Below are 46,256 nucleotides of genomic sequence, written 5' to 3'. Positions count from 1 at the left end.
ACTTCTTAGTTACAAGCCTTTAATTCTGCAAATATTCTGAGTGGTGGGTAAAAGAATGGGAGAAACTACTCCGTATGTAGACTATCAGCAGGAGAGAGCCTCAACTTCTTAGTTACAAGCCTTTAATTCTGCAAATATTCTGAGTGGTGGGTAAAAGAGCAAGACAAACTACTTCGTGTGTAGGCCAGCAGTAGGTACCTTTCCAACTTCTTAGTTACAAGCATTTGATTTTGTAAATATTTCTATGTGGGAAGTAAATTATGAGAGAGAGAGTTGAAAAAGAGAAATGAGGATGGAAAAAACCAAGGCGTAAAAGGAAAGAGAAAGAGTTTGAATAAGTGGATGAAAAGTAGTAAACATATGTCCGTGAGTTGCGTACGGAAATGGGAAGAAATCGAATATTTAGTATTGATGAGAGTGAAGAAAAATTTGGTGTTTTTCGACGCTCTCATGTTTTTTTACAAGGAATTGGAGAAAAAAGGGAGAGAAGGTGACAAAATATACAAGGTTTTTTAGAATGTCCGATATCGCTTGACAATATCACAGAAAATATGATAAAGTGTACGAAATATAATATTATTGTTTTAATGTTCGACTTTTATTTTGAAAAGAAAAACAATTAGCATAACTTTTGGGAGGCAGTAAAATGGCAAAGATTATAAAAGATGGTATCACATTTGATGATATTTTATTAGTTCCAGGATATTCTAATGTATTACCTAAGGAAGTAGACTTATCAACTAATCTTACTAAAAAAATCAGACTTAATGTGCCTTTTATGAGTGCAGGAATGGACACTGTAACAGAGGCAAGAATGGCAGTAGCTATTGCTAGACAAGGTGGTATTGGTATCATCCATAAAAATATGTCAATTGAAGAACAGGCAGACGAAGTAGATAAAGTTAAACGTTCAGAAAATGGTGTTATCACAGATCCATTTTCATTAAGCCCAGAACACTTCGTATATGAAGCAAATGAACTTATGGCGAAATTCAGAATCTCAGGTGTCCCAATTACTGAGGACGGAAAACTCGTGGGTATCTTAACAAACCGTGACTTACGTTTCGAAACAAATCACAACCGTCAAATCAAAGAAGTTATGACAAGCCAAAATCTTATTACAGCACCAGAAGGAACAAATTTAGCAGAAGCTAAAGCAATTCTTTCTGAACACCGTATTGAAAAATTACCAATCGTAGATGCAGAAGGTAATTTAAAAGGTCTTATTACAATCAAAGATATTGAAAAAGCAATTATGTATCCTAAAGCTGCAAAAGATGCACAAGGTAGACTTTTAGTAGGTGCGGCAGTAGGCGTAACAGCAAATATTTTAGACCGTGTAGATGCGCTTGTAAAAGCTAAAGTTGACGTTATCACAATTGATACAGCGCACGGACATTCACAAGGTGTACTTGATACAGTTAAAAAAGTAAAAGAAAAATATCCAGAACTTCAAATCATTGCAGGTAATGTAGCAACAGCAGAAGCTACAAGAGCACTTATTGAAGCTGGTGCAGATTGCGTTAAAGTAGGTATTGGACCTGGTTCTATTTGTACAACACGCGTTGTAGCTGGTGTAGGGGTACCTCAAATCACAGCTATCGAAGATTGTGCAAAAGCTGCAGCAGAATATGGGGTACCAGTTATCGCTGATGGTGGTATTAAATATTCTGGGGACGTAGTTAAAGCTATCGGTATGGGTGCTAGCGTATGTATGATGGGGTCAATGCTTGCTGGTTGTGAAGAGAGCCCAGGAGCAGTTGAATTATACCAAGGAAGAAAATACAAAGTATACCGTGGTATGGGATCAATTGCAGCTATGGAAAAAGGTAGCAAAGATAGATACTTCCAAGAAGATGCTAAAAAATTAGTTCCAGAAGGTGTAGAAGGACGTGTAGCTTATAAAGGTTATGTAGCGGATACAGTATACCAAATGGTAGGTGGACTTCGCGCAGGTATGGGATACGCTGGAGCTAGAACAATTGATGAACTTAGAGAAAAAGCACAGTTCGTGAAAATTACAAGTGCTGGTCTTAAAGAAAGTCATCCACATGATATCCAAATTACAAAAGAAGCACCTAACTATAGTGTAGATTACTAGGAGAGACCGGAATTTGGAGGGCTTATATCCTCCAAATTTCTAATTCCTAGATAATGCACTACCCCATAGTTGAAAAAGGGTGCACGAGAAGAGGTTGGGTGCATGGAGGGGTAATGAGTTGTAGCAATGAATAGTTAAGGATATTACTAATATTGCTAAGAGGTTATAAAACTCACTCCGCAACCAATGCTACAGATACCACAAACTCTGTTTCCTACTTCATAGTAAGAGCTTCGATATAGTTGAAAAAGGTGCCGAGGGTGGAGAGTGCCTGGGTAAGAGCTTAAGTATAGCTGAAAGATATTAAAGATATTTGCTAGGAAGAGGAAAGTGTACTTTTTAGTTGATGGTAAGTAGTTGTTGTCATAAAAAGTAATAAATGATTAAATATATCTAGAAAAATTTGTGAAAATAGTGTAATATAGTAGAAATATAAAAGACCAAGAGAATCAATGATGGTTGGATTTGTGGTAAATTTAAGGAGGAAGAAAGAAATGAAGCATGAACTGGTAATAGTTCTAGATTTTGGTGGTCAGTACAACCAATTAATCGCAAGACGTGTAAGAGAAAATAATGTATATTGTGAGGTACATCCTTATAATATTAGTCTTGAAAAAATTAAAGAAATGAATCCTAAAGGGATTATCTTTACAGGTGGTCCTAATAGTGTATATGCAGCAGATTCACCAGTTTGTGGTAAAGAAATTTTCGAATTAGGTATTCCTGTACTTGGAATTTGCTATGGTTCTCAGCTTACAGCACACCTTTTAGGTGGTAAGGTAGAAACAGCGCCTGTAAGTGAATATGGAAAAACAGAAGTAAATGTAGATACAACATCTAAATTATTTGAAGGTGTATCACCTTCTACAATTTGTTGGATGAGCCATACAGATTATATTGCTGAGGCACCAGCAGACTTCAAAGTGACAGCACATACACCAGTATGTCCAGTAGCAGCTATGGAAAATGCTGAAAAAGGCATTTATGCAGTACAATTCCATCCAGAAGTTATGCACACACAAGAAGGTATGACAATGCTTTCAAACTTCGTTAAAAACATCTGTGAATGTGAAGGCGACTGGAGAATGGATTCATTCGTAGAAGCTACTATTACATCACTTCGTGAAAAAATTGGCGATGGAAAAGTATTATGCGCATTATCAGGTGGAGTAGATTCATCAGTAGCAGCAGTACTTCTTTCTAAAGCAATCGGAAAACAACTTACATGCGTATTTGTAGACCACGGTTTACTTAGAAAAAATGAAGGGGACGAAGTAGAAGCAGTATTCGGACCAGAAGGACACTATGACCTTAACTTCATTCGTGTAAATGCACAAGAAAGATTCTACGAAAAATTAAAAGGCGTAGAAGAACCAGAAGCTAAGAGAAAAATCATCGGTGAAGAATTCATCCGTGTATTTGAAGAAGAAGCACAAAAAATCGGTGCAGTAGATTACTTAGTACAAGGAACAATCTACCCAGACGTTATCGAAAGTGGACTTGGTAAATCAGCAGTCATCAAATCACACCACAATGTAGGTGGACTTCCTGACTGTGTAGATTTCAAAGAAATCGTTGAACCACTTAGACTTCTCTTCAAAGATGAAGTACGTAAAGCAGGTCTTGAACTCGGTATCCCAGAATACTTAGTATTTAGACAACCATTCCCAGGCCCAGGTCTCGGAATCCGTATTATCGGAGAAGTAACAGCAGAAAAAGTACGCATCGTACAAGACGCTGACTGGATTTACAGAGAAGAAATTGCCAAAGCAGGCGTAGACAAAAACTTAGGCCAATATTTCGCAGCTCTTACTAACATGCGTTCAGTAGGTGTAATGGGTGACGAAAGAACATACGACTACGCAGTAGCACTACGTGCCGTAACAACAAGCGACTTCATGACAGCAGAATCAGCAGACTTACCATGGGAAGTACTTGGAAAAGTTACTACTAGAATCGTAAACGAAGTTAAAGGGGTTAACCGTGTCTTATACGACTGCACAGGAAAACCACCTGCAACGATTGAGTTTGAATAATCACGTAAGCTTGTAGCAATGCAAAAAAATACAGGCATCAACTACCGTTGAGAGCTCGCTCTCATAAGGTAGTTGATGCCTGTATTTTTTTATAGGGCGGAGCCCGTGTAGAAAGTAATTTGACATGGTTTTGGTCAAATTACTTTCTACGCACTGCTACCAACACCGAAGCAAGGCAGAAACCAAGCAAAAGAGCTCGCTCTCATAAGGTAGTTGATGCCTGTATTTTTTTATAATGCGAAGCCCGTGTAAAGAATAATTTGACATGGTTTTAGTCAAATTACTTTCTACGCACTGCTACCAACACCGAAGCCAACTTGAAACTCAACTTGGCACCCAATCTAATAGTCCACTTACCTTGAGGATTTTTCATTTTTATAAGCATAGTAGCATGTGATTTATTGAAAATATAGGGTGTTTGCGATAGTATGTTATCAGTTAGACAAATAAGAATTTGTGAAAGGAAATAAATTTTTATGGTTGATTTGATTGAAGTAACTGAAAAAGAGAAAGCAGTGTTATTTAATCTTTTGGAAAAATATCTATATGAATTCTCACAATGGGAGAAAACAGATGTTAATGATGATGGTCTATATAATTATGAATGGCTTGATTATTATTTAACTGAGAAAAACAGGTATCCATACTTAATAAAAGTTGATGATAGATTAGCCGGTTTTGTAATGATCAGTGATTATCCGGAAGTGCCAGAGAAAACAACAGATTTTTGCCTTTCAGAGTTTTTTATAATGTATAAATACAGAAGAAGTGGATATGGCCGAAATGCTGCATTTCAAGTTTTAGATAAACACCATGGTAGATGGCAGCTCAAGTGTCATCCACATAACCTTGCGTCTGTACATTTTTGGAATACTGTGGTAGATGAATATACAAAAGGAAAATACGAAGTGGTAGAAGGTTATCCGAATTGTGAAGTTGATTATGATGACGGAACACCTGCTAATGTATTCTTTTTTGAAAATTAGCTGCATTAATATATTCTTACATGGCTACTAGCCCGACAGTCAACTATAAATATGTCGATAAAAGTTATTAAGAACTATACGAGAAATAGTTATTTTGTACACGGGAGAAATGATACAAAAAATTACATTATGACGCTACTTTTATAATTTGTATATAGTGCATGGAAATGATGGGAATTATTCGTCTCGATTTTCTTTACCATTAAATTATATAAAAATTAATATGTTATAATTGTTCAAACCAATGAACTAAACAATGTATAATGGAGGATTGAATGATGGAATTACTAGATATTATGAAAGCAAGACATAGTGTAAGACAATATCAGGATAGAAAAATCGAAGAAAGTATTCGTAAGGAATTAAAGGCATGTTTAGATGATTGTAATAAAGAGAGTGGATTGCATATACAGATTATTTACGATGAAGATAAATGCTTTGATACAATGATGGCACGTTACGGAAAGTTTACTGGTGTAACAAATTATATTGCACTTGTGGGAAAGAATTCTGAGACATTAGAGGAAATAGCAGGATACTATGGAGAAAAGCTTGTCTTGAAGGCACAGGAGCTTGGGCTGAATACATGTTGGGTGGCTATGACTTATGGAAAAGGAAAATGTGCAGCCAAAATAGACAAAGGTGAAAAGCTTGTGTGCGTTATCGCACTTGGGTATGGACAGACACAGGGAATGCCACATAAGAATAAGGATTTGGCACAAGTATGTAACCTGGGAGAAGGTCAGCCTAGTTGGTTTTTAAAAGGTATGGAAGCAGCATTGCTTGCACCAACAGCCATGAACCAGCAGAAGTTTTATTTTTGCTTCTAAAATAATCAGGTGTCAGTAAAGGCTGGTTTAGGGTTTTATACAAAGCTTGACTTGGGAATTGTGAAATATCATTTTGAAGCAGTATCAGGCCATAAGATAAAGTAAGGAGTAGATAAATGGATATAGAAGAGAACATCAGAGAGTTAGCGGAAGGATTTGCAAGCTGCAAGAAAATACTAAATGCAATTGGAGATGAAAATAGACAACATTTGATATTGGAGATGTTACAGATTAAAGAATGTAGTGGTGTTAGAGTTGGTACCATTACAGAAAAGACAAATCTTTCAAGGCCTGCGGTATCCCATCATTTACAAATATTAAAAAATGCAGGGATTATTAAAATGCGTCGAGAGGGAACAAAAAATTATTATTATTTTGATATGGATATGGAAGCTTTTGATAATCTAATCCATATGTTGCAATTAGCAAAAGATATTACTGCAATGCTTCCAAACAGGAGTGGGGAAGATGATTAAAAAAACTATAGGGAATGTACCTTTTCTATGACATATACTTAAGTGTACAAGCAAAGCAGCTCCAACAAAGTATCCGCCACACAGCTTACTCTTTAATCCTAAAGTAGCGATATCTAACGTTTTCATACGCGCACTATTAATACTGACGGCTGCGACGATGCCAAGTGGACTACTAAGATAGGAAAAGCTACGTAAGTACAACCTTTTTATAAATTTAAAAATAAAATTCTCAGAAGGCCTTTGAACTTTGCGGGGACCCGAACTGCTTGAGGCAGTTTATATGTAGCAAGGGGAAAAGGACAGCCTCCCACTTCTTCTGATCTTTGGAAAATCTATACTTTAAGCAAGCTCTCCTGTTAGGGTGTATGACTCGTTTTTAAAGGGCGTTAAATACTGGGAGGCTATTTATGGGGACTATGTGTCTAGGTGTTGTAACGATTAGAAAGTGTGTTATGACAGTTCTCTTTAAAAGCAGGCGTGCTTATTTAAAGTAGAGAGTGGAAAAAGAAATGAGGAAGTATGGAGATAAAAATAGCATTCACTAATTAAAATTGGTGGATGCTATTTTTCATTGAAAAAAATTTTAAATAGATATAACCTATATAAAGGATATCCAATAAACAAATAGTTCGAACTAACATTTTCATAATCACTATATATAAGGAGATGAAAAGCGTTATGGATAAAAAGGAATTGCATCATATAGTTTTAAAAGAACAATGTAATATATGCCAAATTGTAGCTTTAAAAAAGGGTGTGATGGTATATAGTGATACATGGCATGATATAACAAAGGAAAATGCCTTTCATATTGCATCAGCAACAAAAAGTATTATGTCTCTTCTTATAGGTATTGCAATTGATAAAGGATTTATTGAAAGTACGCAGCAGAAAGTGTTAGACTTTTTTCCAGATTATCAAATAAAACGTGGGGAAAAAACGATACAGCATGTAACGCTTGAGCATCTACTTACAATGACTGCGCCGTATAAATACAAATCTGAACCTTGGACAAAGGTGTGTAAGAGTGAAGATTGGACAAAGGCAGTTCTTAATCTGCTAGGGGGAAGGGCAGGAATTACTGGGGAATTTAAATATTCAACGCTGGGTATTCAGATACTAAGTGCGATTATAACCAAAGTTAGTGGGCTAGCTACAATAGAATTTGCAAATAGATTTCTTTTTGAACCACTAGGGATTGCACCACGTGCTAGCTTTAGTGTAAAGAGTAAAGCGGAACATATAGATTTTGTCACATCAAAGAGTCCAAAGAAAGAGATATGGTTTTGCGATTCAAATCAAATAGCAACGGCTGGGTTTGGGTTATGTCTATCTGCTAAGGAACTAGTGAAAATCGGTCAAATGTGTCTTGATAAGGGTGTTTATCAGGGAAAACAAATAGTATCTTCCTGGTGGATTCAAAGGAGTACCACAGCGTTTGTACAATGCGGAAAGCGTTTTAACAATATGGCATACGGGTATTTATGGTGGATAGTAGATGCGGAAAAAAACATTTATGCGGCTATTGGAGATGGCGGAAATGTACTTTATATAAATACTTCTGCACAAATAGTTATTTCTGTAACATCTACATTTAAACCAGCAGTTTTTGATCGTATTGAGTTTATACAGGAATATATTGAACCCTTTGTTGAAAACTATAAGTGTAATAAAATTTAGGGTTCAAGTCCATTTTTAAAATATTGATTAATATTTAGGATTAAAGTGATTCGTGCATAATTGCAATTACTTTAGCCGTAGAATATAATGTTACTTAAAGACTAAAGTGAGACAATAGGAGACAATGCAATGAATGAATATGAAGTAATTACTATGCCAGTATCAGATGGAACGGAGAGAGAGTTTGCAATTATTGATACTTTTGAAGTAAGACGTAAAAAGTATATGGCTGTATCTTTAATTGAAGAAGATGAAATCAAAGACGGCGTATATATTTATCGTTATCATAATGCTGAAGATGGCGATGTTATTGTAGAAGAGATTGCAGATGCTGATGAATATAATAAAGCAGTAGCGGCATATGAAAAGAAATAGCTACGAGGAACTGGTACACTAAAATAAGTGTCCAGTTCTTTTTTAAAATATGAAAATGTAAGGCTTGGAATTGCTAAGTGATAATGGTAGAATGTTTAGAAAAGTAGGCTGTGTTTAAAGGAAGATAGTTATAAAGAAACAGGGCTATTATAGCTCTATTTAAAAAGGGGTAAGATATGCAATATAGGATAAATCATGGCTGCGTGGCGTTTGCTGCAGATGTCATTTTAAAGGATATTAATTTTGAAATCAGAGATACAGAAAAAATTGCAGTAGTTGGAAGAAATGGGTGTGGGAAGACCACATTGCTTAAATTAATTTCAGGAGAAGTAGATTTAACGAAAAGAGATAGTGATGAAGATATTTTCATTGCAAAGTCAGGTAATCCAACTATTGGTTACTTAAAGCAAATGACCTTTGAAGATGTAAACTTATCAATGGAAAAAGAAATTCGGAAGGTATTTAAGCCTTATATAGAAATGCAAAAGGAGTTAGAACAAAGGCGTCAGAGGATGGAAAAGCATCCAAGTGAAGAAAATATTTTAGCGTATACCAAAATGGAAGAACATTTTACGGATATAGGCGGTTATTATTATGAAAAAGAATATGAGACGATGATTCGCCAATTTGGTTTTTCACAGGAAGATAAATTAAAGCCCCTTAGTGCCTTTTCAGGTGGACAGCAAACTAAGATTGCTTTTATTAAAATGTTACTTGAAAAGCCAGATATTTTACTTTTAGATGAGCCGACTAACCACTTGGATATTGAAACGATTAAGTGGTTAGAAACGTATCTAAAAGGGTATAAGAAGGCAGTTGTTATCGTATCTCATGACCGTATGTTTTTAGATAACATAGTGGATGTAGTTTATGAAATTGAATATGGGAAGACTACAAGATATAAGGGAAATTATACGGCCTTTATGGCACAGAAAAGACAAAATTGGGACAAGCAAGCGAAAGATTATGAGTTGCAACAGAAGGAAATTAAAAGGTTACAAGCTATCATTGATAAATTTAAGCATCATCCTACAAAGGTGTCTATGGCAAGGTCTAAAATGAAACAAATCGAACATATGGAACGCGTTGCAGCACCAGAACGCTATGATACGAGGACTTTCCATGCCCATTTTAATCCAGAAGTGGAGACGGGAAAAGAAGTATTAACGGTTAAAGACTTGGCGATAGGATATGAGGCAGGAAAAGTACTTTCCACGGTGAATATGTCTTTAGAAAAAGGACAGAAGATGGGCATTATAGGTGGTAATGGACTTGGGAAGTCTACCTTTTTAAAAACGGTGACAGAAAAGCTACCTGCTTTAGGCGGAGAATATCACTATGGTATTCGTGTAAAAATCGGTTACTTTGATCAGCAAATGGCACAATATACCAGTGAGGAGCAGGTGATAGATGATTATTGGAATGAATTTCCTAATATGACGCAAACAGAAGTAAGAAGTGCATTAGGGGCGTTTGCTTTTACAGGGGATGATGTATTTAAGAAAATTAGCATGTTATCAGGTGGAGAAAGAGTGCGTTTAGCACTTTGTAAGATATTAACCACGAAACCTAATTTCTTGATATTAGATGAACCTACGAATCATATGGATATTATAGGGAAAGAAACTTTAGAGCAGATGCTAAAAGATTATACGGGAACTGTTTTATTTGTTTCACATGACCGCTATTTCATTAAACAAATCTCAGATAAATTATTAGTATTTGAGCCAAATAGAAAGACGGATTTTTATGAATATGGCTATGAGGAATATTTAGAAGGAAAAGCAAGAGAGGTAGAAAATAAGGACAATGATGTAACGGCTAAAAAATCAATTACAGGTACACCGATACCCGTAATGCGTGAGACAAACGAAAATAGCGGGAAAAAGGATAATAATCCAGGGAAAGAACGTGCAAAACTCGAAAGAAAAGTAAAGAAAGCAGAAGAAAGTGTGGCAATCTGTGAGGAGGAAATTGAAGCATTAAAATTAGAAATTATGGCGCCTCACAATGCTTCAAATTATTCAAGACTAGGAGAAATTCAAGAAAAGATAGATGCAAAGGAAGAAACTTTAATCATGCTTATGGAACAATGGGAAGCGTGCCAACATGCATTAGAAATATACAATAAAGAAGTCTAGGCGGAAAAAATAGCATTCACTAATTAAGGTTAGTGAATGCTATTTTTTTGTATGTTAATAAATACAAAGTTTCTTTACAAAACCTACCGTTTTAGGGTATACGTTGCAGAATCATTTTTATTAACAAAGGATTAAATCGCTTTATCCTCATAAATTGCTTCATTAGTAAACTCAATGCCAAGTTTCTTGAAAGTTTTCATATCAACAGGAGATAAGACTACGGTAGTGTGTAACTGGCAGCCAGCTAACTTTGGAAGTTGCTCTAAGGCTAATCTGGCATTTGGGTCAGTGACAGCACACATAGAAAGTGCAATTAGAATCTCGTCTGTATGTAAGCGAGGATTTTTACTACCGAGATAATCTGTTTTTAGCGTTTGAATTGGTTCTATAAAGTAAGGAGAGATGAGATGAATTGAATCATCAATGCCGCCGAGTACTTTCACTGCATTTAATAAAACAGCAGAGGAAGCACCGAGAAGGTCACCAGTCTTACCAGTAACAATCGTACCATCTGGAAGTTCTAATGCAGCAGCAGGTAATCCGGTTTCAGTGGTTAATTTGTTAGCAACAGGTACAACTGGGCGATCAGCAGTAGTGATTTTAGCTTGTTTCATCAACAGCTCGATTTTGTATATTTCATCTTTAGTAGCTTCATCTTTGATTAAGCGGTTCATAGATTGGTAGTAGCGACGGATGATTTCTTGCTTAGAAGCTTCTTCACAAACTTCATTATCAATGATGCAGTTACCAGCCATATTTACCCCCATATCTGTTGGAGATTGATATGGACAGCTACCATAAATTCCTTCAAACATGGCTTCAAGTACAGGATAAATTTCAACATCGCGGTTGTAGTTTACTGTAGTGATACCATAGGCGTCTAGGTGGAAAGGATCAATCATATTGACATCATTAAGATCTGCAGTAGCTGCTTCATAAGCTAAGTTCACAGGATGTTTTAGAGGGATATTCCAAATTGGGAAAGTCTCAAATTTAGCATATCCAGCTTTTATACCACGTTTGTTTTCATGATACAATTGAGAAAGGCAAGTAGCCATCTTACCGCTTCCTGGCCCTGGTGCAGTAACAACTACTAATGGGCGAGTTGTTTCTACATAATCATTTTTGCCATAGCCTTCATCGCTGATGATGTGAGAGATATTGTTAGGATAACCTTCTATAGAATAGTGACGGTATACTCTGATATCCATGTGCTCTAATTTACTTTGAAATAGATTTACAGAGGCCTGACCTGTGTAACGAGTAATTACTACACTACTAACGTAGAGGCCCTTTTCTCTGTATACTTCAATGAGGCGTAAAACGTCTTGATCATAGGGAATGCCTAAATCATGTCTCACCTTATTCTTTTCAATATCCGCAGCATTGATAGAAATAATGATTTCTGCTTGATCAGATAGTTGTAGTAACATCTGTAGTTTGCTGTCAGGTGCAAAGCCTGGAAGGACACGTGATGCATGATAGTCATCAAATAACTTTCCACCAAATTCCAGATACAACTTGTCACCAAATTGACTAATACGCTCTCGAATGTGTTCCGATTGCATTTTTAGGTACTTGTAATTATCAAATCCAATTTTCATTTTTCGACTTCCTTTTTATGTGAAATTTAAGTTTTTTCTAGAAGACCTTTAGTATGTGCTTCATATAAATAAGTTTACCATATAAAGAATTACTAAAGAACTCTATATAAGATTTTTTTCAAAAATAGAGTAGATTATGAGTCTTTCTATATATTTTACGGTGCAATTTTTGAGCTTTTACCGAGTCGCAATATAATAAATGCTATGGGACATGGTGCATTTCTTCATGAAAGAAGCTGTTTTCACGAAGTGTGGATTTTCGATATGCCATAGGGGTCAAATGGATATAGTATTTAAAAATCTTATTGAAATAGCTCACATTATGAAATCCTACATCAAATGCAATTTCGCTAATTGTTTTATCTGTGGAATCAAGTAAGGTGATACTTTTGCTAATGCGATAATAATGGATATATTCGATAACGGACATTTTAGTCATGGCTTTAAAGAATCTACATAGTTGCCCTTTGCTTATATGAAACTGGGCAGACATTTTTTCTAAGGAAATCTGCTCAGTATAGTTGGCCTGAATCCAGGTAATCATTGATTTAATAAGAACAATTTTGTAATCAACTTGTTTTTCACGCTGTAATATATTTTGTGTTGCATGCATGTATAACAAATACCATATCTCATAGAGACATGCTTTTATGAGAAGTTCATAGCCTATTTGTTTGGTATCAAATAATCTTCTCGCATTGTTTAATTTCTCCAGGAGCTGTTTTTCCCATTCCTCTTTAGGCAGGATATAATCTGGGAATGATAATGTATCATTATTAACTGGATCAATATATTTTTGCTGTGTAGCATCGTTAATATGACTGTTAAGTAAATCTAGGTGAAATACAATGGCATAAAAGTCTAGAGGCATCCCAGGTGCAGCGACCATTGAATGAAGATGGTCGGACTTTATGAACAGTATGCCGTTTTCCTGAATAGAAATCATCTTATCTTCAATTTGAAATTGCGCTTTGCCTTTTGTTATAACCAATATTTCATATTCCCTATGCCAGTGGCAACCTATTCGTTCTGTTATTTCTGGATTTGTACTGATTTCATGAACCATTAACGGAAATAATGCATTGCCATGTGGCGTTTTTTCTTGTAGTAATTCACTATTTTTTTTCATGACGATACCCCTTATAAATATATCATTATTGTGTTAGTTTTCAGCATATATGATGTAGTGACGTATAATTACAATCATTATAATGTTATTAGATGTGTGTTTAAATAGATAAAATTGTAGCTATAGTTGTAGCTAAAATGATGAGGGGGATAATAATATGCAATTTATGAATGACAATGGTGCGTTAGTGTTTAAACGTCAAGGGGAAACTGTCCGTATCGAAGCTTGGGGCAAGGATTCTTTTCGTGTGCGTGCAACAATGTTTCCTGACTTTACTAAGCATGTATGGGCTTTGACTGAAGAGGTGCCTGTTAGTCAGACAGTAGTGGATATTTATGAGAAAGATCACTGGGTAGGGGATGGCACAATTGATAAGAGAGAATATGCTTCAATTACCAATGGTCACATTAGGGCAGAAGTTAATTTTGTAGGGATTATTTCATTCTTTAAGGATGAAAAACTTATTCTTCGAGAATACTACCGCTCTTATGATGGGACTATTTCAAAGGGAAGTCGTTGCTTAAAGCTAATTAATCGTGAGTGGAAAGGCATAATTGGAGGGAGTGATTATACCTTGAATCTTAAATTTGATAGTAATGATGGTGAAAAGATATTTGGTATGGGGCAGTACCAGCAACCTTATTTGAATCTAAAAGGCAATGTATTAGAACTTGCACAGCGCAATTCCCAGAATTCTGTTCCATTCTATATATCCTCACTAGGATATGGTATGCTTTGGAACAATCCGGCAGTTGGTAGGGTTACCTTCGCAAATAATTATACGGAGTGGACTTCAAATTCTACTAAGGAAATGGATTACTGGATTACTGTAGGTGATACGCCTAAGACAATCATGGCTTCATATACAAATGCAACAGGACATGTACCTATGTTTCCAGAGGATTTAATGGGACTTTGGCAGTGTAAACTTCGTTATCGCAGTCAAGATGAAGTACTTACAGTTGCGCGTCAGTATCAGAAGGAGGGCATCAAAATTGACCAGATTGTAATTGATTTCTTCCACTGGACAGTGCAGGGAGACTGGAAGTTCGATGAAAAGTATTGGCCGGACCCTAAGGCAATGGTTGATGAACTCCATGCTATGGGTATTAAGGTAATCGTTTCAGTATGGCCATCTGTAGATCGCAAGAGTGAAAACTTTGGCCCTATGATGGAAAGAGGGCTTTTGATTAAGACTGAGCGAGGGGCTATGCAAACCTATGATTATCAAGGTGACTGTGTTGAGATAGACCCATTTAATCCTGAGACAAGAGCTTATGTATGGAATGTATGTAAGAAGAATTATTATGATTATGGTATTGATGCCTTTTGGCTTGATAACTCAGAACCAGATTATGGTGTTTATGATTTTGAAAACTATCGTTATTATATAGGACCAGCACTTCAAGTAAGTAATATGTATCCTCAAATGTATAGTCGTATTTTCTATGATGAAATGAGCAAAATAGGGGATGGCACAGTTGTCAATCTGCTTCGCTGTGCATGGGCTGGAAGTCAAAAATATGGCAATGTCATTTGGTCTGGGGATGTGCCAAGTACATTTGAAGCTTTGCAAGACCAATTGCAGTGTGGCCTTAATATGGGGCTTGCAGGGATTCCTTGGTGGACAACTGACATCGGTGGTTTTATGACTGATGATGTAAATGATCCTGATTTTAAGCAGCTACTGATTCGTTGGTATCAATTTGCAGTATATTCTGCCGTAATGCGTATGCATGGGGACCGTGGACCTTACAATATACCACCACTTGATGATAGAGATTTTGGAGGCGGCTACTTACATACAGGTCAGCCCAATGAACTCTGGAGTTATGGAGAAGATAATTATCACATTATGAAAAAGTATTATGACATCCGCATTGCAATGCATGATTATATTAAGGCGTTATATCAGGAAGCACATGAAAATGGCTCTCCGCTTATTCGTACAATGTTTTATGAATTCCCTGAGGATAAAAAATGCTGGGAAGTAAGTGATCAGTATATGTTTGGGAGTGAGTATTTGGTAGCACCTATACTTCATCTTAATGAATTTGAACGTGATGTATATCTTCCAGCTGGTAAGTGGATGCTGACCTCAGATAACACAGTATTTGAAGGAGAACAGGTAATACATGTTGAGGCACCTATTGATTATATGCCTGTATTAAAAAAATGCTAATTTGAATATAGACCTTTTAACAAGAAAAAGAGAGGATTAGGGCAGATTAATTCATACTAGACATTCAGAAATTGCTCATAGTATGACCGATGGCATAAAAGCCTTGACTTAAAGTGAACTCCAAGATGTAGTATATAAAATGTCAATGAAGTAGATATATTAAAAATGATATTAAATAAGGAGGGCATTAATATGGGAACAGGTTATATTGCCAAGTTAAGCGAAAAGGTAAGTAGAGAGCAGGTGTCTTATAAAAATCGTTATGGCTTAACAATTGCTGGAGATTTATATACTTCAAAAGAGATTGATAAGGCGCATAAACATCCTGCGATTATTGTGGGTGCACCATATGGCGGTGTTAAGGAGCAAGGGCCATGTGTTTATGCCAATGAATTAGCACAAAGAGGATTTGTTGTACTAACTTTTGATCAAAGCTTCATGGGAGAATCTAATGGGGAGCCAAGACATGTATCGTCTCCTGATATTTTCTCTGAAAACTTTAGTGCAGCTGTTGATTATCTCGGGTTACAAAAATTTGTGGATAGAGGAAAAATAGGTGTGATTGGCATCTGTGGTTCGGGCGGATTTTCATTAAGTGCAGCACAGGTTGATACTAGAATCAAAGCTGTTGCAACTTGCAGTATGTATGACATGAGTGCTGCCGTAAGGGATTCTATGGATAAAGAAGCACGTCAGGCTGCCAAAGAAAAAATGTCTTTACAAAGATGGGTTGATGCTGAAAATGGCTATCCAGAATATATCCCATACTTCCCAGAAACACCATTAGAAAGCGTGCCAGAAGAATTAGATCCAATTACTGCTGAATGGTTCCGCTTTTATGCAGTTAAAAGAGGCCATCATCCAAATGCCAGAGGCGGATTTACAACAACAAGTGATATGGCGTTATTAAATTATAGTTTATTAAGTCATATTGATGAAATTTCGCCACGTCCAATCTTATTTGTAGTGGGGGATAGAGCACATTCTAAGTTCTTCAGTGAAGATGCCTATGCTGTAGCAAATGAGCCAAAGGAACTCTATGTGGTGGATGATGCAGAGCATATTGACTTATATGATAAGACGGATAGAATTCCTTTTGATAAATTAGAATCTTTCTTTAAAGGCGCATTTAACCAAGTATAAGCAGTCAAGTGTTGAGGAAAGAAGAGGATATTAAAATATCACGGAGGTATATATTATGGAATTTGTAACATTAAATAATGGTGTAAAGATGCCAAAAGAAGGATTCGGTGTATTTCAGGTGCCAGATCCATTACAGTGTGAGCAGGCAGTATTAGATGCGATTTCTGTAGGATATCGATTGATTGATACGGCAGCAGCCTATATGAATGAAGCAGCAGTTGGTACAGCTTTGAAAAAAGCAATGATGTCTGGTGTGACACGAGAGGAACTTTTCATTACGACAAAGCTCTGGGTACAGGATGCAAGTTATGAAGGGGCAAAGGTAGCAATTGAAACGTCGCTTTCTAAGCTTCAGTTAGAATATATTGATTTATATCTGATACATCAACCTATGGGAGATTACTATGGGGCTTATCGTGCTATGGAAGAAGCATACAAAGCTGGTAAGATTAAAGCTATAGGAGTATGTAATTTCTATCCACATGTTCTAGCAGATTTTTGTGAAACAGTGGAAGTAACCCCAGCAGTAAATCAAGTAGAACTGCATCCTTTCTTCCAGCAGGCAGAGGCAATTTCATTAATGAATGCGTATAAAGTTGTACCTGAAGCATGGGGACCATTTGCAGAAGGGAAATATGGTATTTTTACAAATCCAGAGCTTGTTGCTATTGGTGAAAAATATGGCAAGAGTGCAGCACAGGTAGCACTTCGCTGGAATGTACAACGCGGCGTTGTTGTGATTCCAAAATCTGTTCACAAAGAACGTATGGCAGAAAATATTGCTATTTGGGATTTTGAATTGACTCAAGATGAAATGGAGAAAATTGCAAAACTTGATATGGGCCATAGTGAAATTGTAGACCATAGTAATCCCGAGTTTATAAAAGCATTACACGGCATGCGAATTCATGATTAAAAGTGAACTGTGATATAGGAGATATAAGGTATATATAGATTTCACATTTATAAATTTTAGTTATTCATAGTTTTTAGCAATGTGAAATCATTGAGAGAAAACAATTTACGTACATGTATATTTCAAGGTTTTATTTGGTTTCTCTATACAAAAGAAAAGTAGAGATTTAATTAAAATAAGGCGTATAACATATAAGAAGGAATGAATATATTTGTAAGTAAAAAAGCATTCACTAAGTATTTAGTGGATGCTTTTTGAATGATGTTAAAAATTTAGGTTACATATGATGAAAAAAAATAAATACAACATTAAGCTATATGAGATAAAGATAAGGTGGGGGTTAAGTAAATAGATGAAGACTGATATAATAAAACTTAAATATTAAGGCTACAAGGAGATACAATGAGGATTATTATTTCACCTGCAAAGAAAATGAATATTGATACGGATTCTTTTGAAATACAAAGATTACCTATATTTTTAGAGGAGACAAAGCAGCTTTGTAAGGCTATACAGGAAATGACATTGCCCCAAGTGAAGGCACTTTGGGAATGCAGTGATAAGTTAGCGGCGCTTAATTATGATAGATTTACAGATATGAGATTAGAAGAGCGTTTAACACCAGCAATTCTTTCTTTTGAGGGACTGCAGTATCAACATATGGCGCCTATGGTATTTACTGAGGAGGCGCTTGCTTATGTGGAAGAGCATTTGCGTATCTTATCAGGATTTTATGGCGTGCTTACACCATTTACAGGAGTTACGCCATATCGCCTGGAGATGCAGGCAAAGTTATCTGTAGAGGGGAAGAAAGATTTATATGAATTTTGGGGAGATAAATTATATCGTACAGTGATAAGTGAAGATCATGTCATTATTAATCTAGCTTCAAGAGAATATGCCAAGGCAATTGAGCAGTATTTATCACCCAAGGATAAGTTTATTACTATAGAGTTTGCAGAGTATGTGGATGGCAAGGTAAAACAAAAAGGAACATGGGCCAAAATGGCTCGTGGGGAGATGGTACGCTTTATGGCAGAGCATCAAGTATCGAACATAGAGCAGATTAAAGCGTTTAATGTATTAGGATATAAGTATAGAGAAGATTTATCTACGGATACAAGAATGATATTTATTAGAACAGACTCAGAATAAGGAGCGTTATGAGATATATTATGGAAGAGATTTTGTTTAATAAGTGATAATAAGCAATTTAGAAAGATAGTATGCTAAAAAAATAAATACTGCTTGACAAATTGTGAAATAGAATGTATACTAAATAAATATTAAGTAGTTGTTTATAGCTTTAAATGTTGATTTTAATTCACATGCTATTAGAGATTATATACATTGCTCGATGTAATCTGTAATATTATGTGAATTTTTTTGTTCCATTTTGATTACAGAAATTCATATTAGGAGGTACCAACATGACAGGTACAGTTAAATGGTTTAACGCAGAAAAAGGATTCGGTTTTATTGAAAGAGAAGATGGAGATGACGTATTCGTACATTTCTCAGCTATTCAAGGAGATGGATTCAAATCTCTTGATGAAGGACAAAAAGTAAACTTCGACATCACTAAAGGTCCACGTGGTGCTCAAGCAGAAAACGTTACAAGAGCATAATTTTGTAACAAAAAAGGTAGAAGCTAAGTTTTAGCTTCTACCTTTTTTTTGTATTTAGGTACTAAAAATTTAAGATTAAAAGATAAGGAATGTTATAGCAAGAATTGCATTTATAGGATTATGGCATATAATAATTAGTATGATTAAAATTCTGAAATGTTTAAAAAATAAGTATTGGCAATAGGAAGGGGGTTATAATGGGGAAGCAATTAAATAAACCAAAGTCTTCTTGGTTTAATGTGGGTTACATATTAAAAATGATTTGGCAAGGGGATAGGGGAATCGTTATATATTCCATGTTCAAGGCTATTTCGGAAAATATTTTTTATGTGTTTTTCTTTGTGTACCTTACCAAATATATTTATACCTGCATAGAACAGCATACAGCATTTAATGAAATGGTACAGTTAGTGGCATTATTGTGCGGTGTTCATGTTTTGCTGCACATTTCTTCAGCGGGGCATCAATATTATTTAAAATGTCATACGCCAGAGGTATATCGCTATATTATCAGCTGGATTTTTCCAATACCCGTGATGGCCGTACGGCAACATATGTGAAGCGCATATTTTATGAAAAGAAATATGCTGCAGAATTAAGGCTCTTTAATATTGCAAGCCGGTTATTAAAACGCCATGAAGAAGCCTATGAAGGGATGTATGAACGCACCAGGGCCCTTCGTAAAAAAGCCGCTAAATATGAATCTATTCGCTGGAGCACCTTTGGACTTATGACTTATATACTGCCATTTTTATATGTGGCCTGGGTTGTTAAGACGCGAGAGGGTGTTAATATTGGGGCATATCTTGCTATGGCAACAAGTCTTGAATTCGTAGCAGGAAATATCTCAGATATGGTGGAACAGGTGGTTATTTTAAATAAGCATGGATTATTTATGGGCAATCTACGTGAGTTTCTAGAATATGACTCACAAAATGAAGAGCAAGGGGCTCAGAAGACAAAGTTATGCCCCATTTCAGAAAATGTATTGATGCACAGCCCTAGAAATGAAGAGGAGTGTAAGTTAGTTGAAATGGCATTGGAAAAAGCACAATTTGGCGAAAAGCTTAAGACATTGCCAAGTGGGATTGAGACCATGGTTTCTAAGGAATTTGATGAGAACGGTGTGGTCTTATCAGGGGGTGAAGCTCAGAAGGTTGCTATATCTAGGCTATTTATGAAAGGACAGCAGCTTCCTGTCGCCATTTTAGATGAACCGTCTTCTGCCCTAGACCCTATTGCTGAATATACGCTAAATACCAATATGATGAATAATGCAAAAGAAGCAACTATTATTTTTATCAGTCATCGCCTTTCTACAACAAGGGATGCAGACCGCATCTATTTATTTGAACATGGTCAGATTATAGAGCAAGGCACACATGATGAACTGATGGCACTAAATGGAGAATATGCAGAAATGTTTGAGAAACAAGCGTATTATTATAAATTGAAGATAGGTTAGAAGTATATAATAAGGATATAGGAGGGGATAGGATGACGAATAAGGAGATTGTTAAAGCATTTTTTATAGAAAGCTATGAAAAGCATAATTATGAGTTTGCCATGCAGCATATGGCAGATGATTATTATGATCATAGTCCAGCAGGTGCAAGAAGCAATCAAGATGCTGTAAAGATTTTAAAAATAGTAGAAGGCATGTTTTCCAATTTAAAGATAGAAGTATTAGACCTTATTGAAGAAGCAGATCAAGTAGCAGCTAGGATAAAGTATACAGGAGTACATACAGGAAATTGCATGGGAATAGAAGCAACGGGAAAGACGATTAGCTTTGAGGCGCTAGAAAACTTTAAGTTAGAGCAGGGAATAATTACAGAATCATGGGGCTATTGGCCTGATTCATATATTAAGGAATACTTAGAGCAGTAAGTTTTTTAAAGTACAGCAGATAAGGACATTTTTATATACTAAAGAAATGTGGTGCTAACCACTTTCTTGTTACATAAGGTAAGGAGATATTAGTGATGACAAAAAACATGATGAAAAGATGTATGATGTGTATTATGGGATTATTTATTGCAGCCATTGGGGTGGCAATTACAAAGAAAGCTGCATTAGGGGTATCCCCTATTTCTTCAGTGGCTAATGTGGTCAGTATGAAGTATATGAGCCTTTCTTTAGGAAACTGCCTGATTATATGGAACTGCATTTTGATATTAGGCCAGTTTTTATTGCTGCGCAGCAAGTTTCAAGTTTTTGAACTATTACAGATTCCACTTTCATTTTTATTTGGCTGGTTTACAGACTTTGGACTTTGGCTGGTTTCATCTCTTGAGGTACAAGGATACATAAGTCAAATTTTAATGGTAATTTTAGGAACTATTGTATTAGGTCTTGGCATCTCTATGACGGTGATTGCCGATGTAATTATGAATTCAGGAGAAGCCTTTGTTAAGGCATTGTCACAGGTTATAAAAAAAGAATTTGGCAATGTAAAAATAGTCTTTGATGTAAGCTGCGTAGTCCTTGCAGTAGGTATTTCATTAGTACTTTTTGATGCAAAGATTGTAGGGACTAGAGAAGGAACGATTATTGCAGCCTTACTGACAGGCGTAGTTGTGAAGTTCTTTATAAATAAGCTCAATGCACCATTAGGCAAATTATTGAGAGAGCAATAAATAGGAAAATCAATATTTAAAGAGGAGGTGCTGCAAAATTTATTTTGCAGCACACTTTTTTTGAGCAGAAAGCTTCAATATAATAGGTAGATTAAAATGGCATTAACACAAAAAGTTCTTGCCCTGGAGTGAACTTAAGGGTATATAGTTTTTATAAGCCATAGAGAAGGCAAATAGATATAAGAAAAAGGATGAGTGAAATGAAAAAAAATATCGGATCAGCATTGGCATTATATCCAAGTCCATTAGTAGTGGTAGGTGCTATGGTAAACGGAAAACCAAATTGGGTATTAGTAGGACATCTTGGCATTATGGGACATGACCATGTGATGATAAGCCTTGCAAAACCTCATTATACCAATCAAGGCATTATAGAGAATAAGGTACTTTCTGTGAATATTGTTACAGAAGATTGGCTGGCAAAGGCAGACAAAATGGGATGCATCAGTGGCAATAAAGAAGATAAATCAGAAGCTTTTACATATACTATTGGCGCAGCAGGTGCGCCTATGATTGATGAAGCAAAGGTGAGCGTGGAATGTGAAGTTACAGATAGCTATGAAACAAAAGGATTTGATAACTTTATCTGCACCATAGCAGGAACTTATGCAGATGAAAGTATTTTAAATGAAGCAGGCAAAATTAATTATCATGTATTAAAACCTGTGTTATTTGAAATGCCAACTTATGAATATTTAAGAACAGGCGATGTCATCGGAAAGTGCACAAAAATCGGAAAGTAAGATGACAGGAGGAGGAGAGCCAATGACCATTAAAGAAGCTTCAGAAAAAACAGGTGTATCTATTGATAACCTTAGATATTACGAAAGAATTGGCCTTTTGCCGCCCATTCCAAGAAATGCAGCAGGCATTCGTAATTATGATGAAAGAGCTATTCATTGGATTGAATTTGTGCTCAAATTCAAAGAAGCAGGGGCTTCACTAGAAGCTATTATTGAGTATGTCCGTTTGGCACATTCCGAAAATGATACAAAGGAAGCAAGAAGAGAAATATTACTGGAAGTACAGAGGAATCTAACAAGTCGAATTGAAAAGTTACAAAGATGTTTAGATGTGACAGAGTATAAAATAGAAAATTACTATGACTTATGTGAGCCGGTAACTCGAAAGATGGTAGAAGAATGGCGAGCAGGAGAAACGCATACAGACAAAGAATCATAAGAGCAGTTCTAAGATAAAAAGCAAGTTTGGCGCAAGCATAGATAGAAGCAGGATATGAGAAAGGGGTAAAAAATGGAATATACAAAGTTAGGCACAACAGATATTGAAGTCTCACGTTTATGTGTGGGATGCATGAGTTTTGGCGACCCTGCAAGCAAGATGCATGCATGGACATTAAATCCACAGGAAAGTGAAGCAATCATTAAACATGCATTGGATTTAGGCATCAACTTCTTTGATACAGCAAACTGTTATTCAGCAGGCACAAGTGAGGAGTACCTTGGAAAAGCTATTAAAAATAATATTGCAAGGGAAAAGGTCATTCTTGCTACTAAGGTCTACTTTAATGAAGGCAAGTTATCTAAAGAAGCCATTCCAAGAGAAGTGGAAGGCTCTCTTAAGAGACTTGGCACAGATTATATTGATCTTTTGATTATTCATCGTTTTGATTATGATACGCCAATCGAGGAAACGATGGAAGCCTTACATCAGATGGTACAGTCGGGAAAAGTCCGTGCAATAGGGGCATCAGCCATGTATGGCTATCAGTTTATGAAGATGCAATATGCAGCAGAAAGAAGTGGATGGACGAAATTTGTCTCTATGCAGAATCATTATAATCTCCTTTATCGTGAAGATGAAAGGGAACTGATTCCAATCTGTAATGAACAGAAAGTATCTAGAACGCCATATAGCCCACTTGCAGCTGGAAGGCTCTCACGCCCAACGTGGTCAGCAGATACTTTAAGAAGCAAGACAGATGTGACAGCAGAAGGAAAATATGATGCTACAAGAGCCAGTGATATGATGATTGTACAGCGTGTGTCAGAACTGGCAGAAAAGAAAAATGCAACAATGACACAGATTGCCCTTGCATGGCAATTGGCTAAGGGGGTAGCTTCGCCTATCATTGGCGCAACGAAAGCAAAGTATTTGGAAGATGCAGTCGGAAGCTTCAATATTACCTTATCTCAAGAAGAAGTTGCCTTTCTTGAAGCGCCATATGTGCCTCACAAAATTGTTGGTGCATTATAGGTAAAATAATAGTATGAAGGAAGAAGGATAAAGATGGGTAGGACAGAGTTTTCTAAGAAATATCACGAAAAAATGTTTCCAGGTTATGTGTCGAAGTTTCTTGAGACAGATCCAGAGTTTATTGAGAGATTTGACAACTTCGCTTTTGATGAGGTTATTAATGAGGAAGGAAGAGGCCTAGACGATAAGACAAGAATGATGTGCATCTTATCAGTACTTCTGGGATGCCAGGGAATTGATGAATTTAGAGCAATGCTTCCAGCAGCACTTAACTTGGGCGTAACACCAGTAGAGGTTAAGGAAATGGTTTATCAGGCAGTGGCTTATCTTGGAATAGGAAGGGTACTTCCATATCTTCACGCCGTAAATGAAATACTTATAGCGAGAGGAATTAAGCTGCCATTAGAAAGTCAGGCAACGACAACTATTGAAGAACGTCTAGAAGCTGGTATTCAGGCGCAGGTAGATATCTTTGGAGAAGGTATGAGAGCGTTTTATAAGACTGGACCTGATGAGTCTAAACATATTAATAAATGGCTAGCAGATAACTGTTTTGGTGATTATTATACAAGAAAGGGATTAGACCATAAACAAAGAGAAATGATTATCTTCTGCTTTTTATATGCTCAAGGGGGCTGCGAGATGCAGCTTATTAGTCATGCAGCGGCGAATATGAGAATTGGAAATGATAAACAGTTTCTAATTAATATTATTTCACAGTGCATTCCTTTTATAGGCTATCCAAGGTCTTTAAATGCACTAAGGTGTGTAAATGAAGCAGTAAAGCAGGATGAAAAATAATTCTAAAATAGCGCAAAGGTTAAAAATAGCATTCACTAATTCAATATTGGTGAGTGCTGTTTTTTGTGTGTCACATGTAGTTACTATGGATTTAAAGAAATCTTTGATAGTTTGAAGGATACAAATCATGATTGTGATAAATAATATTATGTAATATGACAAAGGAAAAATGAGAAAGAGGTGTATATAAATATGTGCACAGCACTAAGTATTCAATCTAAGGAAGAAAAAATCTTTTTCGGAAGAAATATGGATTTGGCGTATAACTTTAATCAGTCACCAGTTTTGTTACCCAAAAATTATCAATATCAGGATAAGGTGACAGGTGAAAGCGTGCATATAAAAAGAGCAATATTAGGGATGGGGGCAGTGATAGATCAACATCCTGCTATGGCTGAAGCTATGAATGAAAATGGGCTTGCCTGTGCTGGATTAAATTTTGCACGCTATGCTTATTTTGAAAAGACAATCAAAGAGAATAAGAAAAATATTGCACCTTATGATTTTATATTATGGGTATTGTCAAACCATGATACAGTAGAGGAAGTAGCACGTGAAATGGAGAATATCGAGTTGGTGGATGTTCCTATTAATGAGAAAACACCAATCCCTACGCTGCACTGGATGATTACAGATAAAAGTGGAAAATCGTTAGTGGTGGAAAAGACAAAAGAAAGGTTAAGTGTCCATGAAAATCCAGTAAATGTCATGACGAATGATCCTACCTTTGACTGGCATGTTACGAATTTAAATGAATATATGAAGTTAGAGCCTAAGCACCCAGCCATTGTAAAATGGGGAGAAAAGGAATTAAAAGGGCTTGGTATAGGGGCAGGAACGCTAGGGATGCCGGGTGATTTTGCTTCTGTTTCTAGATTTGTAAGAATAGCTTATGTAAGATCACATATGACGGAGATTAGGAATGATGCAGAAGCATTAGCACAGTTTTTCCACATGCTTGATTATGTTGAGATGGTTAAGGGTGGTGTGATAACAGAAGAAGGGCAAGAAGATATGACATTATATTCTTCATGTATGGATTTACAAAAGGGCATTTACTATTATAAGACATATGAAAATAACCGTTTAAATGCAATAGATATGTTTAAGGAAAGTCTTGATAATGGCAAAATGAAAATTTTTCCATATGCGGCAGTGCAAGATGTTAATTATCAAAATTAGGATGATATGAAGAAGTAGAAGAAGAGTAAGAGATAAGAAATAGCATTCACGAATTAAAGGTGTGAGTGCTATTTTTAATAAGGAAATAAATACAAATTGACGTATCATGAAATAGAAGGTATAATAATAACATATTCAGTAGTTGTTTATAGCTTTAATTTTGATTTACATGTTATTAGAGATTATATACATTGCTTGATGTAATCTGTAATATTATGTGAATTTTTAGTTCCATTTTCATTGCAGAAATTTATATTAGGAGGTACCAACATGACAGGTACAGTTAAATGGTTTAATGCAGAAAAAGGATTCGGTTTCATTCAAAGAGAAGATGGAGATGATGTATTCGTACATTTCTCAGCTATCCAAGGAGATGGATTCAAAACTCTTGAAGAAGGACAAAAAGTAAACTTCGATATTACTAAAGGGCCACGTGGCGCTCAAGCAGAAAACGTTACAAGAGCATAATTTTGTAACCAAAAAGGTATAAGCTAAATTTTAGCTTATACCTTTTTTTGTTAGATAAAAATACTGTTAACTAAAGATAAAGAGGATAGAGAAAATTGAAAAGGGGAAGGGCTTATTTTGTTTTGCGTGATTGAGTTTTTAATGGCATTAGGTGGAATTGAGAAAATAGCGAGTTAAGGCCCTAGGGGTAATTGCAAGGTGTATTATAAAATTTTTAAAAAAATTAGCACTCACCTGTTGACAGTGCTAACAAACGGTGGTATATTATATTCAGAACAAAGGAAGAGGGAAATAAAAAAGTAACACTCAAATCCCAAGTTCAAAAAATCAAAAAAATTAGTTTCACCACGGCATACATTGTCGCTTATAAAAAAGGAGGAATGACTTATGTTAATGCCTAGTATTTTTGGAGAAAACTTATTTGATGATTGGATGGATTACAAATTCCCAGATATTGACAAAGCTTTATATGGTAAACATGCAAAACAACTTATGAAAACTGATATCAAAGAGACAGATGAAGGTTATGAAGTTGCTATTGATTTACCAGGCTTCAAGAAAGATGAAGTGAATGTAGAGCTTAATAACGGTTATCTAACCATTAGTGCAGCTAAAGGACTAGATAAAGAAGAAAAAGATAAAAATGGCAAATACATTAGACAAGAACGTTATGCAGGTAGTATGAGCCGAAGTTTCTATATAGGTGAGAATATCACAGAAAAAGATATTCATGCTAAATATGAAGATGGTATCTTAAAACTCGATTTTCCAAAAGAAGAGAAGAGAGTAATAGAAAATAAACATTATATTGCAATTGAATAATAGTTAGGCAGTAGCCTATTTAACATAAATGCTCCAAAGGAGAAATCCTAAGGAGTATTTTTTTGTGTAATAAATAAAAATTATACTAAGTTATAAAATTTTATTATTTATTGTCGATAAATAGTACATATGTGTTTTGGGTACGAAAGAATTATTAAGAGGAGAGAAGGGCATGAAAGATAAGATTAATAGTAAAAAATATGGGAAGCTACAGAGCATTAAAATGCAGTTATTAATGGCATTTTTTGTACCAGTATGTTTTGTGATTCTAGTAGGCGTAACAGCCTATAATAAAGCATCTAAGGGAATCATTGAAAACTATAAAGTAGCTACAGAAAAATCTATTTATATGACAGCAGAGTATGTGAGTTATGGGTTTGAAAATGTAAAAACTATAGCAGTAGACTATCTAACAGATGCAAACTTAACTCAGTATTTGAAGGGAAAGATGGCGGATGATGCAGTAGGACAAGTCGAGTTTACTGATAGTGAGAAAGCAACACTAATTTCTAAAAACTTATCTACACCGTTTATATCTAATATTTATTTGTTTTCTAATGATGTCTATTCATTATCTACAAGTGCAAATTCTGTCACAGGATTTTATGATACCTATAAAAGTACTGACCAGGGAAAACGGATACTAGAAGGAGAAAATGTGTATCATTGGGTAGGCGAAAGTTCTAATATGGATGAAGTATTTGGCGTAGATTCAGAAAGCTATGGGATAAGATTAATCAAACGCTATTATGATACAGAGGCTTGTGTTGTCATTGATGTAGACAAGAATAACCTTCAAGATATACTAAGTAGGTTAGAACTTGGCGAAGGAAGCATGGTGTCGCTTATATCTAGTGATGGTGTAGAGTTACTTCAAACAGGCGAGAAGAAGAATATGATTTATGGTACAGATTTTTATAATATGGCAAAGGAATCTAGCTACCAAAGTGGTTACATAGAAAAAGTAAAATATGATAATAACTCATATATGTTTTTATTTGCCAAGATTGAAAATGCAGATGCAATGATAGGTGCACTTGTACCAACTAAGGTTATTACAGCGCAAGCTGAAGACATAAAGTATTGGACAATTATTATTGTTATTATAGCAAGTATTATAGCGGTCATAATAGGGATTAAGACGGCTATGGGTATTAGCAGCAGTATTCATAAGGTAACAGATACTTTAGGACTAGTAGCTGAAGGAGATTTAACCGCCAAGTTAGAGATTGAGCGAAAAGATGAATTTGCAGTACTGGCAGACCATATTAATCATATGATTGAGCAAATGAAGGGATTAATATCAAATGTCAATGAATTAGGGGGTGTCGTTTCTAATTCTGTTCAGAATATGGTAAGTTTCACAGGACAGTTTACGCAGTCTACAGAGCAAATTGCTGTAGCGATAGATGATATAGAAAAGGGACTTACACAACAAGCAACAGATACAGTAGAGTGTGTGGATCAAATGAATGGATTATCTACAACGATTAACCAGGTGCATACACAGACTCAGGCGATTCAAGAAATTACTGGAGAAACAAGCCGAGTTATTGGAGAAGGATTTGCACATATGGAGATATTAAATAGCAAATCTAAGGAAACGACAACGATTACTAAAGATGTTATTGAAACAATGGAGATGCTTCAAGAGAAGTCTAAGGCAATTGAATCAATTATTAATGTGATTAATGGCATTGCAGAGCAAACTTCATTATTATCGCTTAATGCATCTATTGAAGCAGCTAGAGCAGGTGAGGCTGGTAGAGGATTTGCAGTAGTGGCTGATGAAATTAAAAAGTTGGCAGAAGGAAGCGTTAAGGCGACAGGTGAAATACGCTATATCATAGATGAGATAGGAAGCTCGACAGGTACGGCAGTAGGGAAGGTAAGAGAGGCAAGTGAAATTATTAGTTCCCAAGAAAAAGCTGTAACTGATACAACGGTAGCATTTAATAAGTTATACAAACAAGTAGAGTATTTAATTAGTAATCTTAAAGAGATTACAATGAAGGTTAAAGGCATGGAACAGCAGAAGGAGACTTCTATTGGCAGTATAGAGAGTATTTCAGCTGTAACAGAAGAGATTGTAGCCACAATATCTACTGTAAGTAATCGTACGACAGAGCAAAGTGGTACATCTACCAAGTTAAATGGATTGGCTGAAAATATGAGTATGCAAATAAAAGAGATGGAAGAAGCTATTCATCAGTTTAAGATATAGGAGGCATAAGATGAAGCGTATAGTAGAAGTACTTATGATAGCAGCATTAACACTTAGTGTAACAGCATGCAGTAGCATGTCGCAGGAGATGACGATAGGTACATCCATAGAGCAATCTAAAACAGAAGAAAATCAGACAATTGATGTATGGTGTTGGGATGCAGCTTTTAATGTATATGCTATGGAGGAAGCGGCTAAAATTTATGAAGCGGCTCATCCTGAAGTAAGTATTAATGTAGTAGAGACTGCCTGGGTAGATATTCAAGAAAGGTTGACAACGGCTGTTGTTTCCGGTCAGGAAGAATTACTGCCAGAAATTTTATTAATTCAAGATAGTGCATTAGCAAAGAATATTATGGCGTATCCAGGTGTATTTGCAGACTTAACAGATTCAGGAATTAATTTTAAGGATTTTGCTAGTTTCAAAACACAATTAGGCAATATAGAGGGGAAACAGTATAGTGTACCTTTTGATAATGGGACAGCTATTACAGGTGTGAGAACAGATATTATAGCAGAAGCTGGCTTTACAGTAGAGGACTTTACCGATATTACTTGGTCAGAGTTTATTGAGAAAGGGAAAGTTGTACGTGAGAAAACAGGTAAGCCAATGCTTACAAGTCAAATGAATTCACCAGATTTAGTACTTCTAATGTTACAAAGTACAGGGAATTGGTTATTGCAAGGTAATGAGCCTTACTTTACACAAAATAAAGCATTAAAAAGAGCTGTAGAAGTATATGTAGAATTAGTAAAAACAGGTGTTTTAGAAGAAACAAATGATTGGAATAATTACCTTAAGACAATTCAAACAAGTAGTGTGGCAGGTGTTATGAATGGTTGCTGGATTACAGGAACACTAAATGCCAATGAAGACCAAAAAGGACTTTGGGAGATTACAAATATTCCAAAGCTAGATGGGATAGAAGGCGCTACTAACTACAGCAGTCAAGGTGGTGCAAGCTGGTTAGTCGTAGAAAGTGCAAGTCAAAAGGACCTTGCGATAGAGTTTTTAAAAGACACATTTGGAAGTAGTGTAGCACTTTATGAAACTATTTTACCTTCTTCTGGCGCATTAGCATCCTATATACCAGCAGGTAAAAGTAATGTTTATGCCAAGGAACATGAATTCTTCAATAATCAAAAGGTTTATGAAATGATTACTAATTATGCGACCAAGGTGCCACAAGTAACATATGGTGTATATAATAATGAAGCACGTAATAGAGTAGGGGCTGCCATAACTAAAATTGTTAATAATGGGATGGATATGGATGTGGCCTTAAAAGAAGCAGAAGTTTTATTTAAGCAAGATTTACAAGAATAAAAGAAGGGGTATCTACGAAATCATTTAAATAGTTTCGTAGATACCTTTTTTGGTGTTAAAAATAAGTGGGAGTAATTCTAATAAATTGTTATAATAAAAGTATAAGATTAAGAAAATAAATAATAACATAACGTTAAATCTAAAAAATAATTTAGGTAAAGGTTGGTGTGGGGATGTCAGAGGAAAAAAAATATCTACAACTTCTTGCGGAGAAATATCCTTCTATTCAGGCTGTGTGTAGAGAGATTATTAATTTAAATGCAATTTTGAACTTGCCTAAAGGGACAGAGCATTTTATGAGTGATATACATGGAGAGTATGAGGCCTTTTGTCATATATTAAATAACTGTTCAGGGGTTATTAGAGAAAAGGTAGACCGTATATTTGGGGAAAAATTAAGTGATACGGAACGTGAAGAAATCTGTACACTAATTTATTATCCTATAGAGAAGTTAGAGCTTATCAAACAGGAACATGATGTAACAGAGGATTGGTATCGCATGGTACTCGGTGAACTTATTGAGATTGCAAAAATGCTTTCATCAAAGTATACGCGTTCTAAAGTGAGGAAGGCTATGCCGGAGGACTTTGCTTATGTTATAGATGAGCTTTTACATGTGCAGAAGGATGAAGATGATAACCAAGTGAGGTATCATCAAGAAATTCTAAATACAATTATTCAGATTGATAGTGCCGATGAATTTATTATTGCTTTAGCAGGACTTATAAAGAGATTGGCAGTAGACCATTTACATATTGTAGGCGATATTTATGATAGAGGACCTTATGCGGATAAGATATTAGATTTGCTTATGGCATATCATTCATTAGATATTCAGTGGGGAAATCATGATATTCTTTGGATGGGAGCAGTAGCAGGAAGTAAGGCATGTATTGCAAATGTTATTCGTAATAATATCAGATACCATAATATGATGATTCTAGAAAGCGGCTATGGGATTAGCTTAAGAAATCTTGCGTTATTTGCAGAGAAAACTTATAAAAATAAAGAACCTATGGAAGCTGCATTTAAAGCGATTTCAGTGATTTTATTTAAGTTAGAGGGAGAAGTTATTGAAAGACATCCTGAATATCAGATGACTGATAGGATGTTACTTCATAAAATGGATATGGACAAAGGAACGGTTGAAATAGAAGGGAAAATATATCATTTAGAAGATGCTGATTTTCCAACTATAAATAGAGAAGCACCTTATGAATTATCAAAGGAAGAAGCTGAGATTATGGAAGAGCTTAAGGCTGCCTTCGCTAATAGTCAAAGGTTACGTTCCCATATTGAATTTTTATATGAAAAGGGGAATATGTACCGTAAATATAATAATAACCTTTTGTTCCACGGGTGTGTACCTTTAGATGAAAGTGGTAACTTTGAAGGAGTAGAGCTAAATGGTAAGATTTATAAGGGAAGAAATTATTTAGATTATGCAGAAAGAGTTGCTAGAAGAGCATACTTTGGCAATCATAGTAAAGATGATTTAGATTTTATGTGGTACTTATGGTGTGGTAAGAAGTCCCCATTATTTGGGCGAACAATTAAGACGTTTGAGAGAACATTTATATCAGATCCAGAAAGCTGGCAAGAAGAAAAAAATACATATTATAAGTTTTATCACATGGAAAAGACCTGCAATATGATTTTAAGAGAATTTGGTTTGTATTCACCTATGTCACATATTATCAATGGACACACACCTGTTAAAACAGGAAATGGTGAACAACCTATTAGAGCAAATGGAAAGCTTATGGTAATTGATGGCGGATTTTGTAAGGATTATCATGAGACGACGGGCATTGCAGGCTATACCCTTATCTATAATTCACATGGCTTAAGACTTAAGGCACATCAACCTTTTGAAAGCGTTTATAAAGCACTTAGAGAAAATAAAGATATAGAATCTAGCTCAGAGATGGTGGAGACAGAAGCTTTCAGGGTAATGGTTAAAGATACAGATAATGGTCAACGTATTCGTAATGATATTTCTGACTTAGAAAAATTATTACATGCTTATCGAGAAGGCGAAATCGAAATAAAACGGTAATAAAAAGGTTTATATATATTAACATTTATGGACAAATTTTCATAGAATAGACTTATTTTTTTAACACATAATATGACTATAACTTCGCGTTAAATTAGAAGTTATGATCGATTATCTTCAATACTATAGGAGGAACAAAGTCATGTCTAACAATAACAATAGTTCATTTGATTCAATGAAATATGAGGTGGCTAGAGAAGTCGGAGTACCTTTAAAACAAGGTTACAATGGAGATATTACAGCTAGAGAAGCTGGAAAAATCGGTGGAACAATTGTTCAAAAAGTATTTGAACAATATAAAAATGCTCATGGAGACGCAAGCAATATGAATCAATAAAATGAGTCTACAATAACTCATTTTAAGGTGCCTTTTGTTAGGCAGATAGTAAAAAATGCTTTGTATACTTAACAAAATGTTAAGGGTACAAAGCATTTTATATATTAAAGTAAAATATTGATAGACCTTTATTTATGGACAAATTTTCAAGGCATAGATTAATTATTTTAACGCATACTATGACTATAACCACTAGATAAGAAATCAAGAGGTTATACAAACACTATCACATTTTTCGTTTAACATTATAGGAGGGAAACGATCATGGCAAGTCAACATGCTTTTGATTCAATGAAATACGAGGTAGCACAAGAAGTTGGGGTACCTTTAAAACAAGGCTATAATGGAGATATTACAGCTAGAGAAGCTGGAAAAATTGGTGGAACAATTGTTCAAAAAGTATTTGAACAATATAAAGGTTCTCACCAAAGTGCAGGACAAGAAAAATAAAAGTAGTGCGAAAAGGATTTTTAAATAAATCCGATAAAATTAAGCAATAAAGTAACAAAATGCTTTGTAGAGTTAAGAGATTAATTTTACAAAGCATTTTGTCATGTTTTATAGAGAAACCAACTAAAACCTTGAAATATACATATAGGTAAATAGGTTTCTCTCAATGATTTCACATGACTCAGAATCATGAATAATTAAAATATATAAATGTGAAATCTATATAAATGTGAAATCTATATTAAGCACAAAAAAAGGAAATATTATCTAGTATGAGATAGAGTAAACTGCACATACTACTATTGTAAAACCAATATGGATGTAGGAGGGAACAAAGATGAATAATCAAAGTAACCAAAGCATTCAAATTTCAGAGGCTAAAGCAGAAAATGTTTCTGAGGATGGGCCAATTGACAATTAAGGCTTATAGGACTTAAAATGCCTTATAAGCCGGTGGGTTTTATCAAAGAAGAGGACTTGTTTGGATGTGTATCAGATATACTGCGTATATTTGCATACCTACCAAATGGGTCCTTTTTTATATAAATTTTATAAATGTGAAATCTATATACAAAGTTTACTTTATTCAAGTAAAATAGAAGTAGTATAGAGAAACCAGCAAAAAACTTGAAATATACATGTAGGTAAATAGGTTTCTCCCAATGATTTCACATGACTAAAGATTGTGAATAACTGAATTTTAGTCATGTAAAATCTATAGGATAGAAGGTTTGGTTACAATAAAATATTATCACTTTAGTGTGGAGGGGCATCATGAAAAAGATGAGATTAGGGACAAGTAATTTAGAAGTGCCAGTAGTAGCAATAGGATGTATGCGTATGAATCAGTTAGATGAAAAAGGCTTAGCTGATTATATAGTGCAGTGTATGGAAAAAGGTCTTAACTTTTTTGACCATGCAGATATCTATGGTGCAGGGGAATGTGAAGAAAAGTTTAGTGTGGCACTAAGACAAGCTGGGATTAAAAGGGAAGATGTGATTTTACAATCAAAATGCGGCATTTGCCCTGGCAAGATGTATGATTTATCAAAAGAGCATATTTTAGAATCTGTTGAGGGCATTTTAAAACGTTTAAATACGGAATATATTGATGTATTAGCACTTCATCGTCCAGATACATTAGTAGAGCCAGAGGAAGTTGCAGCAGCATTTGACATTTTACAAAATAGTGGTAAGGTACGTCATTTTGGTGTATCTAATTATCGCCCAATGCAGATTGAATTGCTTAAAAAATATGTGAAGCAGGACTTAATCGTGAATCAAATGCAGTTTAGTGCAGCTTTTTCAACGATGATTGCCAGTGAACTTGAGGCAAACATGCTAACAGAAGGTGCAGTGGATCGTGATGGTGGTGTACTTAATTATTGCAGAATCCATGAGATGACAATGCAGGCTTGGTCACCTTTCCAATATGGCTTTTTTGAAGGTGTTTATATAGGCAGCGATAAATATCCAGACCTTAATCTTTATTTAGAAGAGCTGGCAAAAAAATATGATACAACGCCAACGGCTATTGCAACGGCATGGATTTTACGTCACCCTGCACGTATTCAAATGGTAGCAGGGACAACTAATATCCAACGCATTAATGAAATTGTGGCAGGCACTGAAGTAACTTTATCTAAGGAAGAATGGTATAAATTATACATGAATGCAGGTCATATTTTACCTTAATATGACAGTATTATTTCGTTAAAACAGCACATACTATTACTGTAAAACCAACATGGATGTAGGAGGGAACAAAGATGAATAATCAAAGTAACCAAAGCATTCAAATCTCAGAGGCTTACGCACAAAATAGTGCTGAGGATGAGCCAATTGAAAATTAAGGCTTATGGGGCTTAAAATGTCGTATAAGCCGAGGCGGTTTTAACAAAAAAAGGATCTACTTGTACGCATAAACACGCGAGAAATACAGCAGTATTTCTAATGAGTAGGTCCTTTTTTATGTTTATGGGAAAAATAAAATTATAGAGAAACCAACTAAAACCTTGAAATATACATGTAGGTAAATCGGTTTGTCATAATGATTTATACAGGTAAAATATAATGAAAAATTAGAAAATTTCATTGACAAGGTAAATTTGGGGTGTTATAAAAGTAATATATTACCGTTATAACATTTACAGAGAAAGTGAAGACATATGAAAAAGGAAATGGATATTTTAACTTTTGCAGAAAATAAGCATTTAGAGCCAATATGGTTAAAGAGATTATCGTTTACATCTATTTTGGTGGGAGCAAATTTGTTACAGACCTTGTTTACAAAGACGCTTAATGGGATTACAAGCAAACAGTGGTTATTACTTGTGATTACATATAATTGTCCATATGACCCTACCTTAAGTGAGGTCGGAAAAATTATGGGATGTTCGAGACAAAATGTGAAGCAGATTGCCGAGATTCTAAAGAAAAATGGTTACTTAGAATTCACAAAACAAGAAGGAGACAAAAATACAGTACGCCTAGTAACTACAGAAAAGTGGGAAACGTATTGTAAAGAAAATGATACCTATACAAATGGTATATTAGAAGAAATTTTTGAGGGTTTTACAGATGATGAATTAAGTCAGTATTTTAAAAGCTTTAATAAGGTGATGAAAAATATCGAGAAAGTTAATGAGAAGATATAGAGAAACCAACTAAAAATCATAAATAACTAGAATTTATAAATGTGAAATCTATATATAGCGTTAATAAAGGGGAGTATAAAATGAAGAGAATAGTTATTTACACAAGTTCAACAGGTTTTACAAAAAAGTATGCTAAGTGGATTGCTGATACATTAAACTGTGAGGCAAAGTCATTAAAAGAGATTTCAAAAAAAGAGATACAAGAAGCCAACATGGTTATTTATGGTGGCTGGCTTATGGGAAATACAGTCATGGGACTTGATAAGATACGAAAGATGTATTCAGGGAAGCTTATTGTATTTGCAGTAGGCTCTAGCCGCGCAGGGGAACAGATTAACAAGGCTATTCAGCAGCAGAATAATATGGGAGATATACCTTGCTTTTATATGGAAGGCGGTTTTGCTTTTGAAAAGCTTGGTTTTATAAAAAGGATGATGCTTAATATGGTAAAAAAAGCAGTTTCAAAGAAGGAGAATAAAACAGAACAAGATCTCTATATGGAGAAGGTGTTGGGGACTTCTTTTGACCATAGTGATAAAAAATACATACAGCCCTTAATCGATTTTGTAATGAAATAAAAGAGAAGTTTATGAAAAGAAACTACTTATATTTACTAGAGATGTTCCTTGCGATAAGCCATAGGGGTACATTTAAAGAAACGTTTGAAGGCCTGAGAAAAATTACTTGGGCTATCAAAACCGCAACGACTTGAAATTTCAGCAATGCTATCTGTAGGCTGATTAAGGAGCATAGAAGCACTTTGCGTAATGCGATATTTTAGCAGGTATTGCATAGGGGAGATTTGAATCATACGCTTGAAGCAACGTAAACATTCACGTTCACCAATGCCCACAGAGGAAGCAATTTGTAGTAAGGTCAGATTATCCCCATAATGATGATGCATAAAGTCTAACATGCATCTGATACGTAAATGGTCTTGGCTAGGGATAAGCTGATTTTCTAGAATGTCTGATTCATATTGGCTATAGAGGATAAGGCAAATGCGAGAGAGTTTTTCGCGGACAGTGAACTCATACCCTAGCGGATTGCTTGCTACGGCTTCGAAGGCATCTATAATGCATTGTGTAATATGTTGCTGCCAAGGATACTGCTCGGTACAATGAAGCGCATCCAATAAAGGAAATTGCATAAGAGGACTTAAGTAGCGTTGTGAAAAGACAGAGTCATTACTTCCAGCAATGAGATTAGGATGAAATACTAAGGATTTAATCTCACAAGAAGGCGCAGCAACCCCCTGATGCAATATACTGGAATTAATAAAGATACTTTCTCCCTTTTGGATATGACAGACTTGCCCCGGAACTTGAAGCTGTAAGGTACCTTCTACAACATAAATAACTTCTAATTCCTCATGCCAGTGCCAAGGAATTTCCATGTGCTCACGATTAGGATATCTAGAGGAATAGGCAGCACAAGGAAATTCTAATGTACCATGAGGGCGTAGTTCTCTACGGGTTCGGTCTAAGTTAAGTGTACATTCTTGTAAAGCCATAAATTTTCTCCTTTTGGTCGCTTTTTTTATATTATAGGTCTGAAATTTGATTGTATCAAGTGTCTATTTAGCCTATGATTATAGTGCAAATAAGATATTGAAAGCAAGGAGGGGTATAAAGGAGAATTATATAAGAAAAGACTATTTTTTAATAGTAGGATGAGGAATATGTATAGAAGGATAAATGATGTAATAGGCCTAAAGAATAAGAAGTGGGATATGATTACCTATAAGATAAAGTTGGCTATGAACATAGTTTAAAAACTAGTTTATAGCCAACTTTATCTTAATTAATAATAACGGCAGTGGAATCTAGAATATTACCATAAATCCACTGTGCATTTTCTACGGCTAGGCGAATGCAACCATGGGTAATAGCGGCACCTAAGGTATCATCTAGAATCTCTTTGCCATCAGGCGTAAAAAGGATTGAATGATAGTAGTAGCTTTCTAGGATACGTGTGGCGTATTTGACACGATAGCTTTCAGAGCCGAAGTAAGGCTTACGCCCATTAATATAGAAAGTACCACGAATAGTTGGGGTAGTAGGTTTACCAACATCACAAGACCAGGTATAAAGAAGATTCCATGTATTGTTGGAAGCTAGATTGAAAACATAAGTTAATTTATTTTCTAAATCTGTTGTCAGTAAGTTAGAGGTAGGGCTTTTAACCTCATTTTCATTGACAAAACGCGTCATATCCGTTGTAAAGTAAGTAAAATTATAGTCATCAGGAGGATTCCCATCATCTGTTAGGAAGTCATTAAATATATATCCTTTTTGGGTATTGAAGACGACGTAGCTCCAGTTACCTGTGACAGAGAGTACTTGTACTTCAGATTTAGCAGGTACTGTAGCAATGGATAAGGTTTGAGCATCTGGATAGGATCTTAAAACGGTATTTCGCCAGGTATACTCAGTAATGGATAAGGCAGAGGTAGGAACATAACCTGTTTGATAGTCATAGATAATTTGATACCAGTCTTCAGCACCATCAATAACTTGCACTCTAGTTTGCGCAGGAATGATGGCAAGGACAGGCGCTGTGGTGGATTTACTTTCAAGTAAGCTAGTGCTGCTTATCGTATACTTATAAGGCGTGGGAAAAGGGGCTGTTTGAAAAGGAGAAGTTGCATTTTGCCTCATAAATCTTCGCATGATACACCTCACAATGATTTCACATAGCTATAACATAATGAATAGCTAAATTTTATAAATGTGAAATCTATCTAGAGAAACCAACTATAATTCTAAATTATACATCTCATAAATAGATTTCTCCCAATGATTTCATATAGCTATAACATAATGAATAACTAAACTTTATAAATGTGAAATCTATAGTCTCCTAATAAGTTATGATAAATGGAAGAAATTGGTGATTAAATAGGCGGATATTAGTGCGAAGAGATTTGTAGAGAAACCGACTAAAACCCTTGAAATATACATGTAGGTAAAGAGGTTTCTCCCAATGATTTCGCATGACTAAAAATTATGAATAACTAAATCTTATAAATGTGAAATCTATATAGAGAAACCGACTAAAACCTTGAAATATGCATCTAGGTAAAGAGTTTTCTCTCAATGATTTCACATGACTAAAAACTATGAATAACTAAACCTTATAAATGTGAAATCTATAGTGAAAGGTGAAATAAAGATATAAATAAAGATATGAATAAAGAGGAGAAAAATAATGACAACATTATTATTAATTATCATTTATATTGCATTTATTAGCTTAGGGCTTCCGGATGCGATATTAGGTTCAGCATGGCCAACAATGTATGAAGGTTTCCATGTTCCGATATCCTATGTAGGAATGATTAGTATGCTTATTGCAGGAGGTACAATCATATCAAGCCTTTTTAGCGATAAATTAATGCGTAAATTAGGAACAGGCAAGGTGACTGCAATTAGTGTAGCTATGACAGCAGTGGCACTTATGGGCTTTTCATTTTCTAATTCTTTTTGGGAATTATGTTTTTGGGCAATTCCTTATGGATTAGGGGCAGGAAGTGTAGATGCAGCCCTTAATAATTTTGTGGCTATAAATTATAAGTCACGTCATATGAGCTGGCTCCATTGCTTCTGGGGCATAGGCGCAACGGCTGGCCCTTATATTATGGGCTTATGTTTAACAAACAATTTAAAATGGAATGTTGGCTATAAAGCCATCGGTATTTTGCAAGTTGTATTAGTTATTGTGCTTATCCTATCACTTCCTCTTTGGAAAATAAAGAAAGAAGGCGGTATGGCAGAAAGTGAAGTGAAAAGTTTAAGCTTCAAAGAAACCATAAAATTGCCAGGTGCAAAAAATATGTTTATAGCGTTCTTTGCTTACTGCTCTTTAGAAGCAACAGCAGGTTTATGGGCTAGTAGTTATATGGTACTTCAAAAAGGCATTAGTGCTGAAACCGCAGCAAAATGGGCAGCCTTATTTTATTTAGGTATTACAGTAGGTCGGTTTATCAGCGGCTTTATTACAGATAAAATTGGAAATAAAAATATGGTGAGAATAGGACAGGGCATTGCCGCAGTAGGGATACTTATTATGATTATGCCACTAGGAAATACATGGTCATTAATAGGCCTTATGATGATAGGATTGGGATGTGCGCCTATTTATCCAAGTCTCTTGCATGAAACCCCTAGAAACTTTGGGGAAGATAAATCACAAGCTATTATGGGAATGCAAATGGCATCTGCCTATGTAGGTACAACATTTATGCCACCACTTTTTGGTGTCATTACACAAAACTTAAGTATTAGCTGGTATCCATGGTACCTATTAATCTTTGTGCTGATTATGCTTTGTATGGTAGAAGGTGTTAATGCATTACATAGGAAAAAATAAAAATTTGTTTTATAGAGAAACCAACTAAAAACTTGAAATATACATGTAGGTAAATAGGTTTCTCTCAATGATTTCACATGACTAAAAATCATGAATAACTAAAACTTACAAATGTGAAATCTATATTAGTTATTAAGGAGTTTTTATAAGTATTTTATATTTATAGTTTAAAGTGTAAATTATAAGATATAAAATATAATAGCTGAAAGGTAAACAAAATGAGATTACAAAACAAAGTAGCAATAGTCACAGCATCAACAAGAGGTATAGGCCTTGCCTGTGCAGAGCGCTTAGCAAGAGAAGGCGCTACTGTATATATGGGTGCACGTAACCTAGAACGTGCAAGAGAAATTGCAGAAGCACTTAATCAAGAAGGCTGCAATGTAAAGGTTGTTTATAATGATGCAACGGTGAAAGAAAGTTATAAGTCAATGATTGAAGAAGTTGCAAAAGAGGAAGGCAAAATTGATATCTTAGTAAATAACTATGGTGGTTCTGATCCAAAGATAGACTTGGATATTAAAAATACGGATTATGAAGCCTTCATTCATACGATTGATATGAATTTAGCAAGTGTATTTTTAACAGCACAAGCAGCTATTCCACATATGGCAGCTCATGGTGGTGGTAGCATTATTAATATTTCTTCTATTGGGGGCATTCGTCCAGATATTTCTCAAATTGGTTATGGCACAAGTAAGGCTGCTATTAATTACTTAACGAAGCTTATTGCTACACAATGTGCAAGGGATAATATTCGCTGTAATGCGGTGCTGCCAGGAATGACAGCTACAGATGCCGTAAATAACAACTTATCAGATGGATTTAAAGAGTTCTTCTTGAAACATACACCTATTAAACGTATGGGACTTCCAGAAGAAATTGCAGGAACAGTATTATACTTTGCAAGTGATGATTCAGCTTATACAACAGGTCAAATCGTAGATGTATCAGGCGGATTTGGAATGCCAACACCTGTATATGGGGATATGATAGAACTTAAAAATAGAAGATAAAATAAGAGGTAAAACAAATGAGCAGATTTTTAATTAAAAATACAACAAGAGAGCAAAGAGAACAAATCGTAAAAGATGCACTTGGTTACAGTGAAATTGGCTGTGAAGATGGTGGTAGATTTGGATATGATTTTTATGAACCATATATTAATGGGGAAAAAGAAATTTCAGAGCTTACACAAGAGTTTACAGCATCTTATGTAAGAGGTGGCAATAATAATCGTCATAGCAGTGGATGCAGTTATTCAAGATAAAATAGCCGAGTAAAAAGGTTTAAAGGTGTAAACACTAAAAGTAAAAAAGGAGTTTACGATGAAAGTAAAGACGTTTTTACCTTTAGTAATTATAGTATCTGCATTGACCGTAGGCTGTAATGGCAGCACGAATAACAATGCAGCAAATAACAGCATAACGAATAACAATGCCGCTACCAATACAGTAACAGGGACAAATGCGACATCGGATGAAAATGCAGCACCAGATACACGCTATGCAACAAGTACAGTTTTAGCACTAAACTGGCAACAGCAGTCAGGAGAGTTTGATGCATTATGCTATCAGGCCTATAATTCAGCAACGAGAAGCTTGGAAGAACTTGCAGCACAGGAGCATACTAAACCACAAGCCGTTGTGCTAGACATAGATGAAACTGTATTAGATAACTCAATTTCTACAGGTGAAGATATAAAAGCCAATAGAAGTTATACACAAGAGAACTTTAATGAATGGGTTAATAGAGGTGATGCAGGATTAGTAAGCGGTGCAGATAGATTCTTGAATAAGGCAAAAGAACTAGGCGTAGAAGTTTTTTATGTAACCAATAGGGTTCCTGAAAACTTACAGGCGACTATCACCAATATGAATAGATTTGGCTTACCCAATGCAGATGCCGAGCATTTATTATTAAAGCAAGATACAAGCTCAAAGCAAGCACGTTGGAATCAGGTAGCACAAAAGTATGATATTATCATGTATTGTGGAGACAATCTAAATGATTTTAATGGGGCTTTTTATAAAAAGACCAATAAAGAACGTAAAGCATTAGTAGCAGAAATGGCTGATGAATTTGGCTATAAATATATTGTTTTACCAAATGCTTTATATGGTGACTGGGAAGGGGCTATGTATGACTATGACTATAGCAAAACAGACCCGGAAAAGTATGAAGTTAGAAATGGGCTAGTTAATCAATTACCATAAATTAAAAATATGAGGATGTTGCGAGATTTATTTCGTGACATCCTCATATTTTTGAGTTATATAAAATCAAGAAGTTAGTTTATTAGATAGGGTGGTAAAAAATAGATGTAGACAAAGTTATGGATATGTTATATGATGGTTAACATAAAATTAAACGGACATCGTATAAAGTTGATAATAAGGTTCAACAGTTTCTACCAAATCACCCTAAATGATTTGACTACGATATGATTACAAATAAATAAAATCCATATCTAAAGAGACTCATTATACGGTCATGTTAACAACATGGAGGCGTAATGATGAATGTAATTAAAAATTATTTTGAATTTGACAAAAAGGGAACTAGCTTTAAGACGGAAATTATAGGAGCTATTACTACTTTCTTAACTATGGCGTATTGCCTATTTTTAATCCCAAATGTATTATCTGAAGCAGGTATGCCAGCAGGAAGTGTTTTCGTGGCAACTGCACTTGCAGCAGCTATTGGATCATTTATAATGGGGGCTTTTGCAAAATTTCCATTAGCTTTAGCACCGGGAATTGGTGTCAATGCATTTTTTACTTATAGTGTATGTCTTGGTTTAAATGTACCATGGGAAACAGCACTTGCAGGTGTTTTAGTATCAGGACTTATTTTTATTATTATTTCAGTGACAGGGTTACGTGCTCTTATTATTAAAGCAATACCACAAGATCTCAAGTTTGCTGTATCAGCAGGGATTGGTTTATTTATTGCCTTTATTGGTCTAAAAAATGCTGGCATTGTAGTTGCAAATCCCTCAACAATTGTATCATTAGGGAACCTTACAGACCCAGCTGTGTTATTAGCTATATTTGGCGTATTAGTCATTGCAGTTTTATTAGTTAGAAATGTTAAAATAGGTATTTTCTTAGGCATTGTTATAACGACTATTGTGGGCATGCTTTTTGGTATTATTGATTTACCTACAGCAGTTGTATCTATACCACCTTCTATTGCACCAACTTTTGGCGTAGCATTCTCACATATTAAGGACGTCTTTACACCAGAGATGTTAGTCGTTGTATTTACATTTTTATTTATGGACTTCTTTGATACAGCAGGAACATTAGTGGCAGTAGGAACTAAGGTAGGCTTAGTCAAAGAAGATGGTTCGGTGGAAAATGGTTCAAAAGCATTACTTGCAGACTCTGTAGCAACTTGTATTGGGGCAGCATTAGGAACAACAAATACAACTTCTTATTTAGAGTCATTATCAGGAATTTCTGTAGGTGCAAAAACAGGATTTTCAAGCATTATTGTAGCTGGATTATTCATTGTATCTTTAGCATTTTCACCATTATTAACAGTCATTACTTCAGCAGTAACAGCACCTGCGCTTATTATAGTGGGGTCTATGATGTGTAGTGCGTTAAAAGAAATTGCATGGGATAAAAGTGAGATTTCTATAGCAGCCTTTTTAACAATTATTTTAATGCCACTCACATATAGCATTGGTGAAGGGATTGCCTGTGGATTTTTAACTTATGTTGTACTTATGGTGTTCAAAGGAGAATATAAGAAAGTACATCCAGTAATGTATGGGTTAGCAGCATTGTTTGTAGTATATTTTGTATTATAAAATTTAAAAGAGAAAACTTAACGTAAAAAGAGACTGAATGCATTTTGCAGCAGTCTCTTTTTACGTTTCTTGTAAGCCTTAAGTAAAGTTGGCTTATTTTGTTATGATAATAAAAATAAAATTTAGAATCATTGATACAATAATTTGAAAGTGTTATGCTAATAGAGATTACTATATGAAGGAAGATGGGAAATAGGATGAAAAATGAACAAATCAAAAGTTATGAGATGGATATGTGTAATGGCCCCATTTTAAAAAAGATGCTACTCTTTGCCATTCCACTGATGTGTTCAAGTGTACTGCAGCTTTTATTTAATGCTGCAGATATTGTAGTTGTGGGAAGATTTGCAGGAGATAACTCCTTAGCAGCAGTAGGGTCCAATACGGCACTAATTAGTCTTTTAACTAATCTTTTTATAGGTTTATCAATAGGGGCGAATGTTCTCGCTGCACGTTACTATGGCGCGAAACAGGAGAAAGCGTTAAGTGAAACTGTCCATACCTCTATGTTACTGAGTGTGTACAGTGGAATAATTTTAACAGTTATAGGATTAATTGGGGCTAAACGTATCTTAATCTGGATGCAGACGCCAGAAGAAGTATTAGATTTAGCGGCATTATATCTTAGAATTTATTTTATTGGTATGACAGCTACAATGATTTATAATTTTGGAAGTGCTGTATTAAGAGCAATAGGGGATACCAAAAGGCCATTGTATTATTTGTTTGTGGCAGGCATTATTAATGTGATATTAAATTTAATCTTTGTTATTGTGATGAAGTTAGATGTAGCAGGAGTAGCTTTAGCAACAGTTATTTCACAGTGTATTTCAGCTTTTTTAGTTGTAAGATGCTTAATGCGAGAACAAGGCGGCATGAAACTGATTTTGAAGAACCTTCATATACATAAAGATAAATTTGCAAGTATACTTAAGATAGGGCTTCCAGCAGGTTTTCAAGGCATAGTATTTTCTTTGTCAAATGTAGTGATTCAGTCTTCTGTTAATTTATTTGGTGCCACTGTAATGGCAGGAAATTCAGCAGCAGCTAATATTGAGGGCTTTGTATACTTTGCAATGAATGCTTTTTATCAGGCTACCATTTCTTTCACAAGTCAGAATATGGGGGCTAAGAATTATGAGCGTATTAATAAGATTGTTCTAGTAGGCGAAATGTGTGTAACAGTTACAGGCATTGTATTAGGAAATCTAATGGTACTAGGAGGAGAAAGTTTATTAGGCTTTTATTCGTCTAGTCCTGAAGTTATTGAAGCAGGAATGCATAGATTACGTGTGATTTCTGCAACTTATGCCTTATGTGGCATGATGGATGTCATGGTAGGGGCTTTAAGAGGGATTGGTTATTCAGTCATGCCAATGATAGTCTCTTTGATAGGGGCGTGTGGGCTAAGATTATTATGGTTAGCTACTATTTTCCAAGTAGATCGTTTCCATAATGTATTTATAATTTATTTATCATATCCTATTACGTGGCTTATTACATTGAGCGTTCATATCATATGCTTTATATGGGCGAGAAGAAAAATAACCAAACAGCAGTTTTGTATAAAAAGGGTAGTAGCATAAAATGCTAGCTACCTTTTTATGGTGTGCCCAGCATGGGCGTAGTCTAACGGGTGAAAGTCCCGAGTGTG

General features: G+C 35.3%; 42 protein-coding genes and 1 riboswitch. Of the genes, 38 read left to right on the top strand and 4 right to left on the bottom strand.

The window, feature by feature from the left end:
• Positions 1–646: 646 nt before the first annotated feature.
• The 8 genes from guaB (at position 647) to AC1VAQ_RS14460 (ending at position 10,625) form a co-directional block, all read left to right on the top strand.
• Positions 647–2,101 (top strand): IMP dehydrogenase, encoded by a 1,455-nt coding sequence (gene guaB / locus AC1VAQ_RS14495; protein WP_302599569.1) that lies wholly within the window; start codon positions 647–649, stop codon positions 2,099–2,101.
• A gap of 494 nt (positions 2,102–2,595) precedes the next feature.
• Positions 2,596–4,137 (top strand): glutamine-hydrolyzing GMP synthase, encoded by a 1,542-nt coding sequence (gene guaA / locus AC1VAQ_RS14490; RefSeq protein ID WP_302599568.1) that lies wholly within the window; start codon positions 2,596–2,598, stop codon positions 4,135–4,137.
• Between the two features lie 476 nt (positions 4,138–4,613).
• Complete coding sequence (locus tag AC1VAQ_RS14485) at positions 4,614–5,123, top strand: GNAT family N-acetyltransferase (protein WP_302597137.1); 510 nt, start codon at positions 4,614–4,616, stop codon at positions 5,121–5,123.
• Between the two features lie 275 nt (positions 5,124–5,398).
• The gene (locus tag AC1VAQ_RS14480; protein WP_479904073.1) at positions 5,399–5,953 is read left to right on the top strand and encodes a nitroreductase family protein; all 555 of its coding nucleotides are present in this window, start codon (positions 5,399–5,401) and stop codon (positions 5,951–5,953) included.
• Positions 5,954–6,069: 116 nt separating this feature from the next.
• On the top strand, positions 6,070–6,429 hold the full coding sequence (locus AC1VAQ_RS14475) for an ArsR/SmtB family transcription factor (RefSeq protein WP_302597138.1): 360 nt from the start codon (positions 6,070–6,072) through the stop codon (positions 6,427–6,429).
• A 678-nt stretch (positions 6,430–7,107) separates the two neighbouring features.
• Complete coding sequence (locus AC1VAQ_RS14470; RefSeq protein WP_302597139.1) at positions 7,108–8,109, top strand: serine hydrolase domain-containing protein; 1,002 nt, start codon at positions 7,108–7,110, stop codon at positions 8,107–8,109.
• Positions 8,110–8,238: 129 nt separating this feature from the next.
• On the top strand, positions 8,239–8,484 hold the full coding sequence (locus tag AC1VAQ_RS14465) for a DUF1292 domain-containing protein (protein WP_302597140.1): 246 nt from the start codon (positions 8,239–8,241) through the stop codon (positions 8,482–8,484).
• A gap of 176 nt (positions 8,485–8,660) precedes the next feature.
• Positions 8,661–10,625 (top strand): ABC-F family ATP-binding cassette domain-containing protein, encoded by a 1,965-nt coding sequence (locus AC1VAQ_RS14460; protein ID WP_479904072.1) that lies wholly within the window; start codon positions 8,661–8,663, stop codon positions 10,623–10,625.
• 131 nt (positions 10,626–10,756) lie between these two features.
• On the opposite strand, the gene AC1VAQ_RS14455 is transcribed toward AC1VAQ_RS14460, so the two are convergent.
• Together AC1VAQ_RS14455 and AC1VAQ_RS14450 are read right to left on the bottom strand one after the other, a co-directional pair.
• Entirely contained in the window at positions 10,757–12,229 is a 1,473-nt protein-coding gene (locus tag AC1VAQ_RS14455; RefSeq protein ID WP_302597143.1) for a DUF1846 domain-containing protein, read from the bottom strand.
• Between the two features lie 202 nt (positions 12,230–12,431).
• On the bottom strand, positions 12,432–13,358 hold the full coding sequence (locus tag AC1VAQ_RS14450; protein WP_479904071.1) for a helix-turn-helix transcriptional regulator: 927 nt from the start codon (positions 13,356–13,358) through the stop codon (positions 12,432–12,434).
• 157 nt (positions 13,359–13,515) lie between these two features.
• On the opposite strand from AC1VAQ_RS14450, the gene AC1VAQ_RS14445 reads away from it, so the two are divergent.
• The 24 genes from AC1VAQ_RS14445 to AC1VAQ_RS14330 all read left to right on the top strand — a co-directional run bounded on the left by AC1VAQ_RS14445 (position 13,516) and on the right by AC1VAQ_RS14330 (position 36,989).
• Complete coding sequence (locus tag AC1VAQ_RS14445) at positions 13,516–15,540, top strand: glycoside hydrolase family 31 protein (protein WP_479904070.1); 2,025 nt, start codon at positions 13,516–13,518, stop codon at positions 15,538–15,540.
• 165 nt (positions 15,541–15,705) lie between these two features.
• Positions 15,706–16,683 carry an alpha/beta hydrolase gene (locus AC1VAQ_RS14440; RefSeq protein WP_479904069.1) on the top strand — a complete coding sequence of 326 codons (978 nt, stop codon included), beginning with the start codon at positions 15,706–15,708 and terminating at the stop codon, positions 16,681–16,683.
• 55 nt (positions 16,684–16,738) lie between these two features.
• Entirely contained in the window at positions 16,739–17,599 is an 861-nt protein-coding gene (locus AC1VAQ_RS14435; protein ID WP_479904068.1) for an aldo/keto reductase, read from the top strand.
• Between the two features lie 402 nt (positions 17,600–18,001).
• Entirely contained in the window at positions 18,002–18,754 is a 753-nt protein-coding gene (yaaA, locus tag AC1VAQ_RS14430; protein ID WP_302597150.1) for a peroxide stress protein YaaA, read from the top strand.
• A 275-nt stretch (positions 18,755–19,029) separates the two neighbouring features.
• A complete protein-coding gene (locus AC1VAQ_RS14425) occupies positions 19,030–19,227 on the top strand; it encodes a cold shock domain-containing protein (protein WP_302597152.1) in 198 nt (65 codons plus the stop codon).
• A gap of 197 nt (positions 19,228–19,424) precedes the next feature.
• A complete protein-coding gene (locus AC1VAQ_RS14420; RefSeq protein WP_302597153.1) occupies positions 19,425–19,787 on the top strand; it encodes a hypothetical protein in 363 nt (120 codons plus the stop codon).
• Positions 19,784–20,692, top strand: coding sequence for an ABC transporter ATP-binding protein (locus AC1VAQ_RS14415; RefSeq protein WP_303244049.1), 909 nt, complete (start codon positions 19,784–19,786; stop codon positions 20,690–20,692). Before AC1VAQ_RS14420 ends, AC1VAQ_RS14415 begins: the two co-directional genes overlap by 4 nt.
• Before the next feature lie 32 nt (positions 20,693–20,724).
• Entirely contained in the window at positions 20,725–21,117 is a 393-nt protein-coding gene (locus tag AC1VAQ_RS14410; RefSeq protein WP_479904067.1) for an ester cyclase, read from the top strand.
• 95 nt (positions 21,118–21,212) lie between these two features.
• Complete coding sequence (locus AC1VAQ_RS14405) at positions 21,213–21,866, top strand: YczE/YyaS/YitT family protein (RefSeq protein ID WP_479904066.1); 654 nt, start codon at positions 21,213–21,215, stop codon at positions 21,864–21,866.
• A 200-nt stretch (positions 21,867–22,066) separates the two neighbouring features.
• A complete protein-coding gene (locus tag AC1VAQ_RS14400) occupies positions 22,067–22,609 on the top strand; it encodes a flavin reductase family protein (RefSeq protein ID WP_479904065.1) in 543 nt (180 codons plus the stop codon).
• Positions 22,610–22,631: 22 nt separating this feature from the next.
• On the top strand, positions 22,632–23,048 hold the full coding sequence (locus AC1VAQ_RS14395) for a MerR family transcriptional regulator (protein WP_302597157.1): 417 nt from the start codon (positions 22,632–22,634) through the stop codon (positions 23,046–23,048).
• Positions 23,049–23,120: 72 nt separating this feature from the next.
• Entirely contained in the window at positions 23,121–24,083 is a 963-nt protein-coding gene (locus AC1VAQ_RS14390) for an aldo/keto reductase (RefSeq protein WP_479904064.1), read from the top strand.
• 33 nt (positions 24,084–24,116) lie between these two features.
• Positions 24,117–24,884 (top strand): carboxymuconolactone decarboxylase family protein, encoded by a 768-nt coding sequence (locus AC1VAQ_RS14385; protein ID WP_303244050.1) that lies wholly within the window; start codon positions 24,117–24,119, stop codon positions 24,882–24,884.
• A 192-nt stretch (positions 24,885–25,076) separates the two neighbouring features.
• The gene (gene bsh, locus AC1VAQ_RS14380) at positions 25,077–26,066 is read left to right on the top strand and encodes a choloylglycine hydrolase (protein WP_302597160.1); all 990 of its coding nucleotides are present in this window, start codon (positions 25,077–25,079) and stop codon (positions 26,064–26,066) included.
• A gap of 270 nt (positions 26,067–26,336) precedes the next feature.
• Entirely contained in the window at positions 26,337–26,534 is a 198-nt protein-coding gene (locus tag AC1VAQ_RS14375) for a cold shock domain-containing protein (RefSeq protein ID WP_302597161.1), read from the top strand.
• Positions 26,535–26,921: 387 nt separating this feature from the next.
• Complete coding sequence (locus tag AC1VAQ_RS14370; RefSeq protein ID WP_302597162.1) at positions 26,922–27,356, top strand: Hsp20/alpha crystallin family protein; 435 nt, start codon at positions 26,922–26,924, stop codon at positions 27,354–27,356.
• A gap of 172 nt (positions 27,357–27,528) precedes the next feature.
• Positions 27,529–29,580: a methyl-accepting chemotaxis protein gene (locus AC1VAQ_RS14365; protein WP_302597163.1), complete on the top strand. Its 2,052-nt coding sequence runs from the start codon at positions 27,529–27,531 to the stop codon at positions 29,578–29,580.
• 10 nt (positions 29,581–29,590) lie between these two features.
• Positions 29,591–30,907, top strand: coding sequence for an ABC transporter substrate-binding protein (locus AC1VAQ_RS14360; RefSeq protein ID WP_302597164.1), 1,317 nt, complete (start codon positions 29,591–29,593; stop codon positions 30,905–30,907).
• A gap of 173 nt (positions 30,908–31,080) precedes the next feature.
• Entirely contained in the window at positions 31,081–32,967 is a 1,887-nt protein-coding gene (locus AC1VAQ_RS14355) for a fructose-1,6-bisphosphatase (protein ID WP_302597165.1), read from the top strand.
• Between the two features lie 142 nt (positions 32,968–33,109).
• Entirely contained in the window at positions 33,110–33,304 is a 195-nt protein-coding gene (locus AC1VAQ_RS14350; RefSeq protein WP_302597166.1) for an alpha/beta-type small acid-soluble spore protein, read from the top strand.
• Between the two features lie 264 nt (positions 33,305–33,568).
• Positions 33,569–33,754, top strand: a complete 186-nt coding sequence (locus AC1VAQ_RS14345; protein WP_302597168.1) for an alpha/beta-type small acid-soluble spore protein — start codon at positions 33,569–33,571, stop codon at positions 33,752–33,754.
• A gap of 774 nt (positions 33,755–34,528) precedes the next feature.
• Entirely contained in the window at positions 34,529–35,449 is a 921-nt protein-coding gene (locus AC1VAQ_RS14340; protein WP_303244051.1) for an aldo/keto reductase, read from the top strand.
• A gap of 473 nt (positions 35,450–35,922) precedes the next feature.
• Positions 35,923–36,411: a MarR family winged helix-turn-helix transcriptional regulator gene (locus AC1VAQ_RS14335; RefSeq protein WP_302597170.1), complete on the top strand. Its 489-nt coding sequence runs from the start codon at positions 35,923–35,925 to the stop codon at positions 36,409–36,411.
• Positions 36,412–36,491: 80 nt separating this feature from the next.
• On the top strand, positions 36,492–36,989 hold the full coding sequence (locus AC1VAQ_RS14330) for a flavodoxin domain-containing protein (RefSeq protein WP_302597171.1): 498 nt from the start codon (positions 36,492–36,494) through the stop codon (positions 36,987–36,989).
• 35 nt (positions 36,990–37,024) lie between these two features.
• On the opposite strand, the gene AC1VAQ_RS14325 is transcribed toward AC1VAQ_RS14330, so the two are convergent.
• Both AC1VAQ_RS14325 and AC1VAQ_RS14320 read right to left on the bottom strand, forming a co-directional pair.
• A complete protein-coding gene (locus AC1VAQ_RS14325) occupies positions 37,025–37,924 on the bottom strand; it encodes an AraC family transcriptional regulator (protein WP_302597172.1) in 900 nt (299 codons plus the stop codon).
• Between the two features lie 286 nt (positions 37,925–38,210).
• A complete protein-coding gene (locus AC1VAQ_RS14320; protein ID WP_479904063.1) occupies positions 38,211–39,083 on the bottom strand; it encodes a L,D-transpeptidase family protein in 873 nt (290 codons plus the stop codon).
• Positions 39,084–39,621: 538 nt separating this feature from the next.
• Between AC1VAQ_RS14320 and AC1VAQ_RS14315 the strand changes: the two genes are divergently transcribed.
• The 6 genes from AC1VAQ_RS14315 to AC1VAQ_RS14290 all read left to right on the top strand — a co-directional run bounded on the left by AC1VAQ_RS14315 (position 39,622) and on the right by AC1VAQ_RS14290 (position 46,188).
• The gene (locus AC1VAQ_RS14315; protein WP_302597174.1) at positions 39,622–40,782 is read left to right on the top strand and encodes an MFS transporter; all 1,161 of its coding nucleotides are present in this window, start codon (positions 39,622–39,624) and stop codon (positions 40,780–40,782) included.
• Between the two features lie 218 nt (positions 40,783–41,000).
• Positions 41,001–41,798, top strand: coding sequence for a 7alpha-hydroxysteroid dehydrogenase (hdhA, locus tag AC1VAQ_RS14310; protein WP_302597176.1), 798 nt, complete (start codon positions 41,001–41,003; stop codon positions 41,796–41,798).
• A 17-nt stretch (positions 41,799–41,815) separates the two neighbouring features.
• A complete protein-coding gene (locus AC1VAQ_RS14305; RefSeq protein WP_302597177.1) occupies positions 41,816–42,052 on the top strand; it encodes a purine biosynthesis protein PurH in 237 nt (78 codons plus the stop codon).
• A gap of 58 nt (positions 42,053–42,110) precedes the next feature.
• Positions 42,111–42,998: a 5'-nucleotidase, lipoprotein e(P4) family gene (locus tag AC1VAQ_RS14300; RefSeq protein WP_302597179.1), complete on the top strand. Its 888-nt coding sequence runs from the start codon at positions 42,111–42,113 to the stop codon at positions 42,996–42,998.
• Positions 42,999–43,139: 141 nt separating this feature from the next.
• A riboswitch (purine riboswitch) is annotated at positions 43,140–43,241 on the top strand.
• 59 nt (positions 43,242–43,300) lie between these two features.
• Positions 43,301–44,602: an NCS2 family permease gene (locus AC1VAQ_RS14295; RefSeq protein ID WP_303244052.1), complete on the top strand. Its 1,302-nt coding sequence runs from the start codon at positions 43,301–43,303 to the stop codon at positions 44,600–44,602.
• A gap of 197 nt (positions 44,603–44,799) precedes the next feature.
• Positions 44,800–46,188: an MATE family efflux transporter gene (locus AC1VAQ_RS14290; RefSeq protein ID WP_302597183.1), complete on the top strand. Its 1,389-nt coding sequence runs from the start codon at positions 44,800–44,802 to the stop codon at positions 46,186–46,188.
• Positions 46,189–46,256 lie beyond the last annotated feature (68 nt).

This window comes from Cellulosilyticum sp. (assembly GCF_982396655.1).
Note: the sequence above shows the minus strand (reverse complement) of the source record. Positions and strands in the feature narration are given on the sequence as shown.

Coding starts and splice junctions, on each gene's coding strand:
- AC1VAQ_RS14480 (WP_479904073.1), top strand. CDS start 5,399: ATGATGGAATTACTAGATATTATGAAAGCAAGACATAGTGTAAGACAA.
- AC1VAQ_RS14290 (WP_302597183.1), top strand. CDS start 44,800: ATGAAAAATGAACAAATCAAAAGTTATGAGATGGATATGTGTAATGGC.
- AC1VAQ_RS14405 (WP_479904066.1), top strand. CDS start 21,213: ATGACAAAAAACATGATGAAAAGATGTATGATGTGTATTATGGGATTA.
- AC1VAQ_RS14375 (WP_302597161.1), top strand. CDS start 26,337: ATGACAGGTACAGTTAAATGGTTTAATGCAGAAAAAGGATTCGGTTTC.
- AC1VAQ_RS14320 (WP_479904063.1), bottom strand. CDS start 39,083: ATGCGAAGATTTATGAGGCAAAATGCAACTTCTCCTTTTCAAACAGCC.
- AC1VAQ_RS14335 (WP_302597170.1), top strand. CDS start 35,923: ATGAAAAAGGAAATGGATATTTTAACTTTTGCAGAAAATAAGCATTTA.
- guaA (WP_302599568.1), top strand. CDS start 2,596: ATGAAGCATGAACTGGTAATAGTTCTAGATTTTGGTGGTCAGTACAAC.
- AC1VAQ_RS14395 (WP_302597157.1), top strand. CDS start 22,632: ATGACCATTAAAGAAGCTTCAGAAAAAACAGGTGTATCTATTGATAAC.
- AC1VAQ_RS14350 (WP_302597166.1), top strand. CDS start 33,110: ATGTCTAACAATAACAATAGTTCATTTGATTCAATGAAATATGAGGTG.
- AC1VAQ_RS14355 (WP_302597165.1), top strand. CDS start 31,081: ATGTCAGAGGAAAAAAAATATCTACAACTTCTTGCGGAGAAATATCCT.
- AC1VAQ_RS14435 (WP_479904068.1), top strand. CDS start 16,739: ATGGAATTTGTAACATTAAATAATGGTGTAAAGATGCCAAAAGAAGGA.
- AC1VAQ_RS14305 (WP_302597177.1), top strand. CDS start 41,816: ATGAGCAGATTTTTAATTAAAAATACAACAAGAGAGCAAAGAGAACAA.
- yaaA (WP_302597150.1), top strand. CDS start 18,002: ATGAGGATTATTATTTCACCTGCAAAGAAAATGAATATTGATACGGAT.
- AC1VAQ_RS14340 (WP_303244051.1), top strand. CDS start 34,529: ATGAAAAAGATGAGATTAGGGACAAGTAATTTAGAAGTGCCAGTAGTA.
- AC1VAQ_RS14300 (WP_302597179.1), top strand. CDS start 42,111: ATGAAAGTAAAGACGTTTTTACCTTTAGTAATTATAGTATCTGCATTG.
- AC1VAQ_RS14385 (WP_303244050.1), top strand. CDS start 24,117: ATGGGTAGGACAGAGTTTTCTAAGAAATATCACGAAAAAATGTTTCCA.
- AC1VAQ_RS14410 (WP_479904067.1), top strand. CDS start 20,725: ATGACGAATAAGGAGATTGTTAAAGCATTTTTTATAGAAAGCTATGAA.
- AC1VAQ_RS14330 (WP_302597171.1), top strand. CDS start 36,492: ATGAAGAGAATAGTTATTTACACAAGTTCAACAGGTTTTACAAAAAAG.
- AC1VAQ_RS14420 (WP_302597153.1), top strand. CDS start 19,425: ATGGGGAAGCAATTAAATAAACCAAAGTCTTCTTGGTTTAATGTGGGT.
- AC1VAQ_RS14400 (WP_479904065.1), top strand. CDS start 22,067: ATGAAAAAAAATATCGGATCAGCATTGGCATTATATCCAAGTCCATTA.
- AC1VAQ_RS14445 (WP_479904070.1), top strand. CDS start 13,516: ATGCAATTTATGAATGACAATGGTGCGTTAGTGTTTAAACGTCAAGGG.
- AC1VAQ_RS14475 (WP_302597138.1), top strand. CDS start 6,070: ATGGATATAGAAGAGAACATCAGAGAGTTAGCGGAAGGATTTGCAAGC.
- guaB (WP_302599569.1), top strand. CDS start 647: ATGGCAAAGATTATAAAAGATGGTATCACATTTGATGATATTTTATTA.
- AC1VAQ_RS14360 (WP_302597164.1), top strand. CDS start 29,591: ATGAAGCGTATAGTAGAAGTACTTATGATAGCAGCATTAACACTTAGT.
- AC1VAQ_RS14365 (WP_302597163.1), top strand. CDS start 27,529: ATGAAAGATAAGATTAATAGTAAAAAATATGGGAAGCTACAGAGCATT.
- AC1VAQ_RS14390 (WP_479904064.1), top strand. CDS start 23,121: ATGGAATATACAAAGTTAGGCACAACAGATATTGAAGTCTCACGTTTA.
- AC1VAQ_RS14455 (WP_302597143.1), bottom strand. CDS start 12,229: ATGAAAATTGGATTTGATAATTACAAGTACCTAAAAATGCAATCGGAA.
- bsh (WP_302597160.1), top strand. CDS start 25,077: ATGTGCACAGCACTAAGTATTCAATCTAAGGAAGAAAAAATCTTTTTC.
- AC1VAQ_RS14470 (WP_302597139.1), top strand. CDS start 7,108: ATGGATAAAAAGGAATTGCATCATATAGTTTTAAAAGAACAATGTAAT.
- AC1VAQ_RS14295 (WP_303244052.1), top strand. CDS start 43,301: ATGAATGTAATTAAAAATTATTTTGAATTTGACAAAAAGGGAACTAGC.
- hdhA (WP_302597176.1), top strand. CDS start 41,001: ATGAGATTACAAAACAAAGTAGCAATAGTCACAGCATCAACAAGAGGT.
- AC1VAQ_RS14460 (WP_479904072.1), top strand. CDS start 8,661: ATGCAATATAGGATAAATCATGGCTGCGTGGCGTTTGCTGCAGATGTC.
- AC1VAQ_RS14370 (WP_302597162.1), top strand. CDS start 26,922: ATGTTAATGCCTAGTATTTTTGGAGAAAACTTATTTGATGATTGGATG.
- AC1VAQ_RS14315 (WP_302597174.1), top strand. CDS start 39,622: ATGACAACATTATTATTAATTATCATTTATATTGCATTTATTAGCTTA.
- AC1VAQ_RS14485 (WP_302597137.1), top strand. CDS start 4,614: ATGGTTGATTTGATTGAAGTAACTGAAAAAGAGAAAGCAGTGTTATTT.
- AC1VAQ_RS14440 (WP_479904069.1), top strand. CDS start 15,706: ATGATATTAAATAAGGAGGGCATTAATATGGGAACAGGTTATATTGCC.
- AC1VAQ_RS14345 (WP_302597168.1), top strand. CDS start 33,569: ATGGCAAGTCAACATGCTTTTGATTCAATGAAATACGAGGTAGCACAA.
- AC1VAQ_RS14465 (WP_302597140.1), top strand. CDS start 8,239: ATGAATGAATATGAAGTAATTACTATGCCAGTATCAGATGGAACGGAG.
- AC1VAQ_RS14425 (WP_302597152.1), top strand. CDS start 19,030: ATGACAGGTACAGTTAAATGGTTTAACGCAGAAAAAGGATTCGGTTTT.
- AC1VAQ_RS14450 (WP_479904071.1), bottom strand. CDS start 13,358: ATGAAAAAAAATAGTGAATTACTACAAGAAAAAACGCCACATGGCAAT.
- AC1VAQ_RS14325 (WP_302597172.1), bottom strand. CDS start 37,924: ATGGCTTTACAAGAATGTACACTTAACTTAGACCGAACCCGTAGAGAA.